Source organism: Fictibacillus sp. WQ 8-8 (assembly GCF_024494405.1).
GTDB lineage: Bacteria > Bacillota > Bacilli > Bacillales > Fictibacillaceae > Fictibacillus_C > Fictibacillus_C marinisediminis.
On the sequence record NZ_JAMXKG010000005.1, the window covers coordinates 114,289 to 171,959 of the forward strand.

General features: G+C 44.2%; 51 protein-coding genes, 2 tRNA genes, 1 riboswitch and 1 other annotated feature (1 of these 55 running past the window's edge). Of the genes, 5 read left to right on the forward strand and 48 right to left on the reverse strand.

Annotated features, from left to right (window positions below; genetic code table 11):
• The 30 genes from lon to M1K46_RS12665 all read right to left on the reverse strand — a co-directional run.
• Positions 1-1,267, reverse strand: partial view of an endopeptidase La gene (gene lon, locus M1K46_RS12520; protein ID WP_256226240.1) — the 5' portion only. It extends 1,058 nt beyond the left edge of the window; the window shows 1,267 of its 2,325 coding nt (coding positions 1-1,267); it begins with the start codon at positions 1,265-1,267; its stop codon lies off the left edge, out of view.
• Positions 1,268-1,509: 242 nt separating this feature from the next.
• Entirely contained in the window at positions 1,510-3,183 is a 1,674-nt protein-coding gene (gene lonB, locus M1K46_RS12525) for an ATP-dependent protease LonB (RefSeq protein ID WP_062234043.1), read from the reverse strand.
• A 275-nt stretch (positions 3,184-3,458) separates the two neighbouring features.
• A complete protein-coding gene (gene clpX, locus M1K46_RS12530; RefSeq protein ID WP_053357658.1) occupies positions 3,459-4,733 on the reverse strand; it encodes an ATP-dependent protease ATP-binding subunit ClpX in 1,275 nt (424 codons plus the stop codon).
• A gap of 380 nt (positions 4,734-5,113) precedes the next feature.
• Positions 5,114-6,409 (reverse strand): trigger factor, encoded by a 1,296-nt coding sequence (gene tig / locus M1K46_RS12535; RefSeq protein WP_256226241.1) that lies wholly within the window; start codon positions 6,407-6,409, stop codon positions 5,114-5,116.
• Positions 6,410-6,523: 114 nt separating this feature from the next.
• Positions 6,524-7,576: a hypothetical protein gene (locus M1K46_RS12540; protein ID WP_256226242.1), complete on the reverse strand. Its 1,053-nt coding sequence runs from the start codon at positions 7,574-7,576 to the stop codon at positions 6,524-6,526.
• A gap of 268 nt (positions 7,577-7,844) precedes the next feature.
• Positions 7,845-8,435: a 3-isopropylmalate dehydratase small subunit gene (gene leuD / locus M1K46_RS12545; RefSeq protein ID WP_091004111.1), complete on the reverse strand. Its 591-nt coding sequence runs from the start codon at positions 8,433-8,435 to the stop codon at positions 7,845-7,847.
• Positions 8,422-9,855, reverse strand: a complete 1,434-nt coding sequence (leuC, locus tag M1K46_RS12550) for a 3-isopropylmalate dehydratase large subunit (RefSeq protein WP_256226243.1) — start codon at positions 9,853-9,855, stop codon at positions 8,422-8,424. Before leuC ends, leuD begins: the two co-directional genes overlap by 14 nt.
• A gap of 15 nt (positions 9,856-9,870) precedes the next feature.
• The gene (gene leuB / locus M1K46_RS12555) at positions 9,871-10,968 is read right to left on the reverse strand and encodes a 3-isopropylmalate dehydrogenase (RefSeq protein WP_256226244.1); all 1,098 of its coding nucleotides are present in this window, start codon (positions 10,966-10,968) and stop codon (positions 9,871-9,873) included.
• A gap of 21 nt (positions 10,969-10,989) precedes the next feature.
• Positions 10,990-12,531, reverse strand: a complete 1,542-nt coding sequence (locus M1K46_RS12560; protein WP_256226245.1) for a 2-isopropylmalate synthase — start codon at positions 12,529-12,531, stop codon at positions 10,990-10,992.
• On the reverse strand, positions 12,518-13,549 hold the full coding sequence (ilvC, locus tag M1K46_RS12565; protein WP_062234022.1) for a ketol-acid reductoisomerase: 1,032 nt from the start codon (positions 13,547-13,549) through the stop codon (positions 12,518-12,520). The genes M1K46_RS12560 and ilvC overlap by 14 nt, the downstream gene beginning before the upstream one ends.
• A gap of 33 nt (positions 13,550-13,582) precedes the next feature.
• Positions 13,583-14,101: an acetolactate synthase small subunit gene (gene ilvN / locus M1K46_RS12570; RefSeq protein ID WP_053357650.1), complete on the reverse strand. Its 519-nt coding sequence runs from the start codon at positions 14,099-14,101 to the stop codon at positions 13,583-13,585.
• Positions 14,098-15,816 carry an acetolactate synthase large subunit gene (gene ilvB / locus M1K46_RS12575; RefSeq protein ID WP_062234019.1) on the reverse strand — a complete coding sequence of 573 codons (1,719 nt, stop codon included), beginning with the start codon at positions 15,814-15,816 and terminating at the stop codon, positions 14,098-14,100. The genes ilvN and ilvB overlap by 4 nt, the downstream gene beginning before the upstream one ends.
• A gap of 14 nt (positions 15,817-15,830) precedes the next feature.
• Entirely contained in the window at positions 15,831-15,983 is a 153-nt protein-coding gene (locus M1K46_RS12580) for a hypothetical protein (RefSeq protein WP_175501799.1), read from the reverse strand.
• A 183-nt stretch (positions 15,984-16,166) separates the two neighbouring features.
• The gene (ilvD, locus tag M1K46_RS12585) at positions 16,167-17,834 is read right to left on the reverse strand and encodes a dihydroxy-acid dehydratase (protein WP_256226247.1); all 1,668 of its coding nucleotides are present in this window, start codon (positions 17,832-17,834) and stop codon (positions 16,167-16,169) included.
• Between the two features lie 25 nt (positions 17,835-17,859).
• Positions 17,860-18,765, reverse strand: a complete 906-nt coding sequence (ilvE, locus tag M1K46_RS12590; RefSeq protein ID WP_062234014.1) for a branched-chain-amino-acid transaminase — start codon at positions 18,763-18,765, stop codon at positions 17,860-17,862.
• A 330-nt stretch (positions 18,766-19,095) separates the two neighbouring features.
• Positions 19,096-19,172: transfer RNA gene (locus M1K46_RS12595), tRNA-Arg, on the reverse strand.
• 178 nt (positions 19,173-19,350) lie between these two features.
• Positions 19,351-19,424: transfer RNA gene (locus tag M1K46_RS12600), tRNA-Gly, on the reverse strand.
• A gap of 98 nt (positions 19,425-19,522) precedes the next feature.
• Complete coding sequence (locus M1K46_RS12605; RefSeq protein WP_091004088.1) at positions 19,523-20,038, reverse strand: metallophosphoesterase family protein; 516 nt, start codon at positions 20,036-20,038, stop codon at positions 19,523-19,525.
• A 14-nt stretch (positions 20,039-20,052) separates the two neighbouring features.
• Positions 20,053-20,646: an XTP/dITP diphosphatase gene (locus M1K46_RS12610; RefSeq protein WP_256226248.1), complete on the reverse strand. Its 594-nt coding sequence runs from the start codon at positions 20,644-20,646 to the stop codon at positions 20,053-20,055.
• Positions 20,647-20,660: 14 nt separating this feature from the next.
• Positions 20,661-21,398: a ribonuclease PH gene (rph, locus tag M1K46_RS12615; protein WP_256226249.1), complete on the reverse strand. Its 738-nt coding sequence runs from the start codon at positions 21,396-21,398 to the stop codon at positions 20,661-20,663.
• Positions 21,399-21,518: 120 nt separating this feature from the next.
• Complete coding sequence (locus M1K46_RS12620; protein ID WP_256226250.1) at positions 21,519-22,568, reverse strand: GerMN domain-containing protein; 1,050 nt, start codon at positions 22,566-22,568, stop codon at positions 21,519-21,521.
• A 330-nt stretch (positions 22,569-22,898) separates the two neighbouring features.
• On the reverse strand, positions 22,899-23,705 hold the full coding sequence (gene racE, locus M1K46_RS12625) for a glutamate racemase (protein ID WP_053357642.1): 807 nt from the start codon (positions 23,703-23,705) through the stop codon (positions 22,899-22,901).
• A 186-nt stretch (positions 23,706-23,891) separates the two neighbouring features.
• The gene (gene ptsP / locus M1K46_RS12630; protein WP_256226251.1) at positions 23,892-25,604 is read right to left on the reverse strand and encodes a phosphoenolpyruvate--protein phosphotransferase; all 1,713 of its coding nucleotides are present in this window, start codon (positions 25,602-25,604) and stop codon (positions 23,892-23,894) included.
• Positions 25,604-25,870, reverse strand: coding sequence for a phosphocarrier protein HPr (locus M1K46_RS12635; RefSeq protein WP_256226252.1), 267 nt, complete (start codon positions 25,868-25,870; stop codon positions 25,604-25,606). The genes ptsP and M1K46_RS12635 overlap by 1 nt, the downstream gene beginning before the upstream one ends.
• A gap of 23 nt (positions 25,871-25,893) precedes the next feature.
• Complete coding sequence (ptsG, locus tag M1K46_RS12640; RefSeq protein ID WP_375162201.1) at positions 25,894-27,882, reverse strand: glucose-specific PTS transporter subunit IIBC; 1,989 nt, start codon at positions 27,880-27,882, stop codon at positions 25,894-25,896.
• A gap of 243 nt (positions 27,883-28,125) precedes the next feature.
• Complete coding sequence (gene glcT / locus M1K46_RS12645) at positions 28,126-28,959, reverse strand: glucose PTS transporter transcription antiterminator GlcT (RefSeq protein ID WP_091004069.1); 834 nt, start codon at positions 28,957-28,959, stop codon at positions 28,126-28,128.
• A gap of 195 nt (positions 28,960-29,154) precedes the next feature.
• Positions 29,155-29,379: a helix-turn-helix domain-containing protein gene (locus M1K46_RS12650; protein WP_007202417.1), complete on the reverse strand. Its 225-nt coding sequence runs from the start codon at positions 29,377-29,379 to the stop codon at positions 29,155-29,157.
• A 260-nt stretch (positions 29,380-29,639) separates the two neighbouring features.
• Positions 29,640-30,398 carry a succinate dehydrogenase iron-sulfur subunit gene (sdhB, locus tag M1K46_RS12655; protein WP_053357638.1) on the reverse strand — a complete coding sequence of 253 codons (759 nt, stop codon included), beginning with the start codon at positions 30,396-30,398 and terminating at the stop codon, positions 29,640-29,642.
• A 2-nt stretch (positions 30,399-30,400) separates the two neighbouring features.
• On the reverse strand, positions 30,401-32,164 hold the full coding sequence (gene sdhA / locus M1K46_RS12660; RefSeq protein ID WP_062233993.1) for a succinate dehydrogenase flavoprotein subunit: 1,764 nt from the start codon (positions 32,162-32,164) through the stop codon (positions 30,401-30,403).
• A gap of 16 nt (positions 32,165-32,180) precedes the next feature.
• Complete coding sequence (locus tag M1K46_RS12665; RefSeq protein ID WP_053357636.1) at positions 32,181-32,789, reverse strand: succinate dehydrogenase cytochrome b558 subunit; 609 nt, start codon at positions 32,787-32,789, stop codon at positions 32,181-32,183.
• 315 nt (positions 32,790-33,104) lie between these two features.
• Between M1K46_RS12665 and M1K46_RS12670 the strand changes: the two genes are divergently transcribed.
• Together M1K46_RS12670 and bioB are read left to right on the forward strand one after the other, a co-directional pair.
• Positions 33,105-33,590 (forward strand): YslB family protein, encoded by a 486-nt coding sequence (locus M1K46_RS12670; protein WP_062233987.1) that lies wholly within the window; start codon positions 33,105-33,107, stop codon positions 33,588-33,590.
• 131 nt (positions 33,591-33,721) lie between these two features.
• Positions 33,722-34,711 (forward strand): biotin synthase BioB, encoded by a 990-nt coding sequence (gene bioB, locus M1K46_RS12675; protein WP_062233984.1) that lies wholly within the window; start codon positions 33,722-33,724, stop codon positions 34,709-34,711.
• 62 nt (positions 34,712-34,773) lie between these two features.
• On the opposite strand, the gene M1K46_RS12680 is transcribed toward bioB, so the two are convergent.
• The 9 genes from M1K46_RS12680 to M1K46_RS12720 form a co-directional block, all read right to left on the reverse strand.
• The gene (locus M1K46_RS12680) at positions 34,774-36,009 is read right to left on the reverse strand and encodes an aspartate kinase (RefSeq protein ID WP_256226255.1); all 1,236 of its coding nucleotides are present in this window, start codon (positions 36,007-36,009) and stop codon (positions 34,774-34,776) included.
• A 194-nt stretch (positions 36,010-36,203) separates the two neighbouring features.
• A riboswitch (Lysine riboswitch) is annotated at positions 36,204-36,392 on the reverse strand.
• 73 nt (positions 36,393-36,465) lie between these two features.
• Positions 36,466-38,244 (reverse strand): excinuclease ABC subunit UvrC, encoded by a 1,779-nt coding sequence (uvrC, locus tag M1K46_RS12685; protein WP_256226256.1) that lies wholly within the window; start codon positions 38,242-38,244, stop codon positions 36,466-36,468.
• Positions 38,245-38,466: 222 nt separating this feature from the next.
• On the reverse strand, positions 38,467-38,778 hold the full coding sequence (gene trxA, locus M1K46_RS12690) for a thioredoxin (protein WP_053357633.1): 312 nt from the start codon (positions 38,776-38,778) through the stop codon (positions 38,467-38,469).
• A gap of 119 nt (positions 38,779-38,897) precedes the next feature.
• On the reverse strand, positions 38,898-39,521 hold the full coding sequence (locus M1K46_RS12695; RefSeq protein ID WP_231689224.1) for a histidine phosphatase family protein: 624 nt from the start codon (positions 39,519-39,521) through the stop codon (positions 38,898-38,900).
• A gap of 56 nt (positions 39,522-39,577) precedes the next feature.
• Positions 39,578-40,555 carry an electron transfer flavoprotein subunit alpha/FixB family protein gene (locus tag M1K46_RS12700; RefSeq protein ID WP_053357632.1) on the reverse strand — a complete coding sequence of 326 codons (978 nt, stop codon included), beginning with the start codon at positions 40,553-40,555 and terminating at the stop codon, positions 39,578-39,580.
• A 13-nt stretch (positions 40,556-40,568) separates the two neighbouring features.
• On the reverse strand, positions 40,569-41,339 hold the full coding sequence (locus tag M1K46_RS12705; RefSeq protein WP_053357631.1) for an electron transfer flavoprotein subunit beta/FixA family protein: 771 nt from the start codon (positions 41,337-41,339) through the stop codon (positions 40,569-40,571).
• 292 nt (positions 41,340-41,631) lie between these two features.
• Complete coding sequence (locus M1K46_RS12710) at positions 41,632-42,402, reverse strand: enoyl-CoA hydratase (protein ID WP_256226259.1); 771 nt, start codon at positions 42,400-42,402, stop codon at positions 41,632-41,634.
• A 23-nt stretch (positions 42,403-42,425) separates the two neighbouring features.
• Positions 42,426-43,034, reverse strand: coding sequence for a TetR/AcrR family transcriptional regulator (locus tag M1K46_RS12715; RefSeq protein WP_256226260.1), 609 nt, complete (start codon positions 43,032-43,034; stop codon positions 42,426-42,428).
• Positions 43,035-43,179: 145 nt separating this feature from the next.
• Positions 43,180-44,871 carry a long-chain-fatty-acid--CoA ligase gene (locus M1K46_RS12720; protein WP_309144588.1) on the reverse strand — a complete coding sequence of 564 codons (1,692 nt, stop codon included), beginning with the start codon at positions 44,869-44,871 and terminating at the stop codon, positions 43,180-43,182.
• Between the two features lie 189 nt (positions 44,872-45,060).
• Between M1K46_RS12720 and M1K46_RS12725 the strand changes: the two genes are divergently transcribed.
• Positions 45,061-45,228: a DUF6254 family protein gene (locus tag M1K46_RS12725; protein ID WP_175501797.1), complete on the forward strand. Its 168-nt coding sequence runs from the start codon at positions 45,061-45,063 to the stop codon at positions 45,226-45,228.
• Positions 45,229-45,574: 346 nt separating this feature from the next.
• On the opposite strand, the gene M1K46_RS12730 is transcribed toward M1K46_RS12725, so the two are convergent.
• The 5 genes from M1K46_RS12730 to zapA form a co-directional block, all read right to left on the reverse strand.
• Entirely contained in the window at positions 45,575-45,979 is a 405-nt protein-coding gene (locus tag M1K46_RS12730) for a DUF350 domain-containing protein (RefSeq protein WP_053357627.1), read from the reverse strand.
• A 13-nt stretch (positions 45,980-45,992) separates the two neighbouring features.
• Positions 45,993-48,356: an endonuclease MutS2 gene (locus M1K46_RS12735; protein ID WP_256226261.1), complete on the reverse strand. Its 2,364-nt coding sequence runs from the start codon at positions 48,354-48,356 to the stop codon at positions 45,993-45,995.
• Between the two features lie 27 nt (positions 48,357-48,383).
• Complete coding sequence (polX, locus tag M1K46_RS12740) at positions 48,384-50,105, reverse strand: DNA polymerase/3'-5' exonuclease PolX (RefSeq protein WP_256226262.1); 1,722 nt, start codon at positions 50,103-50,105, stop codon at positions 48,384-48,386.
• A gap of 82 nt (positions 50,106-50,187) precedes the next feature.
• Positions 50,188-50,727: a CvpA family protein gene (locus M1K46_RS12745; RefSeq protein WP_091004043.1), complete on the reverse strand. Its 540-nt coding sequence runs from the start codon at positions 50,725-50,727 to the stop codon at positions 50,188-50,190.
• Positions 50,728-51,009 (reverse strand): cell division protein ZapA, encoded by a 282-nt coding sequence (gene zapA, locus M1K46_RS12750; protein WP_139223356.1) that lies wholly within the window; start codon positions 51,007-51,009, stop codon positions 50,728-50,730. It lies immediately after the preceding gene.
• A gap of 141 nt (positions 51,010-51,150) precedes the next feature.
• On the opposite strand from zapA, the gene rnhC reads away from it, so the two are divergent.
• Positions 51,151-52,095 (forward strand): ribonuclease HIII, encoded by a 945-nt coding sequence (gene rnhC / locus M1K46_RS12755; protein WP_256226263.1) that lies wholly within the window; start codon positions 51,151-51,153, stop codon positions 52,093-52,095.
• A gap of 62 nt (positions 52,096-52,157) precedes the next feature.
• Here the strand turns inward: rnhC and pheT are convergent, their stop codons facing one another.
• From pheT to M1K46_RS12770, 3 genes are all read right to left on the reverse strand, one after another.
• Positions 52,158-54,590: a phenylalanine--tRNA ligase subunit beta gene (pheT, locus tag M1K46_RS12760; protein ID WP_256226264.1), complete on the reverse strand. Its 2,433-nt coding sequence runs from the start codon at positions 54,588-54,590 to the stop codon at positions 52,158-52,160.
• 13 nt (positions 54,591-54,603) lie between these two features.
• Positions 54,604-55,638 carry a phenylalanine--tRNA ligase subunit alpha gene (gene pheS / locus M1K46_RS12765; protein WP_053357621.1) on the reverse strand — a complete coding sequence of 345 codons (1,035 nt, stop codon included), beginning with the start codon at positions 55,636-55,638 and terminating at the stop codon, positions 54,604-54,606.
• Positions 55,639-55,678: 40 nt separating this feature from the next.
• Positions 55,679-55,912 (reverse strand) — a binding site (T-box leader).
• A gap of 81 nt (positions 55,913-55,993) precedes the next feature.
• Positions 55,994-56,758, reverse strand: coding sequence for a TrmH family RNA methyltransferase (locus tag M1K46_RS12770; RefSeq protein WP_053357620.1), 765 nt, complete (start codon positions 56,756-56,758; stop codon positions 55,994-55,996).
• A 135-nt stretch (positions 56,759-56,893) separates the two neighbouring features.
• Between M1K46_RS12770 and sspI the strand changes: the two genes are divergently transcribed.
• Complete coding sequence (gene sspI / locus M1K46_RS12775) at positions 56,894-57,100, forward strand: small acid-soluble spore protein SspI (RefSeq protein ID WP_053357619.1); 207 nt, start codon at positions 56,894-56,896, stop codon at positions 57,098-57,100.
• Between the two features lie 36 nt (positions 57,101-57,136).
• Here the strand turns inward: sspI and M1K46_RS12780 are convergent, their stop codons facing one another.
• On the reverse strand, positions 57,137-57,622 hold the full coding sequence (locus M1K46_RS12780; RefSeq protein WP_082316180.1) for a dUTP diphosphatase: 486 nt from the start codon (positions 57,620-57,622) through the stop codon (positions 57,137-57,139).
• Positions 57,623-57,671: the final 49 nt, after the last annotated feature.

Here is a 57,671-nt window from a genome sequence, read left to right on the forward strand (position 1 = left end):
TCTCATCAAGAAGGAACACTGGATTGATCGTACCTGCCTTCTTCATTCCCTGTATGAGTCGGCCAGGCATCGCACCGACATATGTTCTGCGATGGCCTCGGATTTCCGCTTCATCACGCACTCCTCCAAGAGAAATGCGGACAAAATTTCTTCCGATCGCTTTTCCAATGGAACGCGCGAGCGACGTTTTACCGACACCAGGCGGTCCGACAAGACAAAGGATGGGCCCTTTCAATGAATTGGTTAACTGCTGAACAGCCAAATACTCCAGCACACGCTCTTTTACTTTTTCAAGTCCGTAATGATCTTCGTTTAAGATCTTTTCTGTACGGATGATGTCCAGCTGATCTTTCGTTTCCTTTGTCCAAGGCAAATTGATCAGCCAGTCGATATAGTTTCGAATGACCGAGCTCTCAGCAGAAGACCCTGGCATTTTTTCATAGCGATCCAATTCTTTAAGTGCAATCTCCTGCACATTTTCAGGCATATCCGATTTTTCAATTCTTTCTTTGAGCGAGGAGATTTCGCCTGTTTTGCCCTCTTTATCTCCAAGTTCTTTCTGAATGGCTTTCATCTGTTCACGAAGGTAATATTCCTTCTGTGTCTTTTCCATCGCCTTTTTGACACGCTGGCCGATCTTCTTCTCCAACCCTAATACTTCTTTTTCATTGTTCAGGATGGAAATAAGATGATTCAATCGTTCCTTTACGTCAACAATTTCAAGAATATGCTGTTTTTCTTTAATTTTTAACGATAGATGGGAAGAAATCACATCTGCCAATCGTCCCGGTTCTTCGATATCTTGCACAGAAGCCAACGTTTCAGGTGTTACCTTTTTGGAAAGGTTTATGTACTGCTCAAATTGCTGAAGAGCCGTTCTCATAAGGGCCTGAATTTCCAAATCCTTTTCGCCCTTGTCTTCTATCAGTTCTACTTCTACCTCCAAGTATTCCTCACGGTCGATGAACTGCTTTATTTTTCCGCGCTTAATACCTTCAACGAGCACACGGATCGTGCCGTTCGGGAGCTTTAGCATCTGATTTACTTTTGAAAGGGTTCCGATTTCATATATTTGTTCACCGCTCGGATCTTCTACAGCTACTTCCTTTTGTGTTGAAAGGAAAATATGCTGATCATCAAGCATGACTTGCTCCAATGCCTGTACGGATTTTTCCCTTCCTACATCAAGGTGAAGCACCATGGTGGGATACACCAGCAGGCCGCGAAGAGGAAGGAGGGGAAGGATGCGGGTTGTTTGTTCGTCCATTTAACACACCTCCGAATACTGCTTAATGTATTGAATGATTTCAAATTCATGCAGCCTATTTTTAGATTAATGGCATTTTCAGCTTCACAGCAGTATTGAGTTCGCCTCAGAGAGCTTTAACATACAATTGTAATGCCACAAGACAATGAAGAAATTTCTTCAGTCTTTGTACAATTCTACCTATAAAGAGCCATTTTGTCTAATTGGAGCTCATTTTCATACTCGAAAGCAAAGCCCCCTCTTCAGACAGATTTAGGAGGGGACTGTAAAAAGGCTGAAGCAGGAATGGCCTGCTGATTACCTTTATCCATTTCAGGAAAAGCGAGTTGAAACACCTGAGATAATTTTGTCACTGGAATGATCTCTATGCCAGTGATCTCCCGAAGTATAGCCTGATCGTTATCTTTTGGAATGATGACCTTCTTGACTCCCGCAAGTTTAGCGGCTAATACTTTGGCCATCACGCCTCCGACCGGCTTCACTTTTCCATGTACGCTTAATTCACCGGTCATAGCCAGTTCATTATCAATCTCCACATTGTGGATCGCTGAATAAATTGAAGTCGCGATCGCGATCCCTGCTGACGGCCCATCGACCGGCCCGCCGCCTGGAAAATTGACATGAATATCATACAGCGCAGAATCTACTCCCATATTTCGAAGGACGGTCAGTACATTTTCGACCGATCCTTTTGCCAGGCTTTTTCTTCTGATTGATTTTGTATTATTGCCGATCGATTCTTCTTCCACTATACCTGTTATCGTAATCGTACCCTGTTTTTTCGCAGGTAAAACGGTGACTTCAATCTCCAGCAATGATCCGCTGTTAGGGCCGTAGACTGCAAGTCCGTTTACTAGCCCCACCTTTGGTTCTTCAGAGATCTTACTCTCTGGACGCGGAGTCATCTGGCTGGAATGGATGACCCATTCCAAATCCGCTTTTTTGATGAAATTTCGGTCTTCTGTAATCGCCAGCCCTGCTGCAATCTGCATCATATTTACGGCTTCACGGCCATTTTTAGCATACTTGGAGAGCAGCTCGACCGAATCTTCTTCTACATTCATGGTTACTTTATCTGCTGCTTTCATAGCGATCTGCTGAATTTCGGGAGGCTGAAGCTCTCTAAAGAAGACTTCCAGACAACGTGATCGGATAGCAGGCGGAATTTCATCAGGCGTTCGTGTGGTTGCCCCAATTAGCCTAAAATCAGCAGGAAGGCCATTTTGAAAAATATCATGGATGTGTGAAGGTATGTTTGTATTTTCTTCATTATAATAAGCGCTCTCTAAAAATACTTTTCGGTCTTCTAGTACTTTGAGCAATTTATTCATCTGAATCGGGTGAAGTTCTCCAATTTCATCAATAAAAAGGACGCCGCCGTGAGCGTTTGTTACCGCTCCTTGTTTTGGCTGTGGAATTCCTGCCTGCCCCATCGCCCCCGCTCCCTGATAGATTGGGTCATGAACGGAACCGATCAAAGGATCTGCAATCCCACGTTCGTCAAATCTGGCTGTCGTTGCATCCAATTCAACGAACACCGAAGTGGGACGGAATGGTGACTTCTTATTCCGCTTGGCCTCTTCGAGTACGAGACGTGCTGCAGCGGTTTTTCCGACACCTGGAGGTCCATAAACAATCACATGCTGTGGATTAGGTCCGCAAAGCGCAGCATGCAGAGCCTTGATACCATCCTGCTGGCCGACGATATCAGCAAACTTCCCCGGTCTGACTCGTTCAGACAGCGGTTCAGTCAAAGAGATCGACCGCATCTTCCGCAATTGGTCCATTTCCTTCTTTGATTCTTTATCAATACTCACTTTCTGAGTGCGCTGGCTCTTCAACAAGTTCCAAAAGTAAAGTCCAATTACAATTCCAAAAAACAGCTGAATGAGTAAAGCGATTCCAGTCCAGTTCATTTCTTCCTCCCGAATTTTTTTTATGCTCCTAGTATCTCCGAGTGGGTACTGGACTAAACAGAGAAAATGGAAAAGGTGAGGAGGTTATGCTTTAGAATCGCTCAAGTTTTCATAGATAAAAACATAGGCTTTGTTAGTCAATGGTGTCGACTGTTGGCAGTAATAACCTGAGGGTCTCTTTCAGGGTCAGTACTTATTAAAAACGAAAATCAACACTATGTTAAATAAAACCCAAAACAAAAAAACCAGCCCCTAGAGGCTGGTTTTAATTCTTCTTACGCACTTTCTTTCGGTGTTTCCTTTTTAGGTTCCACAATTGTGCCGTCCTCAAGTTCGAGTTTTGGCGGAACTTTATCAGCTACCGTTTCTTTTGTAATGATACACTTAGCCACGTCTTCACGGGAAGGAAGTTCAAACATAACGTCCAGCATCATTCCTTCAATAATAGAACGCAGACCACGTGCACCAGTTTTGCGTTCGATAGCCTGATTAGCAATTTCAGTAAGAGCTTCTTCGTTGAACTCAAGTTCAACACCATCAAGATCAAGAAGCTTTTGGTATTGCTTAACGAGCGCATTTTTTGGTTTTGTCAAAATTTCAACAAGTGCATCCTCATCAAGCGGAGTTAGACTTGCAGTCACAGGCAGACGGCCGATGAATTCCGGGATAAGACCAAAGCGAAGCAAATCTTCAGGCAATACTTTTGCCAGGTATTCTCCTGCTTTAAGTTCTGCCTGTCTGGATTCAGAGCTGAATCCGATGACTTTTTTCCCTAAACGGCGTTTGATGATTTGTTCGATGCCATCAAATGCACCACCGCAAATAAATAGAATATTTGTGGTATCGATTTGAATGAACTCCTGATGCGGATGCTTTCTTCCGCCTTGCGGAGGTACGCTTGCAACGGTACCTTCTAAGATTTTAAGAAGGGCCTGCTGTACACCTTCACCAGATACATCACGGGTAATGGAAGGATTTTCAGACTTTCTGGCAATTTTATCGATTTCATCAATGTAAATAATGCCTTTTTCAGCTTTTTCTACATCGTAATCAGCCGCTTGAATCAATTTAAGCAAAATGTTCTCAACGTCTTCGCCCACATAACCGGCTTCTGTTAAAGAAGTCGCATCAGCAATAGCGAAAGGAACATTTAGGATTCTGGCAAGCGTTTGAGCCAATAGCGTTTTACCGCTTCCTGTAGGCCCGATCATGGCGATGTTACTTTTTGCAAGCTCCACTTCATCGGACTTTTGTGAAGAATTAATGCGTTTGTAGTGGTTATATACTGCTACGGAAAGAGACTTCTTAGCCTGTTCCTGGCCAATGACATATTCATCGAGAATCTTGCGGATTTCCATTGGTTTCGGAACTTCCTTAAGCTCTACATCCTCTTCTGTACCAAGCTCCTCTTCCACAATTTCAGTGCATAGCTCGATACATTCGTCACAAATATATACACCTGGTCCTGCTACCAGTTTACGAACTTGATCCTGCGTTTTTCCACAAAAGGAACATTTCAGCTGCCCTTTTTCGTCATTGAATTTAAACAATGAAATCACCCCTAAACCTTAAATTGGATGAAACCAATTACCTTTTCATACCGTTTCCAGATATGCTTGTTTCATTACACCGCAAGCAATTATTTCAAGTGCTTACTGATTTCATTTCCGCAAGTTTATGTATTGGATTGTATCATATATCCCCTAATGAACGGAAATAAAAACCCTTCCTTGACAATTAATAGTATGTATTTGGCTGGAATCAATGTGTTCTATAAGTATTAACCTTATGGCTTATTTTAAAACCTTAATCCTAAAATAAAGCCTTTAAAAAAGTTTCAATAAAAAAGCGCTTTTTCCTGCCAAGAATGATAAATAATTATATAAAACAAGGCACGAAAAGTTCGTGCCTTGCCAGACCTTACTCTATCTTATGCAATTGTTTTGCTGTTATCCACTAGCAGGTCAATAGCTTTTCTGATTTTAAGATCAGCTGCTACAGCGTCGTTTCCGCCTTGCATAGCAAGCATTTGCGTAATTTTCTCTACGTCCATGTTGTACATTTCAGCCATTTTCTTAAGCTCTTCATTGATTTCTTCTTCCGTAACTTCAATTTTTTCAGCTTCAGAGATCGCTTCAAGTACTAGGTTCGTTTTCACGCGTTTTCCAGCATCTTCTTTCATTTGCTCACGAAGAGCAGCTTCATCCGTGCCAGAGAACTGGAAGTAAAGGTCAAGGTTCATACCTTGCATTTGCAGACGTTGTCCAAATTCTTGAACCATACGGTCTAATTCTGTGTTGACCATTGCTTCTGGAATATCTACTTCTGCTGCATCAACCGCTTTGTCAACGACTGTATCGCGAGTGTGGTGCTCAGCTTCATGCTTTTTGCTTTCTTCAAGCTTCGTACGGATGCTTGCTTTAAGAGCGTCAAGCGTTTCAACTTCTGCATCAGCTTCTTTAGCAAACTCGTCGTTTAGCTCAGGAAGCTGTTTTGATTTAATTTCATGGATTTTCACTTTGAAGACTGCAGGCTTACCAGCAAGCTCAGTTGCATGGTATTCTTCAGGGAACGTAATGTTAACCTCTTTTTCAGTACCTGCTTTGTCTCCGATCAATTGCTCTTCAAATCCAGGGATGAAAGAACCAGATCCGATTTCAAGTGGATAGTTCTCAGCTTTTCCGCCTTCGAACGCTTCTCCGTCAACGAATCCTTCGAAATCGATAACAGCTGTATCACCGTTTTCTACTTCGCCTTCTTCTTTTACAACAAGCTCAGCTTGCTGCTCTTGAAGACGCTTGATTTCGCTGTCAACATCTTCGTCTGTTACAGATGCGTCGAATTCAGTAACTTCAAGCCCTTTATATTCACCAAGCTTAACTTCAGGTTTTACTGTAACTTTAGCAGTGAAAACAAGGTTGCTTCCTTTTTCCATTTGCTCGATGTCAACCTCTGGACGGTCAACTGGATCAATTCCAGCTTCTTCTACAGCTTGGCTGTATGCTTGCGGCAAGATGATGTCCAGAGCATCTTGGTATAGAGATTCTACTCCAAAACGCTGTTCAAACATTTTTCTTGGCATTTTTCCTTTACGGAAACCTGGTACGTTTACCTGTTTAACCACTTTTTTAAATGCCTGGTCAAGAGCTGTATCTACTTCAGAAGCCTCAACTTCAATCGTTAAGACACCTTGATTACCTTCTAACTTTTCCCATTTTGCACTCATTCAAAGTTCCCTCCAACATTACGTATTTCATTGAAAATCTTACATTTTCGTTACAACCATTCCATTATATCATAACAGACTTGTATTTCAACAAAGACCCGGATTGTTTCCGTATTAGTATCCTTGAAATTTATTCGGGCCGAACGTAAACCTCTCAATATCAAGGAGCTGTTCGACAGCTTTTTCTAAACTTTCAGGATGGATCTCGATTTCGGATTCGATGGCATCACAGGTGTCCATACCGCTCAGTTTACCAGCTGCACACTGAAGGGCACGTGCCCAATAATGAGAATCTGCCGGTTCGGGCACCTGAGGATAAATAGCAAGTATGTAGTCCCACCAAATCGTAACAGCAAATTCTGTCAGAGTCGGATTATCCTGTTCCAGCCGATCCTCCAATTCTTTTTTTACTTCAAGGTTAAATGGATCTTCATAGACATCGTGAAGTTCCTGAATGTTGATGGAATAGGTATTTCCAAACTTATGTAAGGTTACGGTTTCCTGTATGTCCTTTGATTTTAAATAGTTTAGTGCCATGGTCTTGATGCCTGGGTTACCCTCTTCATTTTCTAAGAACTCCCGGTAAACCGCTATAGTATCCTCTGGATTCATATAGCTTAATTGCTGCATGGCAATCCACTGGTTATGTATTTCACCACTTGTCATCATGTTCCGAAGGGTTTCAATTTCTTTGGAACGGTCCTGGTGCGGCTCTGGTGATAGATCAATCGGCGGTTCTGAATCATCTGTCATCTTACGGCTGAAATGCAAAAGCTGATAAAAGGATTCTGCCTGAGCGGCTGGAAGCTGATGTTCCTCAAGCACCGCTTCAACAACTGACACGACGGATTCATATTCTGAAAGCTGAATAAGGACAGAAAGATAAATCTGCAATACATCAAAATATTCTCCGATTCCCTGCTTGAGCATTTTATCTGCTCTTATTTTCGCTTCTTGAAGCTGGCCAAGTTCAATCAGGCTTAACACAACACCCAGATGTCCCTGAGAATGTCCCGGTTCTATCTCCAGCAGCTGAAGAAAACAGGATAAAGATTCCTTAAATTGCTTTGCTTTTAGGGAAGACATTCCTTTTTCAAGCAATCTGGCCGGCAAATTAGGGAACAGTACGACATTGCTGATTTTCTTACTTTTTTTTTCATTAGCCATTAGGTTTCTTCACTTCCAGTTTCTATTTGCATCAGTTTAACAGTTTAAAGGCGTAAACTCAAGATGAGTCAGTCTTCAGGAAGTAACAATAAATCCTGCACAGCCATTGTGCAGGATTGCTCATATGTACAAATTTCCCTATAAGGGATAGGGAATAATAGGATAGAAGGCTTACGCCATCCCGATGCCACTAAACACTATTATTCCCGCTTAACTGTTATTCAAACCAAATGGCCGGATCTTGGAAGTGAACGGCTGCATTTGGCTGTTAGACTACTCCCATCTTGTTCTCGAATTGGCTGATCTCTTCATCATACTGCATGGTGATTGAAATTTCATCCCAGCCGTTCTGCAGCATCTCTTTCCAATAGGGATCAAAATCGAACGAAGCTGCCACCTTTGTACCTGCAGAGATTTCCTGGCTGTCCAGGCTGACGGTTAACTTCTTATTCCCGTTTTCCAAACTGGTTTTCAATTGATCAATCACCGGTTTAGGCAGGGTGATGACGAGAATGCCATTCTTCAAAGAGTTATTATAGAAGATATCCGCAAAGTCAGGAGCGATAATGACTTTGAATCCATAATCCTTCAGTGCCCATGGAGCGTGCTCTCTCGAAGATCCGCATCCGAAATTTGCACCTGCGATTAAAACCTCAGCTCCCTCTGCATCCTCCTGATTCAGTTCAAATTCAGCGTTCGGGGTGCCATCACGGTTGAAACGCCAATCGAAAAACAAATACTGGCCAAACCCACTGCGCTCGACCCGTTTTAGGAATTGCTTAGGAATAATCTGATCTGTATCCACATTTTCACGGTCTAATACGGCTGCTGTTCCGGTAAAAGTCTTAAATCCTGGCATACGCTTCACCTTCTCTCGTACCTGAAACAAATTTTCGGACGTCCACGAATTTACCTTCAATGGCAGCTGCTGCGGCCATAGCCGGACTCACAAGATGAGTTCTCGCTCCTTTGCCCTGCCTGCCCTCAAAGTTTCTGTTGGATGTGGAGACACATCTCTCGCCTTCCGGAACGATATCCGGGTTCATCCCAAGACACATGGAGCATCCTGAATCTCTCCATTCAAAGCCTGCTTCCTGAAAAACATGGTGCAGACCTTCTTCTTCTGCCTTAACTTTTACTTGCTGTGAACCAGGAACCACAATCGCGTTGACCCCAGCGTGAACTTTTTTTCCTTTAATGACTTGAGCTGCAGCCTTCAGATCACTTAGCCTTGAATTTGTACAAGACCCGATGAATACGTGCTGAACAGGTACTTCAGTCAGAGACTGTCCCGGTGCTAGACCCATATAGGCAAGTGCTTTTTGCAGGGATTCTCTTTCTCTTTCTGGTTGCCCTTCTTTAAATGAAGGAACATTCTCAGAGATTCCCACACCCATTGACGGATTCGTTCCCCAGGTGACCATCGGTTCAACTTCTGATGCATCGATCTCGATAACTTTGTCGTATGAGGCATTGGAATCCGACTTAAGATCCTCCCACTGCTTCACTTTTTCTTCAAATTCATAATCTTTAGGAGCGTATTTTCTTCCTCTAATATACTCATACGTTGTATCATCTGGTTCAATCAAACCTGCTTTCGCACCCGCTTCAATGGACATGTTGCACAATGTCATCCGTTCTTCCATTGTGAAATTTCTTACCGTCTCTCCCGTAAATTCAATGACATGTCCCGCACCGGCGTTAGTACCATGGCTGGCAATAAGAGCAAGTACAATGTCTTTGGCTGTTACGCCGAATCCTGGTTTTCCTTCAATATTCACTTTGAGCTGCTTCGGTTTTTGCTGCCAAAGTGTCTGGGTGGCCAGAACATGCTCCACTTCGCTCGTTCCAATCCCAAAAGCCAAGGCACCAAACGCTCCGTGTGTAGAAGTATGGCTGTCTCCGCATACGATGGTTTTGCCGGGTACCGTCAGGCCAAGCTCCGGACCGATGACATGTACGATTCCCTGGTCAGCAGAGTCAAGACCTTCCAAATGAATACCATATTCTTTGCAGTTTTCCTCAAGGGTTTGAATTTGCTTCAGCGCGATGCGGTCATCAATGACAAACCGATTTTTGGTCGGTATGTTATGATCCATCGTTGCAAAACAAAGGCCGGGTTTTCGGACTTTTCTATTTTTTTCCCGCAAGCCGGCAAAGGCTTGCGGGGAAGTCACCTCATGAAGGAGGTGCAGGTCAATATATAAAAGAGCGGGCTTGTTCTTTTCCTGAATGACTGCGTGATTGTCCCAGATTTTATCTATGATTGTTTTTGCCATTTTGCACCTTCCTCCTTACACATATACTTCAAGCAGCGTTGCGGCCGCCGCGTCTTCCTCCAGCCGGTAAACCAACTGTTCCACCATTTCATCTGTTGTAGAGACTCTGCTCTTTTTGGTTTGTATGTCACCCGTACGGAATTTCGCGTTCAGGACTTCCTGAACAGCCATTTCAATGGCATCCGCCTCTTCGTTCATATGAAAGGAATGTCTGAGCATCATTGCTGCTGAAAGGACCATTCCCAGCGGATTGGCCGTATTAGTTCCTACAATATCAGGAGCTGAACCATGAACGGGTTCATACAATCCTGCACCTTCTTCACTCAATGATGCCGAAGCAAGCATTCCAAGAGATCCCGTAATCATGGAGGCTTCATCAGACAAGATGTCGCCAAACATATTCTCTGTCACGATGACATCAAATTGTGCAGGGTTCCGGACAAGCTGCATGGCCGCATTGTCAACAAGCATGTGTTCAACTTTAACATCTGGAAAGCTCTTCGCTATTTCGTTTACAACTTCCCTCCATAGTTTGCTTGATTCCAGCACATTGGCTTTATCCACTGAAGTCAGCTTTCCGGTTCTGGAAGCCGCGAGTTCAAACGCCTTTTTCACTACTCTTTCAATCTCTTGCCTATGGTAGTACAGCGTGTCTACCGCTTCATCGGATCCTGTTCTTCCTTTTGGCTGAGCGAAATACAAGCCGCCTGTCAGTTCTCTTACAAACACCAAGTCTACATTTTCGATCAGTTCAGGTTTTAGCGGAGAAATATCTGCTAATGGACTGAATGCTTTAACCGGCCTCAGATTGGCGAAAACGTTGAGTTCCTTACGGATTTGGAGCAGTCCGTGTTCGGGACGCTGATCCATGCCATCCCATTTAGGTCCACCCACGGCTCCCAAAAGAACCGCGTCACTCTTTTTGCATTGTTCAAGCGTTTCAGGGGGCAGTGGATTTCCTGTCTCATCGATGGCTTTACCGCCGATCGGCATCTCGGTCACTGTAAAACGATGCTGAAATCGGGATTCAATGGCTTTGAGCACCCGCAATGCCCCTTTCATTACTTCCGGTCCGATTCCGTCACCCGGCAAGACTGTAATTGTTTTTTCCATCTTGACCCCTCCTCATAAAATTTATAGACTGACTTTCACTAATTCTTCTTTTTGAACGTTCATAATCGTTTTGTTTAACGCATGAACATATGCTTTTGCTGATGCTTGAAGCACATCCTGAGCGGTTCCGCTTCCGTTGATTTCCTGTTCCTCGTACTTTAGCAGAACATAGACCTGTGCTAATGCATCTCTTCCTGAACCGACGGATTGAATACGGTAATCTTTCAGCTGTACAGGCAGCGGCAGCATTTTATCCAATGTATTGTAAATGGCCTCTACACTTCCTGAGCCCGTGCCTGCTTCCTGGATGCTCTTTCCGTCTGGCGCTTTTAGGGTAATGGTTGCAGTAGGAATATTGTTCGTGCCATAGTTCACCTGAATATCACCTAACTGGTACATAGGGACTGGCGGCTGGATTTGATGTTCGAGAAGGAGGGCCAGAATGTCTTCTTCTGTGAGCTCCTTCTTCCGGTCGGCCAGTGCTTTAAATTCGTTGAACAGTTCATTAAGCTGTTCCTCACCGGGTTCAAAGCCCAGTTTGTTAATATGTTTCCGGAATGCGTGCCTTCCTGAATGCTTTCCGAGAACGAGCTGGTTGGAGGATACTCCAACAAGTTCGGGAGTGATAATCTCATACGTTGATTTTTCTTTTAGCACACCATCCTGATGGATTCCAGATTCATGAGCAAAGGCATTTCTTCCGACTACAGCCTTATTCGGCGGAACGCTGATTCCTGTCAGTCTGCTGACGAGTCCGCTCGTGCGGCTGATCTCTTTCAGTTCCAAACGTGTTTCCGCTTTATAAAAGGTATTTCGGATGGCGAGTGCTACGGCAATTTCTTCTAATGAAGCATTGCCCGCTCTTTCACCGATTCCGTTGATCGTACATTCAATCTGATCGGCTCCGTTCTCGATCGCTGCTAATGAATTAGCAACAGACATGCCAAGGTCATCATGGCAATGAGCAGATAATTTCGCCTTATGGATGTTTGGTACATGCTCTCTCACGTACCGGAAAAGATGCCCATATTCAGCAGGGCTGTAATAGCCAACAGTATCCGGAAGATTAATGACGGTGGCACCGGCATCAATCACTTGCTCAATGATTTTTACGAGAAAAGCCAGATCTGACCGGCAAGCATCTTCTGCCGACCATTGTACGATTGGAAAATGCTCGCGTGCGTATTTCACAGATCGAACGGCTGTTTCAACCACTTCATCCGGAGTTTTCTTTAGTTTATATGTCATGTGGATCGGCGATGTTGCTAAGAAAACATGCAGCCGAGGTTCAGGTGATCCTTTTAATGCTTCCCATGCCGCATCAATATCCTTTGTCGTCGAACGGGCGAGGCCAGTTACCGAACTGTTCTTGATTTCATCGGAGATTCTTTTTACCGCTGCAAGATCACCAGGGGAGGCAGCCGGGAACCCTGCTTCAATGACATCTACACCGAGCCTCTCGAGCTGTTTGGCTATCTCAAGTTTTTCCTGGGCATTCAAGTTCACTCCTGCCGTTTGCTCTCCGTCTCTCAATGTTGTGTCAAAGATATCAATTTTTCGCACTTGTCACCGCCTCCTTCGTTTTTTCCTTTTGTTGTTTAACAAAAGGCATCATTGCTCTTAACTCGCGGCCGACTACTTCAATCGGATGATGTTTTTCACTCTCATTGATGGCATGGAACACTGGGCGGTTTGCCTGATTTTCCAAGATCCAGCCTTTAGCAAACTCTCCGCTTTGGATATCCTTCAGAACCGCTCTCATTTTCGTTCTTGTATCCTCATCTACGACTCTTGGACCGGATTGGAAATCGCCCCATTGAGCTGTATCAGAAATGGAATATCTCATTCCTTCAAGGCCGCCTTCGTACATTAAGTCAACAATCAGCTTCAGCTCGTGCAGACATTCAAAGTAGGCGACTTCTGGCTGGTACCCGGCTTCTACAAGAGTTTCAAAACCTGTCTTAACAAGTGAAGTCAATCCTCCGCACAAGACAGCCTGCTCACCGAACAGATCCGTTTCGGTTTCTTCTTTAAAGGTTGTTTCAAGAACGCCGGCTCTTGCAGCTCCAATCCCTTTTGCATATTCAAGCGCCGTTTCTTTCGCAGTTCCCGTCACATCCTGATAAACTGCGATCAGCGCAGGAACCCCAGCTCCAGCTTCATAAGTCCGTCTTACAAGATGTCCCGGTCCTTTAGGAGCAACAAGGAATACATCCACGAAATCCGGCGGAACGATCTGATGGAAATGAACATTGAAACCATGCGCAAAAACAAGTGCCTTCCCTGGAGTCAGCGCCGGTTCGATCTCCTTTTTATAGACTTGAGGCTGAAGTTCATCCGGCAGAAGAATCATGATGACATCCGCTTCATTGGAAGCTTCTTCTACAGATGCTACTCGGACACCATCTTCAACCGCCTGGTCAAATGATTTCCCCTGTCTTACACCAACTACAACGTCATATCCGCTTTCTTTCAAGTTCAAAGCGTGGGCATGCCCTTGAGATCCATATCCAATAACTGCTACCTTTTTTCCGTTTAAGTATTGATCAGCGATTTCCTTGTCATAATAAACTTTTGCCATTTTTACATCTCTCCCTAGGTTTTATAGTTATTTTTAGATAATAGAAAACTGATTCAGGTTATACACTGTTTTTTGTGTTCCGCGCGGCATTGCGGTAAGCCCTGTTCTGGAAATTTCCTTAATTCCGTATGGCCGCAGCAGCTCGATCAATGCCTCTACTTTTTCATTGTCGCCTGTCACCTCAATCGTGACGTTTTCAAGGCTTACATCAATGATGGCTGCTCTGAAAGGCTCAATAATAACTTTAATCTCACTCCGTGTATCTGGTGTGGTAATCACTTTAATCAGTGCCAATTCCCTGGCTACAAGTGCCATATCGGTGAGATCTTTTACTTTCAGCACATCGATCTGTTTATGCAGCTGTTTAAGCAGCTGTTCGAGTTTTCTGTCATCCTCGACCTGCACAACAATCGTAATTTTTGATATCCCCGGATCATCCGAATGTCCTACCGTGATGCTCTCAATGTTAAATTGCCTTTTTGTCAGGAGTCCTGTCAGCCGGTTTAACACACCGCTCTGGTTTAAAACGGTAGCTGTTATAATGCGCCTCATGGTTTCACCCCAATCATTTGATGAATCCCTTTCCCGGGAGCAATCATCGGATAGACATTTTCATCCGAAGTTACCCTGCAGTCGAGAAGGAAAGGAGAATTGGACTCCAGTGCCTGTGCAAGCTTCACTTTGGCATCCTCTTCTGTAGTAACAACCGCAGCGTCAATGCCATATGCGGCTGCCAGTTTTACAAAGTCAGGCTGAACAGGAATGAGGGATTGTGAATAACGTTCTTCGTAAAAGATCTCCTGCCACTGCCTAACCATTCCAAGTGACTGGTTATTAACGATGACAATGATGACAGGCAGCTTCAATTCTTGAAGAACAGATAGCTCTTGTAATGTCATTTGGAATCCGCCATCACCTGTTACAGCAACAACAGGAAGTTCTGGATTTCCAATTTTCGCCCCGATTGCTGCCGGGAATCCGAATCCCATCGTTCCTAATCCTCCTGAAGTTACCCAGCGGTTTGGTTTGGAAAAACCATAATATTGCGCTGTCCACATCTGATGCTGTCCCACATCTGTCGTAATGACCGCTTCCCCTTTTGTTTCCTCATGAATGATTTCAAGCAATCTCTGGGGTTTTAGCGTTTCACCGTCTTTTTTATACCAGAGCGGATAACTGCTCTTCAGCTCAGATAAATGATAGACCCATTCTGTCGTATCTCCTGACGATGTGCTTTCTCGAAGCAATGCTGAAACGGTATGCTTTGCACAACCGACAATCGGAATCAGAGTTTCCACGTTCTTGCCGATCTCAGCCGGATCAATGTCAATATGGGCAACGGCTGCTTTCTTGGCGAAGTGATTTAGATCACCTGTCAAACGGTCATCGAACCGTGCTCCGATTCCAATCAGGAGATCACACTCGTGCAGAGCAATATTCGAGGCATAGGTGCCATGCATACCGGCCATTCCCAGGAAAAGGGGATGATCGGATGGGAAGCTGCCAAGCCCGAGCAATGTATTGGCGACCGGAATCCGATGCTGTTCAGCCAAGGTAAGGATTTCATTCTCTGCTCCAGCGAACAGCACACCCGCACCTGCAAGAATGACAGGTTTTTTTGCAGTGGCAATGGCGTCTGCCAGCCGTTTTACTTGGAGAAGGTTCGGCATGACTGTTGGCTGGTAACCTGGCAGTGTGACTTCTTTCGGTGTAGAAAATGCCCCTAAAGCAGTCGAAATATCTTTTGGAATGTCTACCAGAACCGGACCTGGCCTTCCTGTCTGAGCGATATGAAAAGCTTCCTGGACGATCCCGGGGAGGTCTTCCACTCTTCTTACCTGGTAGTTATGTTTGGTGATAGGCATCGTTACACCGACAATATCAGCTTCCTGGAAAGCGTCCGTACCGATTACAGTTGTTGCCACCTGCCCGGTGAAGATGACAAGCGGGAGAGAATCAATCATGGCATCAGCAATTCCAGTAACGAGATTGGTTGCCCCCGGCCCCGAGGTGGCGATGACAACTCCTGCTTTTCCGGTAACCCTTGCAAACCCTTGAGCTGCATGGATGGCTCCTTGCTCATGGCGGGTTAAAATATGTCTGATATTTTTCTTGTAAAGGGCATCATAGATTGGAAGGACAGCACCTCCAGGATAGCCGAACAAGACGTCTACCCCTTCTTTTTCAAGTGCCTCCATCAGCATGTCTGCTCCTGACATCATTTGAACTTTGCTTTTCTCTTCATCAGCCACCCAGCTGGCTTTCATTCCTGATTCCTCCCTTATAAAATCATAATAAAAAGCCTTCCCACCCAAAATGACAGTGTAATCCTGCCAAAGGGGTGAAAAGGCTTCTTTTCACGGTACCACCCTTCTTCGCGGCTATGCTGCTTGGCCGCCTCATGGACGAATATGTTCGCCCGGTTTGATAACAAGTTAACTCCTCTTTCGGGTTAACTCGGCCTGCCCTACTGGCCAATGGCTTTCGGACAGACACTCAGGGGTGAGGTCCTGATAAGAGCATTACCGGTTCCCAGCGCTTCCGGCTCTCTGTGAATACTCTGTTATCATTCTTCCCCTTCATCGATTTTGAATTATTTAACTTTTTTACTAAAAGTTTATATTTTTAGAACTCCGCCAGTATTGGCTGAAGTAACCAGCTTGGAGTAACGGGCGAGATAGCCTTGTTTAATTTTTGGTTCAGGCTGTCTCCAATCCGTCTTTCTGCTTTCCAGTTCTTCGTTGCTCAGCATGATGTTGATCGATCTTTGAGTCAAATCAATGAAAATGTGGTCTCCGTTCTCCAGGAATGCGATTGGACCGCCTTCAGCTGCTTCAGGAGAAATATGACCGATGGAAATTCCCCTGGATGCTCCTGAAAATCTTCCGTCTGTAATTAAAGCGACCTTTGTGCTTAGTCCCATTCCAGCGATTGCGGAGGTCGGTGAAAGCATCTCAGGCATTCCAGGTCCGCCTTTGGGGCCTTCATACCGGATAACCACTACGTGGCCTTCTTTTACTTTTCCGCTGTTGATGCCTTCTAACGCTTCATCCTGTGATTCAAAGACGATGGCTTCTCCTTCAAAATATTTGATCGATGGATCTACACCGCCCACCTTGATCACACAGCCGTCAGGTGCAAGGTTTCCATATAGAATGGAGAGTCCTCCTACAGGACTGTAGGCGTTATCAGGATATCTGATTACATCGCTGTTTGTAATGGAAGCATCTTTTATATTTTCATAGAGAGTTTTCCCCGTAATCGTGATCCGGTCTTTATGAACTGCTCCTTCAATGTGGCAGAGCTGTTTCATGATGGCACTGACTCCACCGGCATCATGGACATCCTGCATCGTGTAGTCGGATGCGGGACTGATCTTTGATAAATAAGGAACCCTCTCAGCTACTTCATTAATTCGTTTAAGATCGTATTCGATCCCCGCCTCATGTGCGATGGCCAGCATATGAAGTACGGTGTTTGTTGATCCTCCCATGGCCATATCCAATGCAAAAGCATCATCTATGGCTTCTTTTGTAATAATGTCTCTTGGCCGGATATCGCGTTCGACCAGATCCATCAAACAGGAGGCAGCATCTTTATAGAGCTTATCCCGCTCTTTCGAAGTGGCGACGAGTGTCCCGTTTCCCGGCAATGTAATTCCTAGCATTTCCATAATGGAGTTCATGCTGTTTGCGGTGAACATTCCGGAACAGGATCCGCAGGTCGGACAGGCGCTTGTTTCAAGCTCCAGCAGTTCTTCCCTCGACATCTTACCGGAAAGATGTGATCCGACTCCTTCGAATACAGAAACGAGCGAAAGTGATTTTCCAGCGGATGATTTCCCTGCTTCCATTGGGCCGCCTGAAACGAATACGGCAGGTACATTCGTTCTAACTGCTGCCATCAGCATGCCCGGCGTTATCTTGTCACAGTTTGGAATAAAAAAGACTCCGTCAAACCAGTGGGCATTAATGACTGTTTCCGCTGAATCAGCAATAATTTCCCGGCTCGGAAGCGAATAACGCATCCCGATGTGCCCCATGGCAATCCCATCATCGACGCCGATGGTATTAAACTCAAACGGGACACCGCCTGCTTCACGGATGGCTTGCTTAACTTGTTCGCCCACTTTATTGAGGTGCATATGTCCCGGAATGATATCTACATACGAGTTACAGACCCCGATAAATGGCTTGTTCATGTCTTCCTCTTTGACACCGGCAGCATGCAGCAAGCTGCGATGCGGTGCCCGGTCAATTCCTTTTTTTATCATGTTACTGCGCATAGACCACAACTCCTGTTACGTATGATTAACCCGCTTGTACGGTAGTGGAAGCCGGATAGACTTTGACTCCCTCTTCGACAACTCTTTGCCTGAACGCTTGCAGCAAAATGTTCGTGTGTTTTCCAGGAACACCTTCACCGATTACCCTGCCGTCCACTTTTATAACAGCAATGACTTCAGCAGCCGTCCCTGTAAGAAACACTTCATCAGCCACGTACACATCGTGTCTTGTAAATGGCTCTTCGCTAACGTTGTATCCAAGTTCTGCAGCGATCTCAACGATAGCGTTCCTCGTAATTCCTTCAAGCGCCCCCAGGTAACCCGGCGGTGTTTTGATGCTATTTCCTTTAACAATAAATACGTTATCTGCAGAACCTTCGGCGACATAACCTTGGTCGTTCAGCATAAGCGCTTCGCTGACACCCGCCAGATTGGCTTCAATTTTGACGAGTATGTTGTTTAAGTAATTCAATGATTTTACTTTTGGACTCAAAACATCTGCGCGGTTCCTGCGGCTCGCAACTGTCACAATTTCGATTCCAGTCTCATAAAGTTTTTTAGGGAAGAGAGCCAGCTGTTCTGCAATGATGATAACCCCCGGTTTTTCACAGGTAAATGGATCCAGGCCAAGATTCCCTCTTCCACGGGATATGACTAAACGGATGTAGGCATCACGATATTGGTTTTTTTGGAGCGTCTCGACGATAATTTTTGTCAGCTCCTCTTTTGTGTGCGGAATGGTTAACATGATGGATTGAGCTGATTCAAACAGACGCTGTAGATGTTCATCAAGCCGATAAACATTTCCATTGTAGACTCGAATGCCTTCAAACACCCCATCTCCGTACAAAAATCCGTGATCATAAACAGAGATTTTGGCATCTTCTTTCAAGACAAATTCACCGTCTACATAAACCCATTGTTCTAACATCGTGATCCTCCTTTTCTCCTTCGTAAATTGTTCGAATATTTAAATAGAATCTGATAATTGTTGATTATGTTACGCCCCTTTTTGTTCTAGGTCAACCACCTTTTTTGAAAAAAATTAATTTTCAGTTTATTCAGCTTTTTTTGTATCCGCTTACATCCTTTGTGCCAAAGAGAAAAGAAAACGAAACGTGTCCATTGTAAACATTTTTGAAGCGCTTACAAAAATAGTCCAAGCACTCTTTAGTTCAGCAAAAGAAGACAAAAAAAAGACACCTTTTTCAGTACATTTAATCGATGTACTGAAAAAGGTGTCTATAGTATGTATGTTAGATGGCGTCCCAGGAGAGATTCGAACTCCCGACCGTACGCTTAGAAGGCGTATGCTCTATCCGGCTGAGCTACTGGGACATATGTATTTTAGAGCCCTTTCCGCTTAGCAATGCAACTTCATGCGATTGCAGAGCGCTGCGGGCACACAGTTTTGTTTTCCTCGGGGAAAACGTTATGATCAATCAATTCTCTTTGACTTTTCCAGTATAAAAAAGTCTTGCCTGTTTGTTTCCATTGCGACGTGAGAAATAGCAAATGGAGCGGGTGATGAGAATCGAACTCACGACCAGAGCTTGGAAGGCTCTTGTTTTACCACTAAACTACACCCGCAAGTAGGTAACTTAGGTCACTAACATCAGCGACATAAGTAAATATACTATATCCCATTCAGTATGTCAACAGATTTGGGGAGAAAAATCTCCCCATTGTTAAGAAAGCTGAAATTCACTTCTAAGGTCTTCTACTTCTTTTCCTTCAAGGTCCAAAAAGTATACATTCACCGTACTGCCTTCAACCTCACAGATCGCGTAGGTTTTTTCAAAACGTTCTCTTGGCATTCTGATGCTGCCTGGATTGATATAGATATGGCCGTTCTTCTCAAAGCTGTGCGCTGTGTGAGAGTGTCCGTAACAAATAACCTTAGCTCCCGTTTCTTCTCCTCGGTAGGTTAGTGATACGAGTGACATTTTCACATTATACAGGTGGCCGTGCGTGACATAAAAGCAAGTGTCCCCAATCAGCTCTATAGCTTCTGTAGGAAGGTCAGGCGCAGCATAATCCATATTGCCCTGCACCGTGATAAAATCCTTTAATTCGCGGGAATCAGCAGTAAGCTCGGAATCTCCGCAATGAATCATTGCTTCTACTTCACCTCGGTGACGGTCTTTGATCATTTCCAGTTCCTTTTTATATCCGTGGCTGTCACTGACGATTAAAACTTTCACAGTTGGCTAACCTCCTAAAACAGCAGATGCATCTGATCCTTAAGCTTCGCCATTGCATTTGCACGATGGCTGATTTGGTTTTTCTCTTCTTTTGTGAGCTCTGCCATAGTGGACGAAGTATGCCCGACGACAAAGATTGGATCATAGCCGAAGCCGTTGCTTCCTGTTTTTTTATAGCCGATCTCACCTTCACAATGCCCTTCAACGATCAGTGTTTCCCTACCTGGACTTGCAACGGCGAGTGCACACACAAATCTCGCACTGCGCTCTTCAGGCGGTACGCTTCGCATCTCGTCAAGCACTTTGTCCATATTTTTATTATCGTCTTTTTCTATTCCCGCATATCGGGCCGAGAAAACACCCGGCCTGCCGTCTAAAGCGTCTATAACAAGTCCTGAATCATCCGCGATAACAGGAATATTGTAAAGTTCTGAGATTTCTTCTGCTTTTAATGCTGCATTTTCAGCAAATGTGGTTCCTGTTTCTTCAACATCCGGAGTGTTCTCCACATCCAGCAGAGAGGTCACTTCCAATCCCATCTCTGAGAACATAAATGTAAATTCTTTTACTTTACCTTCGTTCTTCGTCGCAATCAGTACTTTTTTCATCATCAATACCTGCCTTACTTAATTAGTTTCGCCAGATCACCGAGCACTTCCTTCTGAATGCCGATCAATTCAGTGACACCTTTATTCCCTAATTCGAGCAGTGTCTGCAGCTGCTGATAAGAAAAAGCCGCTTCCTCTCCTGTTCCTTGAAGCTCGACAAAATCTCCGCTGCCGGTCATGACAATATTCATGTCTACTGAAGCAGTGGAATCTTCGGCATAATTCAAATCCAGCAGGGCTCCTTCTTTTTCGTCAATACCTGCAGAAGTAGCAGCAAGAAAATCACTTACCGGCATTTGCTTGATCGCTTTGGTCTCCAAAAGCTTACCAAACGCTAATACCATCGCAACAAACGCTCCTGTAATGGAAGCCGTCCGCGTCCCTCCGTCAGCTTGAATGACATCACAATCCACCCAGATTGTCCGCTCTCCGATTTTGGGAAGGTCAACAACGGAACGGAGCGCTCTTCCGATCAGACGCTGGATCTCCATTGTGCGGCCCGTTACTTTCCCCTTGCTAGACTCACGGATCGTACGCTGTTCTGTCGCTCGCGGAAGCATCGAATATTCAGCTGTTATCCAGCCTTTGCCCTGACCTCTCATAAACGGAGGAACTCTTTCTTCGATGCTTGCAGTACAAATCACTTTTGTGTCACCTACTGCTATGAGGACAGCTCCTTCCGGATGTTTTATGTAATCTTTATCCATCTTTACGGGCCTTAGTTCGTTGTTCGCCCTTCCGTCATTCCTCATCATAAACCTCCTGCGTTATCTTGCTCACTTTCATGCCTGATCTTATTTTTCGTTTTATGCCATACAAAAAAAGAGAAGGCTTAAGCCGTCTCTTTTATCCTACCACAAGTTATTCATGGATTAAAATTCGCCGGTGTTTACTATTGCAGGTCTTGAAACTGGAGCTGTGATTGACTTTCCGTCTTCGGACTTCAGTTTTGTTTTCCCGTTAACATGAATGGCTACTTTTTTCACATCATTTAATTCTGTCAAGGATAATACGATCGATTTCAACACAGCATCGTCAATCGTATTTTCCGATTTATTATCCAAGATGGCTTTATTGAAATTCAGCGTGGCTACCCCTTTTTTAACAACTGGTGCATCGAGTAATTTCACATCATTTCTGAATCCGGTTAAAAGTCTGCTTTGTTCTCCAGGTCCTTGAATCAGTTCTTGGATAGCTGCAGTTATTTTATCGCTGTCATTTTTCACTACCCTGCGTGTAACCGGAACATAATATTCTTGAGTACCATTTTCCGCAACAAAATACAGCGTAGCTGTATCACTGCCGGTCATGTCGACTACATTGCCATTTTCAATATTAATGCCGTCAGCACGGCTGACTCCGTCATTGATCGGTGTATGATTGACAGGCATAACGTCTTGGTTCTTGCCGTCTATTTGAATTTTCACATTTTTAATTGAATGAAATTGAGTAAGCGTGAAAGTGATCGACTGTAAAAGCCTTTGTTCATCCTGGCCTCGGTAATCCTTGAATTCTTTGGAAAAATTCGCGGTTGCCGTACCGTCTTTACCGACGACAACGTCCAGTACTTGCGTATCAGGCGGCAGCACAGCCTGGAATCCGTTTGGCAGGATATTGGATACCGGCCCGTCTTTTACTAAGTACTCTAATACTTGTTTTGCAGCAGTGCCTGATTTTGGCAGGTTCATCATTTGAGGCACGACCAGCCCATTGCTGTCCAATAAAAACAGCTGGCGTTTCACGGAGTTTTTAGTGGCTTTGGCAGTTGTTTCTTTATCAAGAGACTTGCCTTCCTTCACGTAGTTCACTTTCGGGGGATCTAGCTCATTTCCTGCTTTTTCTCCCCCCAGTCCACACCCTGCCATCAGCATTGACACTGATAGGAGAAGCAGCGGCGCTCCTGCCCTCATTTTTTTGTACATACTTTTCCCTCCCCAAGTGGTTGTACTACTATGTATACGGGCTGTCCCGCCTTTTAGACCACTCTCGGAAAAAATAAAAGGGGCTGTCCAAGAAGTCTGTAAGCTGTTGATTTCCGTTCCAGGCTGCTCGCTTTCCGTGGGGCGTGCGGTGAGCCTCTTGGTGCAAGCACCGGCGGGAGTCTCACCTGTCACGCTAGTCCCGCAGGAGTCTCGCACCTTCCACTTCAATCAACTTTTCATTGAAGATTTTTCAAGCCAAAAAGGGGCTGCCTGAAGGTCAATTTTCGACTTTCTGGACAGCCCCCCCAAAAACTAAAAAGACAAAACCACTCAGCGGTTTTGTCCTAATTTAATAAAATGCACATGCTCTACTTTTTCTTCCATCCAATGATTCGCGATCTCAAGGAAATGTCCGTTATCTGAAGTAGAAAAGAATTCATGGCCTGGAACCCGGTCGCCGGTATACAAAAGACCGCTGTGATCCAGAATGGCTGAAACCTCTCTTGCTGTTTCAGCACCTGAGCAGATCAGCTTGATCTCTTCTCCCATTACTTTTTGAATGACAGGCCGTAATAACGGATAATGTGTACATCCGAGAATAAGAGTATCGATTGGGGTTTCTTTTAACGGCTGAAGAACTTCAAGAACCGTTCTGTACGTATCCTCTCCGGACAGTTCGCCGTTCTCAACGAGTGGGACAAACGGCGGACAGGCAAGACTGTGCACAGTAATATCGCCCTTGATCTCCTTTAACGCAGTCTCGTAAGCACCGCTTTTTACTGTTCCGACGGTCCCGATGATTCCGACCTGCTGATTCCTCGTTACTTTCAGGGCTGTTCTCGCTCCAGGGTGTATGACACCTATAACCGGTATACTGAGCCTTTTTTTCACTTCATCCAAAATGGCTGCTGTCGCTGTGTTGCATGCGATGACAAGCATCTTTATCTCCTTGCTGAGAAGGAACTCAATCATTTCCAATGTGTATTGTCTTACTTCCTCCATTGGTCTGGGTCCATACGGACAGCGTGCAGTATCACCCAAATAATAAATTTCTTCCTTAGGCAGCTGCCGGATGATCTCCCTCGCTACCGTTAAACCGCCTACACCTGAGTCGATCACGCCTATTGGTTTATCCATTTGTTCGCCTCTTCCTTCTTTCGGTGTATATTCATGTTGTATGCTGAAATTCACACCGCTCTAACCAAAAAAATCCTACCAAAGAATAAAATAAAACGATGTTCTTGTCAACTCCAGCCAAAGAAGAAAAGCCGATTCCTTTTCGCTGCACTAAGGCAGTGAAAGGGAAATCAGCTTTACTTTGTTTTAGAAATTTTCGTTAACAAACTTCACAACATCTTCAGCAGTATCCATGTTTAAAATGGTGTCTACATGTTTTTCTGCTTGCGCTTTGGAAAGTTTGGAAAGCTGGCTTCTCGCAGGAAGGACTGATGTTGCACTCATGGAGAATTCATCAAGTCCAAGGCCCAGAAGAATAGGAATCGCAATCGGATCGCCGGCCATCTCACCGCACATTCCAACCCATTTTCCTTCTTTATGGGCAGCAGTAATCACCATTTGGATCAACCGAAGGATTGCCGGATTGTATGGCTGGTAAAGGTAAGAAACCCTTTCGTTCATCCTGTCTGCTGCCATCGTGTACTGGATAAGGTCGTTCGTACCAATGGAAAAGAAATCGACTTCTTTTGCAAAACGGTCAGAAAGGACAGCGGTGGAAGGAATCTCTACCATGATTCCGATTTCGATGTTCTCTGAAACGGATACTCCTTCTTTTACAAGTTTTTCTTTTTCTTCAAGAAGAACTTGCTTAGCCGATCGGAATTCAACCAATGTTGCAATCATCGGAAACATGATTTTCAAGTTTCCGTAAGCACTCGCACGAAGCAAAGCTCTCAGCTGTGTTCTGAAGATCTCTTGTTGTTCCAGGCAAAGGCGAATCGCTCTAAAGCCAAGGAACGGATTCATTTCCTTTGGAAGATCAAGGTATGGAAGCTCTTTGTCTCCACCGATGTCAAGCGTACGGATAACGACAGGTTTTCCTTCCATTTTTTCAAGGACTTCTTTATATGCCTTAAACTGCTCTTCTTCCGTCGGTAACTCGTCGCGACCCATGTACAAGAATTCGGTACGGTAAAGACCGACGCCTTCTGCACCGTTTTCAAGAACTCCTTTAACATCCTGTGGTGTACCGATATTAGCAGCAAGTTCAGCATGGTGTCCGTCAGCCGTTGTCGTTTGTTCGTTTACGAGTTTCGCCCACTCAGCTTTTTGCGCTTTGTATTCCTCTTGCTTCTTCTTATAGAGTTCAAGCTCTTCATTGGATGGATCAACGATGACTTCACCATCAAGTCCATCAATAATAAGCAGGGTTCCGCTGGAGATTTTTTCTGTTACTGTTTTCGTCCCAACAACTGCCGGGATTTCCATGGAACGGGACATGATGGCTGAATGAGAGGTTCTGCCGCCAATATCCGTTGCAAATCCAAGAACAAACCTACGGTTAAGCTGTGCTGTATCGGATGGCGTCAAGTCTTCGGCAATGATCACTACTTCCTCTGAGATGCTTGCCGGAGAAGAGAATTGAACGCCCAGCAAATGAGCGAGGACGCGCTTGGATACATCACGGATATCCGCCGCACGTTCTTTCATATACTCATTATCCATCTGCTCAAACATGCTGATAAACATTCCTGAAATCTCATCCATCGCACTCTCAGCGTTGACATTTTCATTCTGAATTTTGGTTTTAACTGCATCAATTAGCTCTGGGTCCTCAAGGACAAGAAGATGGGCAGCAAAAATCGCTGCCTTATCTTCTCCTAATTCTTTTAATGCATTTTCTTTAATAACCTGAAGTTCGCCTTTCGCTTTTTCTACTGCAGCCGAAAACCGTTCAACCTCAAGACCGGTATTTTCAACCGGCTTTTTTTCAATGATTAATTCAGGGTTTTCAAGAATAAATGCTTTGGCAATCGCAATGCCAGCTGATGCAGCAATACCTGAAATCTTTTCAGACATTACTCACCAAGTCCTTCCTTTTTCATTACCTCTTCAATAGCAGCCAATGCTTCATCAGCATCAGAACCTTCAGCTTTGATTGTGATTTCAGAACCGCTTTGGATACCAAGGCTCATTACACCCATGATGGATTTAAGGTTTACGTTTTTCCCGTTATAACCAAGTGTAATGTCAGAGCTGAATTGCCCTGCTTTGTTTACTAATACAGTTGCCGGACGTGCGTGAATTCCTGAGTCACTTGTTACTTTAAAAGTTTTTTCTGCCATGATTGAAAACTCCTTCGTTATTTTTATTTGATAGTAATAATATCTTCTTCACCTTTAGACACGGTTCCTGTTTTTTCAAGGTGAATGCTTTCTCCTTCAGCAAGGTTCGTAAACACGATCGGTGTAATTACTGACGGAGTGTTTTCCTTAACAAATTCAAGATTAACTTTCATTAATTCTTGTCCTTGTTCTATGATGTCACCCTCATTTACAAACGATTCGAAGCCTTCACCTTTAAGTTTGACCGTATCGATTCCAAAATGGATCAAAATTTCACGGCCGCCGTCAGATTCAATTCCAATCGCATGCTTCGTTGGGAATACATTGATGATTTTTCCGTTTACCGGTGATACTACCGTTCCATTTGAAGGTTCGACTGCAAAGCCGTCACCCATCATTTTACCTGAAAAGACTTGGTCAGGCACTTCTGTGATAGGGATGATTTTCCCTTCAAGCGGAGAAACGAAACGCTCAGCTACCGCAGGAGCTGGAACTTTCATTTCTGTTTTTTGGGTTAATGGCTCTTTTTTAGCCGCTACCACTTTACCGTCCATAATGTCTTTGATCTCGCTCTTGATGGTATCAGAACGTGTCCCAAAGATGGCTTGGATGTTGTTCCCCATTTCAAGAACTCCAGATGCACCTAATTTTTTGAGGCGATCTTTATCGACATTTTTCGCATCATTTACAGCAACACGCAAACGTGTAATACATGCATCAAGATCTTTAATGTTCTCTTTTCCGCCTAGTCCTTCAAGGATATTAGCAGCTAAAGACCCTTCGTTGCTCACGCTGACGTTTGTTTCAACCTCATCGTCCACCACTTCGCGTCCTGGAGTCTTAAGATCCCATTTACGGATGACGAATCGGAATCCAAAGTAATAAATGACTGCAAAGACTAAACCAACTGGAATAACCAGCCACCAAGCAGTACGGTTAGGCAGAACTCCGAATAGAAGATAGTCAATGACTCCACCAGAGAATGTCATACCGATTTTAACATTTAACAGCTGCATTGTCATAAATGACAACCCGGCGAAGATTGCATGAATTCCGAATAGAACTGGAGCAACAAACAAGAATGTAAACTCGATTGGTTCTGTAATTCCTGTTAGGAAAGAAGTTAATGCTGCAGAACCCATGATACCGGCTACAACTTTTTTGTGCTCAGGACGAGCTTCGTGATACATCGCAAGTGCTGCCGCAGGCAGACCAAACATCATGAATGGGAATTTACCTGTCATGAAAGTACCTGCTGTTAATGGTGCACCATCTTTAATCTGTGCAAAGAAGATCTTTTGGTCACCTCGGACGATGTCTCCGGCTTTGTCTGTGTACTGTCCAAACTCAAACCAGAATGGAGAGTAGAAGATGTGGTGAAGTCCAAAAGGAATTAACGAACGTTCGATTACTCCAAAAACGAAAGCAGCCAATGTTCGGTTTGAGTCTAGCATAAAGTGTGAGAAAGAGTTTAATCCGTTTTGAGCATATGGCCATACACCAATCATGATGATACCAAGAACCAATGATGAAACCGCTGTAATAATTGGGACAAATCGTTTACCTGCAAAGAATCCTAAGTATGAAGGTAGTTCAATCTTATAGAACCGTTTATAAAGATAGGAGGCAAGAATACCAACGATGATACCGCCAAAAACTCCTGTTTGCAGGGTGGGTATACCCAGCACATTTGCAAACTCCGGGTTGTCTTTGATCATATCAGGCGTAATGCCTTTTAACGTACCCATCGTTACATTCATAATTAGATATCCAATAATGGCAGCAAGTCCTGCTACACCTTCTCCGCCAGCTAGTCCGACGGCAACACCGACTGCAAAAAGCAAGGACAGGTTAGAAAACACAATATTCCCCGAGTTTTCCATAACGCTTGCTACAAGCTGGAACCAGCCTGCTTTTAAAGCAGGTAACTTATCGAGCAATGCAGGGTTTTTGAACGCGTTACCAAATGCGAGCAGCAAACCAGCTGCAGGCAGGATGGCTACAGGAAGCATCAATGCTTTACCTACCCTCTGCAGTACTCCAAAAATACTTTTCCACACGGGACTTTCCTCCTTAAATTTGTTTTTTCTTTGTGCTGGAAGCTGAATAAACCAAAAAAAGGCATGAGTGACAAAAAAGCGCATACAAAAGCTAATCAGATATAGAATATCCGAATTAAGCCCTTACTACACTTTTTTCTTCACTCATGCCTGATCGAATCAGTAACACGTAAAGCAAAAGCACGATGTATAAAATTAAGTAAGCCTTTGCAAATGCATCGTTAGATACACTGCTTCCGCCTCTGGTATCGGTTTATTTAAAGTATTTTGCATTACCTTAATTAACTTCCAAGCAAGATTGTAGCACAAAGGGTATTCCTCTTTCAACACCTTTGCTAATTTTTCTTGCTTATCCACTTGCTCACCCATCTCCATACGTTCGATCGTATGGCGCAGATGCCTGACAAGCCTGAGATAGTTGATGCTCTTATGGTCCAGTTTAATGGAGAGAGATTCCTCAATAATCGCAGCCAGACTGTTAATCATCCTGGAGTGTTCGTTAATATCGCTTAAACTTTTATTGGTAACCGCACTATGGATATGCAGTGCAACAAAGCCGATCTCGCCTTCCGGCAGGTGAATGCCGAGTGACTGGTTGATCTGTTCGATCACCTCTTCAGCTACCGTGTATTCCTTTGGGTAAAGGGTTTGGGTCTCAGAAAGAAAAGGATTTCGAATATCCATTCCCTGCTCCAGTCGCTTAACAGCAAATGCAACATGATCGGTCAGCGCGACATGAATATGTTCATTTAGCGTAGTTTGCATTCGTTCCTCTATATGGGTTATCACATCATTCAGCAGTTCGATAAAGGACTCATCAAGAGAATGCACAAGAGTTTTGTACTGCTCCTGCTCTTTTTCATTGGTTAAAATATAAAGTTTATCAATGGCATCATCCGTTATGACATCGCCCATTTTCTTGCCGAAGCCAATTCCCTTTCCGATGATAATCAGTTCCTGGCTGGAGGCATTTGATGCAACAACCGCATTATTATTGAGTGTTTTTTGTATATGAAAGGGACCATTCATCCTTTTTCAATCCTTTCAAGCAGAAGCCCAAATTTCGCAATGCCTACATCATAGCCCAAAAAAGGATGTTTATCAATTAAGAAAACTACTTATGAAGTCAAGACTTAAAGAGTGAAGCTCAAAAGACGGTATGGAATTTGAATGCACCTTTGAATATAAAAAAGAAAACGGCTTTCATGGAAAGCCGTTTCCCGACTAAATTTCTAGTTCTCCAAGCCTCAGTAATTCTACGACGGCTTGAGATCGCCCTTTTACCCCAAGCTTTTGCATCGTGTTGGAAATATGGTTACGAACGGTCTTCTCGCTGATAAAAAGCTGTTCTGCGATTTCTTTTGTCGTCTTGTCTTGGACCAATAGTTCAAAAACTTCTCTTTCTCGTTTTGTAAGTAGAGGCTTCGGTCGGTAGTGTTTCTCTTTCAATGATTTCACCCCTCCTTGCTAGGGTTTAAAGAACTGCCAATGCACAATTTGCAAATTGGAAGTATTTAGTCAACATATACTATGTTAAGAAGTTTTTAGGAGTGACTTGGTTCAAAGAAAAAGTAATGGTTTTTTGTCCCCTTCTTTCAAAAAATGAAGCCCATTTTTATTCAATTGCTGGATGGATGCCCCAAAACCTGTCCGTTTTTGCCTGAGAAATAAAAAAAGGCCTCTTCTGAGTTGAAGAGGCCTGATTTTTATTAAACTCTGTCGCTTCCGAAAAAGTTCTTGAATGCTTGGAATGTTGTATCCCTGTTTAGAGCAGCAATCGATGTTGTCAAAGGAATTCCTTTCGGGCATGATTGTACGCAGTTTTGCGAGTTACCGCAAGATGCTAGCCCGCCGTCAGTCATCAATGCATTTAAACGCTCTTCTTTATTCATTGCTCCAGTTGGATGCGCATTGAAGAGACGAACCTGAGATAAAGGCGCTGGGCCAATAAAATCAGATTTGCTGTTAACGTTCGGACATGCTTCAAGACAAACACCGCATGTCATACATTTAGAAAGTTCATATGCCCATTGACGCTTGGTTTCAGGCATACGAGGTCCTGGACCTAAATCATAAGTACCGTCAATCGGAATCCACGCTTTAACTCTTTTCAAAGCATCAAACATGCGGCTTCTGTCAACAGCCAAGTCACGGACTACCGGGAAAGTTTTCATTGGTTCCAAGCGGATCGGCTGCTCAAGCTTATCAACAAGAGCTGTACATGATTGACGCGGTTTCCCGTTAATAACCATAGAACAGGCTCCGCATACTTCCTCAAGGCAGTTCATTTCCCATGTGATCGGAGTCGTTGCTTCCCCTTTTGCGTTCACAGGATTACGGCGGATCTCCATCAATGCGGAAATGACGTTCATGTTCGGACGGTATGAAAGCTCGAATTCTTCTTGGTATGGGGCGGATTCAGGACTGTTTTGTCTTGTGATGATAAACTTAATTGTTTTTGCGCTCATCCTTATTTCGCCTCAGCTTTCTTTTTAGAATAATCACGTTTACGCGGCTTGATATATTGAATGTCGACTTCTTCATAAGAGAAATCAGGACCATTCGTCGCAGCATTAAATGTTGCTTTCGTTGTTTTTAGCCACTCATCATCATTACGGTCCGGGAAGTCTGGTTTGTAGTGCGCTCCACGGCTTTCGTCACGGTTTAGAGCACCAAGTGTGATAACGCGTCCCAGCTGAAGCATGTGCCATAGCTGGCGGGTAAAGGAAGCCCCTTGGTTACTCCATTTAGACGTATCGTTAATGTTGATCTTCTTGTAACGCTCCATAAGCTCAAGGATCTTATCATCCGTTTGTTTTAACTTGTTGTTATAACGGACAACCGTTACATTATCCGTCATCCACTCACCGAGCTCTTTATGAAGGACGTAAGCATTTTCGTTTCCGTCCATGCTCATGATATTGTCGTATTTTTCTTGTTCTTTGCGAACCTGATGTTCAAATACAGTGGATGCAACATCATCAGAAGACTTCTCAAGTCCGCTGACATATGCCGCTGCTGCAGGGCCAGCTTGCATTCCGCCGAAGATTGCAGATAGAAGGGAATTCGCACCCAAACGGTTTGCACCATGATATTGGTACTCACATTCACCCGCAGCAAAAAGACCAGGAATGTTGGTCATCTGATTAAAGTCAACCCACATGCCGCCCATTGAATAGTGGACTGCAGGGAAGATTTTCATCGGAACTTTTCGAGGGTCATCACCCATGAACTTTTCATAGATTTCTATAATTCCGCCAAGCTTGATATCAAGCTCTTTCGGATCTTTATGTGAAAGGTCAAGATAAACCATGTTTTCGCCGTTGATTCCAAGTTTTTCGTCAACACACACATGGAAAATCTCACGTGTTGCGATATCACGAGGCACAAGGTTACCGTAAGCCGGATATTTTTCTTCAAGGAAGTACCAAGGTTTACCGTCTTTATACGTCCATACACGGCCGCCTTCTCCACGTGCTGATTCACTCATTAAACGAAGTTTGTCATCTCCAGGAATCGCTGTCGGATGAATTTGAATAAACTCGCCGTTTGCGTAATCAACACCTTGCTGATAAAGAGATGCTGCTGCTGCCCCGGTATTGATGACAGAGTTCGTAGATTTACCGAAAATGATTCCAGGTCCTCCAGTAGCCATAATAACAGCATCCGCTGCAAAGCTGTGGATTTCCATAGATTTTAAGTTTTGGGCTGTGATTCCTCGGCAAACGCCTTCATCATCCACGATAGCAGATAGGAATTCCCAGTTTTCATACTTTGTAACAAGACCTGCAACTTCATGGCGTCTTACTTGCTCATCCAGCGCATACAAAAGCTGCTGTCCTGTAGTTGCACCGGCAAATGCGGTACGGTGATGCTGTGTGCCCCCGAAACGGCGGAAGTCCAGCAATCCTTCTGGAGTACGGTTGAACATAACTCCCATACGGTCCATAAGGTGGATGATTCCTGGAGCCGCTTCACACATCGCTTTAACCGGACTCTGGTTCGCAAGGAAGTCTCCTCCATAAATAGAATCGTCAAAATGCACATAAGGAGAGTCGCCTTCTCCTTTTGTATTTACAGCACCGTTAATTCCGCCCTGCGCACAAACAGAGTGAGAGCGCTTAACAGGAACTAGTGAAAACAAGTCAACGTTCATGCCGGCTTCTGCTGCTTTAATGGTAGCCATTAGCCCTGCAAGACCTCCACCGACGATAATAATATTTCCTTTACTCAAGATGGTTCACCCCTTCTTAAATGAATGCAAAAATAGTTCGAACGCTAACGAATGCAAGTGCTAGGAAAACTGCCATCGTTACGTAAGTTGAAACTCTCTGTGATCGAGGCGAAACCGTAAGACCCCAGCTGACAAAAAAAGACCATAATCCGTTCGCAAAATGAAAGACTGCGGATAATACCCCAACCAAATAAAAGGCCACCATAAATGGTGAGCTTAAGATGTCTGACATCATCGAAAAGTTAACTTCTGCTCCAAATGCTGCTGCAATACGAGTTTCCCAAACATGCCAGGAAACAAAAATTAGCGTAATTACGCCAGTTACACGCTGTAAGAGGAACATCCAGTTACGGAAATATCCATAACGGCTTGCGTTGTTTTTAGCCGTGAAGGTAATATAAAGTCCGTAAATCGCATGGAAATAAAGAGGAATAAAAATTATAACCGCTTCCAGAACATAACGGAAAGGTAAATGTCCCATAAAATTCGCTGCATTATTAAATGATTCTGCCCCTCTTGTTGCAAAGTTGTTCACAACAAGATGCTGGAGCAGGAATAAGCCAACCGGGATTACGCCCAGTAAAGAATGTAGTCTTCTCGTGTTAAAATTGCGACTTCCTGCCATACAATTTGCCCCTTTCTAAGTTCCCTCTGTCTTTTTCTGAAACCATTGGTTTCTATCCATTCCGTTTAAGCGTTTCCTCTCCGCTTGCAGTAAATAAGATGAACATTAAAGCGTTAACTAATAACATGTTTCATTTTACTCCCATCGTTTGACACCGTCAAGAAACCGGTAACATAAAAAGTTCAAAAATCTGTTGATTTTCCTAACTTTTTTCAAGGCAGACCCTCACTTAAATTTCGACAAATGTGTGACTTTTTATAGAGATATTATTTTATTCAAGCTATAATGGAACAAGTAGAAAGCGGGGAGATCTAAATGGAACAACATGAGGACATCCAACACAACGAAGAAGAAACAACCGAGAAGGACAGTAAGCCTGCTGCAGGAGTTTCTGTATTCGCATATGAGCTGCTGAAAAACATTCTGATCCCGGATCTGCTGGGAAAAGAAGAACGGAACATCCTATATTGGGCAGGAAGAAACCTGGCAAGGAAATTCCCATTGGGTTCCACTGAAGAAATTGTTCATTTTTTCTCGGAAGCCGGCTGGGGCAATCTGATCATCGCTGAAATGAATAAGAACGAGATGGTACTCGAACTGTCTTCCTCTCTTATCAACAAACGATTCGATTTGCAGGATAATCCTACATTCGGTCTCGAGGCTGGATTTATCGCAGAACAAATCCAAAATCAAAGAAAATGTGTTACAGAAACCTATGAAACTTTGAAACGAAAGAACAAAATCCAATTTACCGTCCAATGGGACCGTAAAGACGAAACCGCAGGCTCACAAGGAGCCTGAAAATAGAAAGAGAATACTCTTTTCTCTCAAAAAACCGGCATATGCCGGTTTTTTTTGCGTTGACAATACAAAACAGCTGGCATAATGTTAACCTATACATAAAATTAGTTAACATTAAGGAGGCATCACCTATGAATTGGATGGAACTTGGAAAAGAAGTGATCGAAGGTAAAGAACTGAACGAGACAGAAGCCTTATCCATATTGGAATCAGACGATGACGAGCTGCTTAGCCTGCTGCAAGGTGCGTTTATGATCAGGAAGCATTATTTCGGAAAAAAGGTGAAACTGAATAAGATCATTAATACAAAGTCAGGCCTGTGCCCTGAGGATTGCGGATATTGTTCACAGTCTTCAGTTTCCACAGCGCCGATCGAAAAATATGCGATGATGGATAAAGACACGATTGTTGAAGGTGCGGAAAGGGCATATAAACAAAACGTGAGAACCTATTGTATCGTCGCAAGCGGAAGAGGACCTCTGAATCGGGACTTGAACACCGTCATTGAAGCTGTAAAAGAGATTAAATCCAATTATAATATGAAAATATGCGCATGCCTCGGCATTTTAAATGATAAGCAGGCACAGTCCCTTAAAGAGGCGGGCGTCGAAAGATATAACCATAATATCAACACATCCTCAGACCACCACAGCCAAATAACAAACTCTCATACATACGAAGACAGAGTGGCTACTCTGGAAAAAGTAAAAACAGCAGGAATCTCCCCATGTTCAGGCGTTATCGTAGGAATGGGCGAAAGCCGGCACGACATCATTAAGATGGCAGAAGCGCTAAGAGAGATCAATGCAGATTCTATCCCTGTTAATTTTTTGCATGCTATACCAGGTACTCCTCTCGAGCATCTTGACGAGCTGAACCCCCGTTATTGTTTAAAAGTGCTCGCCTTGTTCCGTTATATTAATCCAACGAAAGAGATTCGGATCTCAGGCGGCAGAGAGGTAAATCTCCGCAGCCTTCAGCCGCTGGGCCTTTATGCTGCAAATTCTATTTTCGTGGGCGACTATCTGACCACCGACGGACAGGAAACAAATGCTGACCACCAAATCCTTGAGGACCTCGGATTTGAGATTGACTTCTTAAACGAACCTGTACAGGTTTAATCCTGCAGCGAATTTTTTCCATTTACAAAAAAATCCGGGCAGCTTCGCCCGGATTTTTCTTATTATAACTGCTGAACCGGCTGCCTTGCGTCCAGTTCAAAGACGTCGTGCAGCGTTTCAATCGCTTTGATCATATCCTGCTGATCAACGACCGTAGAAACTTTAATCTCTGATGTGCTGACCATTTTAATCATAATATCCTGCTCAGAAAGAGCCTTAAACATCTGTGCAGCTACTCCTGGATTAGAAATCATTCCTGAACCAACAATAGATACTTTAGCCAATCCATCTTCATGCTGGATGGAACCAAACTGAAGCAAACTCTTATATCTTTCTAGAAGCTCAATTGTTTCATCTAAGATCGCTGTTTCAATGGAGAACGATATGTTTGTTCTTTCCTGCTTGTTTACACTCTGAATAATAATATCTACATTAACACCATTCTCTGCCAACAAGGAAAAAACAGAAGACAGTGTGTTTAAGCCATTCGGCAGGTCTTCAATCGTAATTTTTGTTACGTTTCCTTCAAAAGCCAATCCTCTCACTACTAAATTATTCTCCATTGTTGCTTCCTCCTCCACTAGTGTTCCGTTTTCTTTCTCTGTGCTCGAACGAACTTCAAGTCTTACTCCGAAATTCTTTGCGAATTCTACAGCTCTCGGATGCAGCACACCCGCTCCGAGATTCGCCATTTCAAGCATTTCATCATAGGAGATGGAAGGCAGCTTTCTGGCATGTTTCACCACCCGCGGGTCTGTTGTAAATACACCAGTAACGTCTGTGTAGATTTCGCATTTATCGGCACGAAGAGCAGCTGCCAGAGCAACGGCCGTCGTATCTGATCCTCCCCGTCCCAGTGTTGCAATATTATCCGAAGAGGTTAATCCTTGAAAACCGGCAACTACTGCAATCTTCCCGTCTGCAAGCATTTGCTGGATTCTTTTTGTATCGATATTTAAGATGCGCGCGTTGCCGTGAACATCTTCTGTTTCAACTCCAGCCTGCCAGCCAGTCAGAGACTCGGCTTCGTACCCGGCATCCTGAAGGGCCATCGCAAGCAGTGAAATCGTGATCTGTTCTCCTGTCGTCAAAAGCATATCCATTTCACGTTTGGAAGGCCTTGCTGTTATTTCACCTGCCAGCCTCACAAGATCATCCGTTGTTTTTCCCATTGCTGAGACAACCGCTACTACTTGATTCCCCTCGTTTGCCGCTTGAATGATCCGACTTGCCGCGTTTCTGATTTTATCCGGTGTGCCGACACTTGTACCTCCGAATTTTTGAATGATTAAAGCCACAATGTCCATCCTTTCTCATCAATGAAATCGAATTTATTGCCTTCCTGCAAAAGGCACCCAGATATGGCCAGCCTGTCTCGGCTTCCACTACGCAACAAACTGAAATGCAAAAATAAATACAAAAAAGCAGCAATAAGGAAAAGACCTTATTGCTGCTTGGTATATGCAACAGTAAGCCAGCTTGTTTTCCCCTCTTGTGAGATAGTCCTCCACACACCCTCCGGGCAAGAATGTGTGACAGCTCTGCATTTATTCAATGCAGGTCCAGCCGTAAGAAACAGGAGTTTCTTAAAGCTTCGGCAAAAATCCCCTTTCAGCTACCATCATAAGAGCTCCTTCTCTTCAGATAGCTTACTATTGGTTTTTGCTCCTCTACCATCACTTCAAAACTGAAGTATGGCGCTCTATTAAAATTTGTTTTAAGTTTAGCAAAGGACTTCTGAAAAATCAATACCTTTATAAAGGTTCATTTTGAAGAGCCTGAATAATTTCTTCTGCAACACTTAATGGAATGCCTGCCGCATGAAAATCCTCAAGAGTGGCTTCTCTCATTTTCTTGATGGAACCGAATTTTTTCAGCAAAAGTTTTTTCCTTTTTTCACCGACTCCAGGAATGTTATCGAGACTTGATTGAAACATGCCTTTCGCACGCACTTGACGATGAAATGAGATAGCAAACCTGTGGACTTCATCCTGTATACGCTGCAGCAGATAAAATTCCTGGCTGTTTCTGAGCAGCGGTATAATTTCAGGTGGATTTCCCATCAAGAGCTGGGATGTACGGTGCTTATCATCCTTAGCAAGTCCTCCGACCGGGATATCAAGGTTCAGCTCGTTTTCAAGAACATCCTGCGCAGCAGCGATCTGTCCTTTCCCTCCATCAATAATAATCAAATCCGGCAGCTGCCCATTCTCTTTTAAGATGCGGGAGTAACGCCTGCGGACTACTTCTTTCATGGAGGCGTAGTCATCAGGGCCTGTCACCGTTTTAATTTTATATTTCCGGTATTCTTTTTTGTTCGGTTTACCGTCTTCAAATACAATCATCGCAGATACTGGATTTGTCCCATGAATGTTGGAATTATCAAATGCTTCAATCCGGTATGGAGCTGGAATGTTTAATTGCAGCCCCAGATTTTCAACCGCTTTTACCGTGCGTTCCTCATCACGCTCGATCAGTGCAAATTTTTCGTGCAGAGCGAGCTGTGCATTCTTCGTTGCAAGTTCAACAAACTCTTTCTTTTGCCCGCGTTTCGGCTGTATCACTTTCACGCCGAGAAGATCCTTGACCAATTCGCCGTCCGCCTCAGGAGGCAGCAAAAGTTCCCGCGGGAGAATATGATTTTTTTGAAGATAAAATTGTCCAATAAACGATAAAAAGTCTTCGATGGCATCTCCATAGAAAGGAAAGAGGGAAACATCACGTTCAATAAGCTTTCCTTGGCGGATAAAGAAGACTTGGACGCACATCCAGCCTTTATCGTAATGAAAACCAAAAACGTCCTTATCCACCATGTCAGCGGTCATCATTTTCTGTTTCTGCATGACCGCATCAATATGCTGGATCTGATCCCTCAGTTCTTTCGCCCGTTCAAAATTAAGGTCTTCCGAAGCGGCCAGCATTTTCTCGGTCAATTCCTCCTTCACTTCAGGAAAGCCTCCGTTCAGAAACTTAACGATTTCATCGACCATCTTCTTGTTCTGTTCTTCGGTAATATCATAAACACATGGGCCGAGGCATTGGCCGATATGGTAATATAGGCAAACTTTGTTAGGCATATGATCACATTTGCGCAACGGATACAGCCGGTCCAGCAGTTTTTTCGTTTCTTGTGCGGCAAAGGCATTAACGAACGGACCAAAGTATTTGCCCTTGTCTTTTCTAATCTTTCTGGTGTACAAGAGCCGGGGCTGCTGTTCAGCAGTAATCTTTAAATACGGATACGTTTTATCATCTTTCAGCATGACATTAAATTTAGGGTCATGTTTTTTGATCAGATTCATTTCAAGAAGGAGAGCTTCTAGCTCTGAGGAGGTGATGATGTATTCAAAATCGGAAATATTTGCGACTAAACGCTGTGTTTTCCCGTCGTGTGAACCGGTAAAATAAGATCTTACACGGTTTTTTAATACTTTTGCTTTCCCCACATAGATGACTTTTCCGAATTGGTCTTTCATTAAGTAACATCCGGGCTGATCCGGAAGTACAGCCAGCTTCTCTCTAATGGTGTCCACGTTGTCTCTCCCCTCCTTTTTCTATGTAACATCATAGCATGATATCCTTATTTTTGGCAGTTAAAATACAAAATCTGAAACGGTAGTTTTATTCCCGGCAAGCGCAGAAACCCTTACCAAGCAACACGCTGTGTGGCGGAACCTTGTATACGAAAATCCAGTACCAAACTTTAATACAAAAAAAGGCCAGCCATTAGAGGCCAGCCTTAATTATGTTCGTTATTATTTGTGTTTGTTTAAAAGCTCGCCAAGCGCTTCTTTCGGCTGAAAACCTACGACTTGGTCAACAACTTCGCCGTCTTTGAAAACGATCAATGTAGGGATGCTCATTACTCCGTATTTTCCGGCTACTTCTTGGTTTTCATCTACGTCAAGTTTAACTACTTTTAAGTCTTCATTTTCGCTTGCTAGTTCTTCTAGAACCGGCGCGATCATTTTACAAGGTCCGCACCAAGGTGCCCAAAAATCAGCAAGTACTAGACCTTCACTAGTTTCTTGACTGAACGTTTGATCAGTTGCATTTACGATTGCCATATTAAAATTGCCTCCTTAGTTTCATCGTGTAAAAAGAGTATATCATCAAACCTAATTTACATCTATTTGTTTGCTCAAGATTTATCGTTCCCAACTTGCACTTTAATCAAACCAAATAATTAACCGTGTGGCTGCTTCAAATGCACATCACAATTAAAGAGGGAACATGCCCACTGCCGCTCCACATGATGTAATATACTCACTGACGTATTAACGAGTGAAACATCATACTCATCGCTTGCCAGCAGGCCTTTTAGCATGGTGCCGATGAAAGCGCCGTGGCTGACCACGATGATTTTTTTGCCCTGTTGATGCTGTGTCAGCTCTTCAAGAAATTCGTTTCCTCTTTTTAATACCTGTTCTTTTTTCTCTTTTCCATGTTCCAGGGTACTCCAGTCAGCTCCCCACCGTTTTATACGGGCCTGCTCATCCGTACCTTCCAGCCTGCCAAAGTTAACCTCCTGGATTCGCTTGTCGGTATGAATCGGAAACCCGAGTACCTCTCCGATGATTGAGCCTGTTTCACGGGCACGTGCCAGCTGGCTAGTAAAGACCATATCCCAATGTTCTTTCCCGAACCTTTTGGCTAATGCCGCAGCCTGTGCACGCCCTTCTACATTTAATGGAATATCCATGATGCCCTGAATTCTTCTCTCAGCGTTCCAATCGGTTACGCCATGCCTTACAAAAGCAATTGTTGTCACCAGCGTCCACTCATTTCTTTCGTATTTTTCATCATTCATGATGGACTCATTGTATAAAAAGAGGCCGGCTTTGTCAGCCAGCCCAGCCAAATCTTTTATGATTTAACTAAAACATTCTTAAATTCTTCCGTAAGCAACGGGACAACTTCGAACAGATCTCCTACGATGCCGTAGTCTGCAACAGAAAAGATGCTTGCTTCCGGATCTTTGTTGATCGCAACAATAACTTTGGAATTGGACATACCCGCTAAATGCTGGATCGCTCCGGAAATTCCGCAGGCAATGTAAAGGTCAGGTGTAACAACTTTTCCTGTTTGTCCGATTTGAAGAGAGTAGTCACAATAATCGGCATCACACGCACCGCGGGATGCACCGACTGCAGCACCAAGCACATCAGCCAATTCTTGAAGCGGTTTGAATCCATCCTCGGATTTCACACCGCGTCCTCCGGCAACGATAATTTTTGCTTCAGATAAATCAACGCCTGTAGAAGCTTTGCGGACAACATCTTTAACAATGGTGCGCAGATCCTTCACATCAACCGCTAGAGAAGACACATCTCCAGAACGGCTTTCGTCTTTTTCAAGCGGAGCAATATTGTTCGGACGGATGGTTACAAATACAAGACCGTCCGTAATTACTTTTTTCTCGAACGCTTTCCCGGAGTAGATTGGACGAGTAAAAACAACATTGTCTCCTGCTTGTTCAAGAGAGGTTACGTCTGAAATCAAACCCGATTGAAGGCGTGCAGCAAGTCTTGGTGAAAGATCCTTACCAAGGGCTGTGTGGCCTAATACCAATCCGTCAGGCTTCTCCTGGCCGATGACTTGAAGCAATGCCTGAACGTATCCGTCTGTAGAATACGTTGATAGCAGGCTGTGCTCAGCAAGAATGACTCGGTCTGCTCCATAATGGACTAAAGACTGTCCCGCTTCATTTAAACCTTCGCCGCAAAGCACGGCAACCACTTCACCGCCAGAGGAAATTTCCTTAGCGGCACCAATGGCCTCGTAGGATACATTTCTTAATTCACCGTCACGGACTTCCGCAAGTACAAGAACTTTTTTAGACATGTAGCATTCCTCCTTATATCACTTTTGCTTCTGAGCGTAGTAATGAAACTAATTCTTTCACTTGGTCGTTGACTTCTCCGCTTAAAATTTTTCCAGCTTCTTTTTTAGGCGGCAAGAATACTTCAACGGTCTTTGTTTTTGCTTCAACATCTTCTTCATCGATATCTAGATCATCGATTTCGAGTGTTTCAAGAGGCTTTTTCTTTGCTTTCATGATCCCTGGCAACGATGGATAGCGAGGTTCGTTCAAACCTTGCTGAGCTGTGACGAGCAAAGGAAGCTTCGTTTCAATTTTCTCAACGTCTCCTTCCACATCACGCTCAATCGCTACGTCCGTTCCATTGATTTCAATTTTCGTAATGGTTGTGACTTGCGGGATTCCCAATAGTTCAGCCAAACGCGGCCCGACTTGTCCGGAACCGTTATCAATCGCAACGTTTCCTCCAAGGATTAGATCATATTCTTTATCCTTGAAAAACTCAGCCAGCACTGCAGATGTTGTATATTGGTCGGAGCTCTCAAGATCTTCGTTATCAATTAAAACGGCTTTGTCTGCACCCATAGCCAACGCTGTACGAAGTTCTTTTTCTGACTCTTCGGTTCCTACGGTTACAACCGTCACTTCACCGCCATGAGCATCGCGAAGGGTAATCGCTTCTTCAATCGCATATTCATCATAAGGATTAATGATATACTCGGCACTATCATGAGAAATCTGTCCGTTAGAAATGCTGATCTTTTCTTCGGTATCAAATGTACGTTTTAAGATTACATAAAGATTCATGCTAATCCCTCCAACTATTTTTTAGTTTTGGCTGTTTTCGTAACCTTTGTTGCTCTTAGGAGTAGTTGATTTCCGTTTCAGGATGCTCGCTTTCCGCGGGGCCCGCGGTGAGCCTTACCGGCGCAAGCACCTACCTCCTCAGCGTATGCGCCTGTGGGTCTCACTTATCCCGCTTCTCCTGCAGGACAAGGAAGGCTTCGGCAGCGTTATATCGCACGAAGAAAATGTGAAATTCATTTTCGAGGAGTCTCGCACCTTGCACTCCAATCAACTTGTCAATGAAAAAAGAGCCTTAGTTTTTAAAATTCGGCTGCCTTTTTTCAACAAAGGCTTGAACTCCTTCTTGTCCATCCTCAGAAACGAAGACTTTTCCGAAATACTCGGATTCTTTCTTTGCCCCCTCGCTGTACTGTCCACGAGCCGCATACAGCAAAAGCTCGAGGGTGTAGCGAATGGACAAGGAACTCTTCGCTGCCGCTTTCGACGCCAGGCTGTAAGCCTTTTCAAAAAGCTCTGCATCAGGATAAGCGGCAGTTGCTAACCCCCATTTCACTGCTTCCTCTCCGGTAATCGGGTCAGAAGTAACGAGCATTTCGGCCGCTTTAGCAGTTCCTACGTATCTTGGAAGTCTTTGTGTCCCAGCAAAACCTGGAATCAATCCAAGCTGCAGTTCCGGCAAGCCAAGCTTGGCTTCACTGGAAACGAGCCGGATATGGCAGGCCATCGCAAGTTCAAGTCCCCCGCCCAGTGCTGCACCGTGAATAGCTGCGATAATCAGCTTTGGATAATTTTCCATTCGGTCAAAGAGCTGCTGTCCAAAAGCCCCCAAATCAGCAAAATCGGCTTCATTTTCAATCGTTGTAAATTCTTTAATATCTGCTCCAGCCGAAAAGAACCGGCCTTCACCTTTGATCAGGATGACTTTTGTTTCGCTGTCATTCTCCAGTTCTTCAAAGACCGCGGACAATTCGCGGATCAGCTGGGTGGACAACGCGTTCGCCGGTGGACGATTCAGTTGAATTGTGGCTATTTTATTCTCTTTTTGAACCTGTAAAAATCCCACTCTCTCACACTCCTTAGTTGAATCTATTCTTGCGCGGGGATAGCCCCTGCATTGTTGCTTAAACCATTAACAAGCATTCGATGTACAGGCTGAGCAAGTGACGGCAAATCATACCTATGATCATTCATAACCCAGTTTGTGGCGGTTTCATCAATGGTTCCAAAAATCATCTGTCGTGCCAGCCGGGTATCCATGTTCTTGTCAAAAGCCCTTTCATCCATCCCTTCTTTCAGGATGAGGTCGATCAGGGATAAATATCGTTTAAGCACTTCCCCAATCTTTGCCCTTAACGCCCTGTTAGTCTGCCGAAGTTCCAGCTGTGTTACGATAGAAAGCTGGTGGTCAGCATCCAACAGGCAAAAATGCATTTCAATCAGGGTTAACAGTTTTTCAATCGCCGACCCTTTGCTTTTCAGCTCGTTCCCCGTTCTTTCGATAAAGGTTCCCATTTTTTCATTAAAAACAGAAACAAGCAGATCCTCTTTATTTTTAAAATAGAGATAGATCGTCCCATCTGCTACAGACGCCTGCTTTGCAATTTTAGACACTTGGGACTGATGATACCCATGAACTGCAATAACACTAACCGCGGCATCAATTATTTTGTCGTACTTTGGGCCTTTACGTTTCACGATAATCTCCTCACTTCAAAACGAGCTACTGTAAACTGAATGATTGTTCATTCATAATTTAATTGTAAAACAAGTCGTTTTTTTCTGTCAATTCTATTATTCCTTTGTTTTAACAAAAAAACAAGGACCTTTTTAAAAAAGGTCCCTATATCTCTTGTGTTTCCCGCTCTTTCGCTTTCTCTTCCTCCAATAAAACTCTTCTTAAAATTTTTCCGACCATCGTTTTTGGAAGCTCGCTTCTAAATTCATACACCCTTGGTACCTTAAAGGCAGCAAGGTTTTCTCTGCAATATTTGTTAAGCTGATCCTCCGTACAAACGGCGTTCTCTTTCAACACGACAAAAGCTTTTACAGTTTCACCGCGGTACGGATCCGGGATACCAACAACGACGGCTTCCTTTACCGCTTCATGCTCATAAAGAACTTCTTCAATTTCGCGGGGATATATATTATATCCTCCTGCAATGATCAAATCTTTCTTCCGGTCCACGATATAAAAATATCCATTCTCATCCATATATCCCATATCACCGGTCATGAGCCAGTCATTTTTAAAAACAGCAGCTGTTTCCTCCGGCTGATTCCAATACCCTTTCATCACCTGAGGCCCCCGCACCAATAACTCGCCAACTTCCCCAATTTCCGCAAACTCTCCGCGCTCGGTGGAATAGATGGCCGCTTCCGTATTCGGCCACGGAAGACCGATACTTCCTTTAATCTGCTTTCCATAGATCAGATTGGCATGCGTTACAGGTGAAGCTTCTGTGAGGCCATAGCCTTCCACAAGAGTTCCAGAGATGATCGACTGGAACTTCTGCTGAACTTCCATCGGGAGCGGTGCAGAACCACTGATGCAAGCCTGGATGGAAGAAAGGTCATACTTCATCAAATCAGGATGGTTCAGCAACGCAATATACATGGTCGGTGCGCCAGGGAACAATGTTGGACGCTGTTTATGGATCGTCTGCAGTACTTGTTTCGGATCAAAACGCGGAAGGATGATCAGTTTTGCCTGTGTCATGATCGCCTGATTCATCACAACCGTCATGCCATACACATGGAAAAAAGGCAATGCAGCCAGCACAACTTCTTCTCCAACCCGGTGCTTATAAATCCAGATGCTGCATTGTTTCGAATTGACGACCAAATTAGCATGTGTCAGCATCACACCTTTTGCAGGGCCAGTCGTTCCTCCTGTATACTGCAGCAATGCCACATCCTCTTTTGGGTGGACGTCAACAGGGATTCGCCGGTTTTCGCTTTTGCTGATCAGTTCTTTAAACGAGTGGACACTTCCGCCATACTGAACATCAACCACCGTAAATGGCTTTTGTTTTTTCTGAACAAACGGATAGAGCACATTTTTTGGAAATGGCAAATAATCTTTAATGCCCGTCACAATCACATGCTTCAGCTGTGTCAATTCTTTTACAGCAGCTACCCTCGAAAAGAGCTGATCCAGACAAACGATAGCCGCTGCCCCGCTGTCCTCCAGCTGATGGCTCAGTTCTCGTTCCGTATAAAGGGGATTGGTCTGGACCACGATTCCTCCAGCGAGAAGGATGCCATAATAAGCAATAACCGCCTGCGGACAGTTCGGCAGCATAATCGCCACCCGGTCGCCCTTGCCGATTCCTAGTGCAGACAGTCCGTTGGAAAACCGGACAGCACTTTCGTAAAGCTGTTGATACGACATTTCTTTACCTAAAAAATGAAGAGCAACCTTTTCTGGGTTTTTAGTAGCTGCTTCTTCTAAATACGTGAATAAAGGTTGTTCTTTATACTCAACCTCACTGGGGATTTCTGGTGGATAATGGTTAAGCCATCTTCTTTCCACTTTTATCTCCTCCTTAATTCACGCCTTTCTTAAAAAAACTCTCTCATACTTCATTATAAATGAAAACGCATTCAATTTAATATATTTTTTTTAAAATTAAAAATTTTATAGTGCTTTTGGCACTTTTTTGCGGGGATGATGCAGTTTTTCCCGCTGCATACTAAACAATAAAGCAAAGGAGGGAACAGTATGACTCATTCAAAAGCGAGAAGAGATGGGGCTTTGAAAGCCGGTAAAGAAACACAGAATCCACATGGCAAAATCAAATCACAGCAGGAAATCTCGAGTGAAATCGGCATGAAAGACACCAATCAGCTGACCGCACAGCCAGCAGATTATGATGAAATCGAATACTGAGTAACATCGGCAGGTTTCGCTTTCCTTCGATCCCGCACGGTTTACTATAATCATGTTTTGGCGGGTAAAATGTTCGTTTGGCGAGTAAATTTTTATTTTGGACAGTATTTTCTTTATTACGGCGGGTAAATGCCTCATTTTCGCGGGTATTTCCACTGCCACTTTAAAAAAACATACAAAAAACCAGCCTAGAGGCTGGTTTTTTGCTAAAAAGCAGCAGAAATGCAGCTTTCATTCAATTCCATTCCATTATGATAAGAAAAGTAAATAAACGATGCCGAAAAGAATAAAAATTCCGCTGCAAATGAATAAAACTTTCCATAACGTATCCATTGATGCTTCACTCCTATTCAATTCCTGAACCGATCACGAACGACAGGCCAATGGATATGACCATGGAGATCAGGCCCACTGCGCGATTATCGTTTTCAATCTCTTCATCAATGTTAAATCTCGGGGTTAAAAATTCAAAGATAAAATAACCGGCAAGAAGCAGAACAAATCCGAACAGACCCCAAGCCATCATCTGAGGAAGTGAATCGTTCTGTGCGATGGAATAGCGAAAAATATTGGCGATGCCGAATATTTTCCCTCCGGTTGCCATCGCTACGGCCAGGTTGCCTTTTTTAATCTCCACCCAGTTCTCATACCGGGTGACCATTTCAAATACTGCCAGAAAAATAACGAGGAACAGTACGACTACGCTGTAATATGCCGCCGTTTGGATAAACGGATTGTGGGATACGTCCATCTCTAACCTCCAATTATTTTAATAGCGCAACGGTTATGCCGCTTCCACCTTCATTTGCCGCTCCCATGCGTGTCGATTTAACGTTGGGATGTGATTTGAGCAGCTGCTGAACACCGGAGCGCAGAGCACCGGTTCCTTTCCCATGAATAATAGAAACTTGAGGATATCCGGCTAACATCGCTTCATCCAAATACTTATCCACTTCTAGCATCGCATCCTCATACCGCTTGCCGCGGAGATCAAGTTCAGGACGGACCGAGTCATCGCTTCCCTGTACTTTTACAAACGATTTCGGCTCTGGTTTTTTCTCTTTCGTCTGTTTGATCAATTCAAGGTCGCTGAGTGATACGTTCATTTTTAAAATACCGATTTGTACCTGATATTCGTTGTTGCTGACTTTATTGATAATATGGCCTTTTTGGCCGAAACTCAGCACTTTCACTTCATCGCCTGGTTTAAACGAAGCAGATTTCGGTTTGGAAGCTGCTGCCTTTTTCTTCTTCGACCGAAGAGCAGGCGTTGCTTCCTCCAGCTTTTTACGGGCATCGATCAATCGGTGTTCCTTCACATTGCCCGCTTCTTTCTGATATTCTTTAAGTTCTTTAATGACTTCTTCAGCGGTCCTTCGTGCATTCGCTACAGCTTCTTCCGCTTTTCGCTCCGCTTCTTCAAGCAATCGGTCACGATCCCGCTCCAGATGCTGAAGTTCTGCTTCCAGCTCAGCTTTTAGCTGTTCGGCTTCCTGCCTGATTTTAATGGCATTCTCCCGTTCTTCTTCTGCACGCTTTTGGTTATCCTCAAGCGAACGGATCATGTTATCAATCTTGTTGTCCTCATCACTGATTTGCGATTTGGCTTCATCAATAATGGAGGGCTCCAAACCGAGGCGTCTGGAAATCTCAAAGGCGTTGCTTCTGCCCGGAACTCCGATCAGCAGTTTGTAGGTCGGCCGCAGCGTCTCCACGTTAAATTCAACGCTCGCATTGATGACGCCATCGCGGTTATAAGCATAAGCCTTCAACTCACTGTAGTGGGTGGTTGCGATTACTTTCGCTCCCCGTTCAAACACATAATCAAGGATGGAGATAGCAAGTGCCGCTCCTTCCTGCGGATCAGTTCCAGCTCCAAGTTCATCAAACAGAACCAGGCTTTTAAAATTCACTGTTTTCAGGATATCGACAATGTTCACCATATGAGAGGAGAACGTACTTAATGACTGTTCAATCGATTGCTCATCACCGATGTCGGCATGAATGGCTTCAAACACCGTCATCTCAGACTCTTCTTCTGCAGGAACCTGAAGTCCGGATTGGGCCATTAACGATAACAGGCCGATCGTTTTTAAAGTAACCGTTTTACCCCCTGTATTGGGACCGGTAATGATCAATGATTGAAAAGCACCGCCAAGCTCCACATCGATTGGTACTACAGCGTCCTGATCGATGAGCGGATGCCTCGCTTTACGGAGAGAGATGTATTCTCTGTCGTTCATGATTGGTTTCGTCGCCTTCAGTTCACGGCTGTACTGCGCTTTTGCAAAAATAAAATCAATCTCTGCCAGAATCTTCACATTATGGGCTAAGGCTTCAGCTGATTCCCCGACCAGCAATGAAAGTTCTTTTAAAATCTTTTCAATCTCTCTTGCTTCTTTAGCTTTCGCATCTTTCAGCTGATTATTGATCGCAACGACAGCTTGAGGCTCAATAAAGAGTGTGGCTCCTGAAGAGGACTGGTCATGCACCATACCACCAAAGCTGCCGCGGTATTCCTGTTTAACAGGCAGCACGAAGCGGTCATTTCGAATCGTGATGATCGCATCGGATAGCATTTTTTGATAGCTCGAGGAACGGACCATACTTTCCAATTTCTCACGCACTCTAGCCTCGAACGTGCGCAGCTGGCTTCTAATTGTACGCAAAGCCGGACTGGCACTGTCCATAACATGGCCGTTGTCGTCTATGCAAGCTTTAATCTCCTGCTCCAGTTCAATCAACGGTTCAATCTGCGCAACAAGGCTGTCAAGGATCGGCAGTTCAATTCCATCCTCCGCCATTCCCTCTGTAAACCGCTTAAAGCGCCTTCCGCCATATATTGTAGTCGCAATATCGAGAAGTTCATCCGTATTCAGCAGCCCGCCGATCTGCGACCTCTTCAGGCTTGCACGGATATCTCGTATTCCGCCAAGCGGTGCCTGCCCTTTTAACCGGAGGACTTTTGCACCTTCATCTGTGCTGTCCTGCCAATGGCTGATCTCGGCAAAATTTACAGAAGGCTGAAGCTGTTCAACCTTTTGTTTGCCCAGACTTGAACTTGCGTGTTTTTTTAACTGCTCAATGATTTTTGTATATTCTAAGACTCGAAGTACTCGTTCTTGCAAAATTAGTTCCTCCTCCCAGGAGACGTTCTATTCTTTTTTATCATTTCGTTTTAAAAAGGAAGTTAACTCATCAAGTGTCATTGCGTTCAGGACGTTTTCCCGGCGAATATAGCCCTTTCTCGCCACAGAAACTCCTATGTCCATATGCCCCAGAGTATCACGGTAATGGGCATCCGTATTGATCGTGATTTTTACACCTTTATCCTGTGCTTTCTTAAGCCATTCAGGGGCCAGATCGAGCCGGCTCGGATGAGCGTTCAGTTCAAGGGCTGTATTGGTTTCAGCTGCTACATCGATGAGCATCTCCAAATCAACATCATACCCGGGACGCCTTCCGATAATTCTTCCCGTCGGATGGGCAATAATATCCACATGATGGCTTTTGAGCGCTGTCTTCATCCTCTTCATGATCGTCTCTCTGTTTTGAGAAAAAGATGAATGGATGGAGGCGATCACAAGGTCCATTTCGGCCAGGAGGTCGTCATCAAAATCGAGTGTTCCATCCGGCAGAATGTCCATCTCAACGCCTGCCAGAATTTTAAAATCACTATATTTCCCGTTCAGCCTGTCAATCTCTTTCCGCTGCTCACGAAGCCGCTCTGCTGTAAGGCCGTTGGCTACCCTTAAATACTGAGAATGATCGGTAATTGCCATGAACGAGTATCCTTTTTCCCTTGCTGCTTCTGCCATTTCTTCAATCGTGTTGGCCCCGTCGCTCCATGTGGAGTGCATATGCAGATCTCCTTGGATATCCTCCTGTTCAATCAGCCGCTGAGGTTCACGAAACTTTTCAAGTTCATCCCCGCCCTCACGCACTTCCGGCGGAATCCACTGAAGTCCAAAGTGTCCATAGAATTCTTCTTCAGTGGAAAAGGTCGTTATCTCACCTGTTTCTGTATTTTCAACACCATATTCGCTGATTTTTTCATTGCGTTCTTTCGCCAGCTGCCTCATCTTCACGTTATGTTCCATGGAACCGGTAAAATGATGCAAGGCAGAGGCATACTGCTCTTGGGATACGAGCCTGAAATCGACTGAAACGGGATAATCATAATGAAATTGGAGTGAAACTTTTGTATCTCCTTTTGCGATGATATCCGTAACGCCTTCCAGCTGGACGAGCTGTTTTTTCACTTTAGCCGCATCGGAAACTGCGAGAATAAAATCCAGATCCTTGATCGTCTCACGAAAACGGCGGAGGCTGCCTGCCAAGGAAAACTTCAGAATACCTTTTATATCTTTCAGCTGTTCTTCAATTTTTTCTGCGACCGGAAGCATAAATGCAATCGGAAGCCGTTCAGGGCGCTTACCGAGTTCCTCGATCGCTGCCAGTATTTTCTCTTCTGTTTTTGTTCCGAACCCTGCGAGACCTCTAACTTTTTCTTTTTCACACGCTTCTTTAAGGCCCTTGATGTCCGTTACTCCGAGCTCCTGATAAAGCTTCGCAATTTTTTTCCCGCCAAGCCCCGGTATGTCGAGCATGGTCAGAAGGCCTGAAGGAACCGCTGCCTGCAATTCTTCAAGCAGCGATGATTTGCCTGTCTCAAGAAGTTCAGTAATGACAGTAGCCGTCCCTTTTCCAATTCCTTTTAATTTGGACGGATCCCCGATCTGCTCCATGTTCCGGTCATCCGATTCCAACGCTTGAGCCGCTCTTCGGTAAGCCGAAGTTTTAAAGGAGTTCTCGCCTTTGATCTCTAAATAAACGGCGATCATTTCAAGGACATTAACAACCTGCTTCTTATTCAAATGAACACCCACTTTCACAAAACTTGTACCGCATTGCCGATTACTATGGACGGTAAAAAAACTTCTCTGTTAAAGAGAAGTTTTACCCCATATTTTTTGACCATAAATCTTTAATCGTTTCAGAGAATACTGGAGTATTTTCAACCATTCCCTGTCCGATAAAGGAATCCTGGTAAGCCGTATGGATGGAACCAGACGGAATCAACGAAGCGACATATAGCAATAAGAATAAAATCAGATAAACTTCGATAAATCCCAGGACTCCTCCGAGCCAGCGGTTTACCGTGCGGAGCAGCGGCAGGTCAGCAATAAAGTTAAGCATGTTTCCTACGATCTGCAAGATGATCTTCGTTCCGAAGAACAAGAGAGCAAAGGCGATGGCACGATAGTATACATCCTCTAAGGAAATGCTGCTCAGTATCGTTGACATCGGGCTGTCATTACCGATCGAAGGATATGGAATCCACAATTTTAAATGAGGCGCCAAGTCGTCAAAATATAGATAAGCCACGACGTAAGCCGCTATAAACCCAACGAGATGGACAACCTGCATGACCAAACCTCGTTTCAGTCCGATAAAAAAACCGGCAATCAATATAACAATTAAAATAATATCTAGCATTTATTTATCCTCTTTCCTAATCTGCTGTTGCAATTTTTCCAGCTCTTCTTTAGTCTTTAAGTATTCGTTCATCAGATTAACAGCTGTCAGAACGGCAAGCTGTTTCGTATCCAATACTGCATTATATTGCTGGATATCCCGCATCTTTTCGTCAACCATAGCAGCTACCGAACGAATGTGGCTGGAAGTCTCAGTTCCTATTACTGTGTATTTTTGACCAAAGATTTCTACAATGGTCCTTGCTTTCATATTGTCTTCCGCCACGAGATTACCTCCAATCATAGTTCCACTTGCAAAAAAGCTATGAACTCTAATCATTATCTTAACAGAAAGCGAACGGTTATGAAAATATTTGTTCTAAAACCAGCTATCATTTTATCCAAATTCTACTAAAAAATAAAACGAAAGAAAAGGAACATGAAGATGGCAAATACTGTATTAAAAGTAACATCCCAAGAGATCAATAAAATGAAGGAAGCTTACCAAGCATACATCCAGCCTTCTTCCCCGCCTGGCAGCATATTTACGGCTAAGCCTGCAGGCTGCACGGTAACGGCCTATAAATCAGGCAAGGTTCTTTTTCAGGGAAAGACAGCTGAAATCGAGGCTGGAAAATGGGGTTCTCCTCCACCCGCAGCTTCTCCGAAACCAGCTAAAGCAAAGCCGCCCCATGCCTTTGCTCCTCCCGAAAACGTGAGTACACTCTCTCTTATTGGAAGCGATGAAGTGGGAACGGGAGATTACTTTGGCCCGATTACCGTCGTGGCCTCCTATGTTCCAGCGGCACAGCTTGAACTGCTAAAAGAACTTGGAGTAAAGGATTCAAAGTTTCTGAACGACAAACAGATCGTATCCATCGCCAAGGACCTTCTGCATACCATCCCTTACAGCCTGCTCGTCCTTCCCAACAGTAGGTACAATGAACTTCAGGCAAAAGGGATGAGCCAAGGAAAAATGAAAGCTCTTCTGCATAATAAAGCTCTTCTTAACATGCTGGAAAAAACAAAAGACTTCCACGTGGACGGTATATTGATCGATCAGTTCTGCGAGCCGGGTGTTTATTATAATTATCTCTCAAGAGAGGGAAACATCGTAAAAGACAAAGTGTTCTTTGCTACAAAAGGCGAATCGCTTCATCTGTCCGTGGCCGCCTCATCCATTCTCGCCCGCTATGCTTTTATTAAAGAGATGGATAAAATCAGTGCTAAAACAGGCATTGAGATCCCGAAAGGCGCCGGCAGCAAAGTGGATGTAAAAGCAGCGGAAATGATCCGCAAGTATGGTGCAGATTATCTGACTGACATCGCAAAGATTCATTTCGCCAACACAAAAAAAGCACTCAATCTAGCAAACGGCAAGCGGAGCTAAACTTTATTTTCATAACAAAACCCGCAGTCCCAAGAGAGACATGCGGGTTTCTATTTGGCTTACTATTTTCGAAGCTCAGCTCCAAAACGTTCTTCCAGACTGCGCAGGATGTTATCATGAGCTTTTGTCACTTCTTCATCCGTAAGTGTACGTTCCGGATCAAAATATTTCAAAGAAAAGGCGAGTGATTTTTTGCCTTCTTCCATATGTTCTCCTTCGTACAGATCAAACAGGCTGCTTTCCTTGAGGAGAGCTCCTCCCGCTTCATAAATCACAGTGTTTAAGTCTCCTGCAGGCAGGTTCTTATCAACCACCAATGCAATATCCCGTGTAATGGAAGGGAATCTAGGAAGCGGGTGATAAACGGTAGGTTCTACCGTGGCCTGGATAAGCTGATCCAGATCCAATTCAAACACGTACGTCTCGTTTAAATCCCACTCTTTTTGAGTTCCAGGATGAATCTGGCCGATCAAGCCGATGGTGATGCTGTCGAGTTTAATTACTGCTGTTCTTCCAGGATGCATCCCTTTCAAACTTTCGCTTTCAAAGGTGATACGGCTGTACAATCCGAGTTCTTCGAATAACCCTTCAAGGATTCCTTTTGCAACAAAGAAGTCTGTTTTCTTCTTTTCACCTTGCCAAGGATGGATATTCCACAAGCCTGTCAGTGCACCGGAGAGATATGTTTTCTCTTCAGGCAGAACAGAGATCTGCTGTTCGTAGGCAAAGAAGACAGAACTGATTTCAAAGACACCTACATCATCAATTGAACGGTGATGATTGTGGCGCACTACTTCAAGAAGCTGCGGAATCAGTGTACTGCGAAGAGTGCTGCGCTCCTCGCTCATCGGGTGGGAAACCGAGATGGTTTGAACGTTTTCCTGCTCCTCCTTCACAAAAGAGAAACTGGTTGATTTTTCAGGAGTCGTCAGTGCATATGTTACAGCCTGATAGAGCCCGGCGCCTTCAAGATAACGCATAACCTTTCTGCGAGCTGCCTGATAGGGGCTCAATCCTCCTGGACGGCCTTCCGTTACAAGATACGTTGTCGGAATACGGTCATAACCGTAGATTCTTCCCACTTCCTCTACAAGATCCGCATCGATGGTAATATCCGGCCTTCGGGCTGGAACGGTAACCTTGAATGTTTCTCCTTGTACCTCAAATTGGAAACGAAGTCTCGTAAAGATTTCACTGATCTGTTCGTTTTCAATAGAAGTTCCGAGCAAGCTGTTAATCCTTGTTTGGGTGACTTCAGCTCTTCCTTCACTTACCAAGCGTTCGCCATCTTCTACGATGCCTTCTGCCACTTCTCCTCCGGCATATTTCGCCATTAAGGAAGCAGCACGTTGAGCAGCCTCATATACACGGTTGCGGTCGATGCCTTTTTCATAGCGTGCACTTGCTTCACTTCGAAGTCCAAGATCCTTGGATGCTGCTCTTACACGCTGTCCTTCAAAATAAGCAGCTTCCAGCAGTACAGTCGTCGTATCTTCCTGAACTTCTGATGTTGCTCCGCCCATTACACCGGCCACAGCAACAGGTACTTCTCCATTGGTGATCACAAGATGGCTGCTGTTTAAAATTCGTACTGCATCATCAAGCGTCACAATTTCTTCTCCGTCTTTCGCCCGGCGGATAACTACTTCCTTTGATCCGAAACGGTCATAGTCAAAGGCGTGGAGCGGCTGTCCGTATTCGAGCAATACGTAGTTCGTTATATCGACCACATTATTGATTGGACGGATTCCTGCTGCAATCAAACGGTTTTGCAGCCAAAGAGGTGATGGCGCGATCGTAACATTCTTGATCACCATGGCTCCGTAGTAAGGATTATCTTCTTTTGCATCAACTTTTACCGAAATATAATCTGAAGCTTTTTCAGCTGTATAATCTACGGAAACTTCAGGAAGACGAAGCTCCTCATTTAGAATGGCAGCAACCTCGTAAGCCACACCAATCATGTTTAAGCAGTCGGCACGGTTTGGTGTCAATCCGAGTTCAAGAACATAGTCATCCAGGTTCAAATAACTCAAGGCATCGCTGCCAACTTCCGCATCGGAAGGCATAACGAAAATCCCTGTTGAATACTCTTTCGGCACCAATTTCGTTTCCACACCAAGTTCAGTAAGTGAACAGATCATTCCATGAGACGCTTCTCCGCGAAGTTTCGCTTTCTTAATCTTGAAGTTTCCAGGAAGTACAGCACCTACTTGCGCTACCGGCACTTTTTGGCCAGCAGCCACGTTTGGAGCACCGCACACGATTTGTACCGGGTCTTCTTCACCGATGTCGACTTTACAGACACGGAGTTTATCGGCATTTGGATGCTGAACACATTCCAGCACATGTCCGACGACCACTCCTGTAATCCCTTTGTTGAGGGATTCCACGATTTCTACTTCAATTCCGCTTTTCGTAATTTTTTCACCAAGCTCTGCAGCACTGATATTAATATTTACGTACTCTTTCAGCCAGTTATATGAAACTAACACAGGCTTCCCCTCCTTATGCCTTTTTAAATTGTTTTAAGAAACGAAGATCGTTTGTGTAAAAATGACGGATATCATCAATGCCATACTTCAGCATCGCAATCCGTTCAGGGCCCATTCCAAATGCAAACCCTGTGTATTTCTTTGAGTCGAAGCCTGCCATCTCCAATACGTTCGGATGGACCATACCTGCTCCAAGGATTTCAATCCAGCCAGTATGCTTACAGATCGAGCAGCCTTTTCCACCACATTTAAAACAGGAAATATCCATCTCGACAGACGGTTCTGTGAATGGGAAAAAGCTTGGGCGCAATCGGATTTTGCGCTCTTCGCCGAACATTTTTTTAGCGAAGGTTTCAAGAACACCTTTTAAGTCACTCAAGCGGACATTCTCATCGACGACAAGTCCTTCGATCTGCATGAACTGATGAGAGTGAGTCGCATCATCGTCATCCCTTCTGTACACTTTCCCCGGAGAAATTATTTTTACCGGGCCTCTTCCGTGATGTTTTTCCATCGTTCTTGCCTGCACCGGAGAAGTCTGTGTACGAAGCAGAATGTCTTCTGTAATAAAGAATGAATCCTGCATGTCTCTTGCCGGATGTCCTTTCGGAAGGTTCAGTGCTTCAAAATTGTAATAATCGGTTTCCACTTCAGGGCCTTCTGCCACCGTGAAGCCCATCGTTAAGAAAAGATCTTCAATCTCTTCAACGACTGCCGTTAACGGATGGGAGTTCCCCTTTCTGACCGGCCGGCCCGGAAGTGTAACATCGATCGATTCTTTTTTCAGCTTTTCTTCAATAGCAGCCTGTTCCATCTGGCTGATTTTCGTATCAAGCGCAGCTGTGATCGCATCCCTTACTTCATTCGCATAAGCCCCAATAACAGGACGTTCTTCCGGAGATAGTTTCCCCATCCCTTTCAGTACTTCTGTGATCGGCCCTTTTTTACCCAAATAAGATACTTTGATGTCCTGTAATTCTTTCAGCTCATTTGCTTGCTGAATTTTCACCAATGCTTCTTCCTTTAATGCCTGCAATCGGTCCTGCATAACATCTTGCCTCCTTTAGAAATAAAAAAACCCCGTCCATAAAAGGGACGAGGATTCGCGGTACCACCCAGATTAATCAAGAATTCAGGCCAACGCCATCATACTTGTTCACTTCGTTTTCATAACGGACTTGGTCCGGTCCACCCTACTTGTAGGTTCAGGCGACTGCTCAGGAGCGAATTCGATAAATTCTACCGGAGAAACACTTTCAGTCAAGGTGTTTCCTCCCTTTGCCGGCGAGCTCTTATTTACTACTCTCCATCGATGCATTTTATTCATGCAGTTGTCTTCTTATTATAGTTGAACTTCCTTATCTGTGCAATTGCCAATCTATTTTATAATGTATTCCTTTTTGTTATTTCCTGTTCTTCTGAAGTTCATACAGCATGATTCCAGCCGCAACAGCAACGTTTAGTGATTCAGCATTCCCGAACATCGGGATATAGACAAGCTGGTCTGCGGATTCCATAATTTCCATCCTCACTCCGCTGCCTTCGTTTCCTACAACGAGCGCAAACGTTCCTGAAGATTGCACGTCATGCAATGATTGGGCACCTTTTAGTGCAGAAACGAAAACAGGTACCTGTTTCTGTCTGCACGCTGCGATCCAATCCTGAAGATTTCCTTTTACAACGGGAAGGTGGAACAGCGAACCTTGTGTAGAGCGAAGAACCTTGCTGTTATAAACATCGACAGTTCCTTCACCAAGCACAATCCCGTCCAGACCTGCAGCGTCTGCGGTTCTAATTATTGTACCAAGGTTTCCAGGATCCTGAACGCCGTCCACAAGCAGGTATTTTCCGCCGGTTTTTACTTGTAACTCCTTTGAACTCATACGGCAAATTGCCAAAACTCCCTGCGGATGTTCAGTATCACTTAGGATTCCCATGATTTTTTTAGAAACTACCCATGGGTCCAGGCGAAGCTGTTCCCATTCATTCGGCATCGGGTAGGATTCCTCTATAATCAGATGAGCAATCTGGACGTTATGGTTCATTGCTTCTTCAATCAGATGAGGCCCTTCAATAATGTATTGTCCTAATTTATCCCGTTCTTTTCTCGTGTATAGTTTTTTCCATTGTTTTATGGAGGCATTTTGTTCTGATTCAATCCGTTTCATTTGGTTCAACCATCCTTTAATCTCTTTCAACTTTTTTTATTATATCTTCAAAATGATACATAATCCATCGGCCCTTAATAAAAACTAGGAAATAGTCACAAACTTAATGAAATAAATCTGTTTGAGGTGATAATGATGGATATCGATATCCGTAAAGCAGTTCTTGCCAATGTTTCCGGAAACAATAAAGAACAATTGGAAAGTACAATCGTTGATGCGATCCAAAGCGGTGAAGAAAAAATGCTTCCTGGTCTTGGTGTACTGTTTGAAGTGATCTGGAAAGAATCCGACAACCAGAAAAAAGAAGAAATGCTCTCAACCCTTTCCAGCGGTTTGAAATAGTAAAAGTCCCGGGAGATCCTCCCGGGATTTTTACTTTTAATACCCTTCATCCTGACGCTGATGATTGATTTCATTCTTTTTGTAGTAACCATCCACGATATTTTCTACCGAAAAGCCAAGAAGCTGGCCGAGGCCAATGAATTCAGAAAACAATTGGCTAAACAGGGTTTTGTCTTTTTTGCCTTGCAGGCCGCTGATGAGCCGGTAAAGTGATAGGAATTGGCCTGTCAGGTCTTCATTGCTTGCAACTGTATGGATTTCTATATCATCCATCCCCATGTCAAGCCCAACCGACAGGATAAAATGAAGTCCGTCCACATATTCCTCAAGAATGACACTGTCCGATGATGCAGGTTTAACACTCCAGTATTTAAAACAACGGGTTTCATTGGCCAGCTCCCCTAGCTCGACAAGCAGGGCGAGCAGACGCTGATCATAAAGGTCATCGTTATGTAAACCATGCTCTTGTATAATTCGATCATTCAGATGCTTCTGCATTTCAAATAGTTCTTTAAAACCCACGATATCCACTCCTTTCGCTCATTATAACAAACATATGATTTCCTTAAAA

Excerpts from the sequence above, each read along its gene's own strand:
- M1K46_RS12610 (WP_256226248.1), bottom strand. The coding sequence starts at position 20,646 with ATGAAAAAAGTACTGATTGCGACGAAGAACGAAGGTAAAGTAAAAGAA.
- M1K46_RS12695 (WP_231689224.1), bottom strand. The coding sequence starts at position 39,521 with ATGAATGATGAAAAATACGAAAGAAATGAGTGGACGCTGGTGACAACA.
- ilvN (WP_053357650.1), bottom strand. The coding sequence starts at position 14,101 with ATGAGGCGCATTATAACAGCTACCGTTTTAAACCAGAGCGGTGTGTTA.
- ptsP (WP_256226251.1), bottom strand. The coding sequence starts at position 25,604 with ATGTCTGAAAAGATTTCAGGTATTGCTGCATCAGCTGGCATTGCGATT.
- leuC (WP_256226243.1), bottom strand. The coding sequence starts at position 9,855 with ATGGCAAAAACAATCATAGATAAAATCTGGGACAATCACGCAGTCATT.
- M1K46_RS12635 (WP_256226252.1), bottom strand. The coding sequence starts at position 25,870 with ATGGCAGAAAAAACTTTTAAAGTAACAAGTGACTCAGGAATTCACGCA.
- ptsG (WP_375162201.1), bottom strand. The coding sequence starts at position 27,882 with ATGCTTCCTGTAGCCATCCTGCCTGCAGCTGGTTTGCTGCTCGCATTT.
- M1K46_RS12540 (WP_256226242.1), bottom strand. The coding sequence starts at position 7,576 with ATGGCTAATGAAAAAAAAAGTAAGAAAATCAGCAATGTCGTACTGTTC.
- M1K46_RS12705 (WP_053357631.1), bottom strand. The coding sequence starts at position 41,339 with ATGAATCTTTATGTAATCTTAAAACGTACATTTGATACCGAAGAAAAG.
- glcT (WP_091004069.1), bottom strand. The coding sequence starts at position 28,959 with ATGAATGGTCCCTTTCATATACAAAAAACACTCAATAATAATGCGGTT.
- M1K46_RS12730 (WP_053357627.1), bottom strand. The coding sequence starts at position 45,979 with ATGGACGTATCCCACAATCCGTTTATCCAAACGGCGGCATATTACAGC.
- M1K46_RS12700 (WP_053357632.1), bottom strand. The coding sequence starts at position 40,555 with ATGTCTAAAAAAGTTCTTGTACTTGCGGAAGTCCGTGACGGTGAATTA.
- lonB (WP_062234043.1), bottom strand. The coding sequence starts at position 3,183 with ATGAACTGGACTGGAATCGCTTTACTCATTCAGCTGTTTTTTGGAATT.
- leuD (WP_091004111.1), bottom strand. The coding sequence starts at position 8,435 with ATGCCAGGATTTAAGACTTTTACCGGAACAGCAGCCGTATTAGACCGT.
- ilvE (WP_062234014.1), bottom strand. The coding sequence starts at position 18,765 with ATGTTAGAACAATGGGTTTATGTAGACGGTGAATTTGTCTTGAAAGAA.
- ilvC (WP_062234022.1), bottom strand. The coding sequence starts at position 13,549 with ATGGCAAAAGTTTATTATGACAAGGAAATCGCTGATCAATACTTAAAC.
- leuB (WP_256226244.1), bottom strand. The coding sequence starts at position 10,968 with ATGGAAAAAACAATTACAGTCTTGCCGGGTGACGGAATCGGACCGGAA.
- M1K46_RS12620 (WP_256226250.1), bottom strand. The coding sequence starts at position 22,568 with ATGTACAAAAAAATGAGGGCAGGAGCGCCGCTGCTTCTCCTATCAGTG.
- M1K46_RS12745 (WP_091004043.1), bottom strand. The coding sequence starts at position 50,727 with ATGCTAGATATTATTTTAATTGTTATATTGATTGCCGGTTTTTTTATC.
- M1K46_RS12770 (WP_053357620.1), bottom strand. The coding sequence starts at position 56,758 with ATGAAACGGATTGAATCAGAACAAAATGCCTCCATAAAACAATGGAAA.
- ilvB (WP_062234019.1), bottom strand. The coding sequence starts at position 15,816 with ATGAAAGCCAGCTGGGTGGCTGATGAAGAGAAAAGCAAAGTTCAAATG.
- sdhB (WP_053357638.1), bottom strand. The coding sequence starts at position 30,398 with ATGAGCGCAAAAACAATTAAGTTTATCATCACAAGACAAAACAGTCCT.
- zapA (WP_139223356.1), bottom strand. The coding sequence starts at position 51,009 with ATGATTGGAGGTAATCTCGTGGCGGAAGACAATATGAAAGCAAGGACC.
- racE (WP_053357642.1), bottom strand. The coding sequence starts at position 23,705 with ATGGATAAACCAATAGGCGTGATCGACTCAGGTGTAGGCGGTTTAACG.
- ilvD (WP_256226247.1), bottom strand. The coding sequence starts at position 17,834 with ATGCGCAGTAACATGATAAAAAAAGGAATTGACCGGGCACCGCATCGC.
- M1K46_RS12670 (WP_062233987.1), top strand. The coding sequence starts at position 33,105 with ATGGAACAACATGAGGACATCCAACACAACGAAGAAGAAACAACCGAG.
- rph (WP_256226249.1), bottom strand. The coding sequence starts at position 21,398 with ATGAGGAATGACGGAAGGGCGAACAACGAACTAAGGCCCGTAAAGATG.
- sspI (WP_053357619.1), top strand. The coding sequence starts at position 56,894 with ATGGATATCGATATCCGTAAAGCAGTTCTTGCCAATGTTTCCGGAAAC.
- rnhC (WP_256226263.1), top strand. The coding sequence starts at position 51,151 with ATGGCAAATACTGTATTAAAAGTAACATCCCAAGAGATCAATAAAATG.
- bioB (WP_062233984.1), top strand. The coding sequence starts at position 33,722 with ATGAATTGGATGGAACTTGGAAAAGAAGTGATCGAAGGTAAAGAACTG.
- pheS (WP_053357621.1), bottom strand. The coding sequence starts at position 55,638 with ATGCAGGACCGATTGCAGGCATTAAAGGAAGAAGCATTGGTGAAAATT.
- trxA (WP_053357633.1), bottom strand. The coding sequence starts at position 38,778 with ATGGCAATCGTAAATGCAACTGATCAAACGTTCAGTCAAGAAACTAGT.
- tig (WP_256226241.1), bottom strand. The coding sequence starts at position 6,409 with ATGAGTGCAAAATGGGAAAAGTTAGAAGGTAATCAAGGTGTCTTAACG.
- M1K46_RS12725 (WP_175501797.1), top strand. The coding sequence starts at position 45,061 with ATGACTCATTCAAAAGCGAGAAGAGATGGGGCTTTGAAAGCCGGTAAA.
- M1K46_RS12665 (WP_053357636.1), bottom strand. The coding sequence starts at position 32,789 with ATGGCAGGAAGTCGCAATTTTAACACGAGAAGACTACATTCTTTACTG.